The 43417-nt window shown below is 70.5% G+C and carries 40 protein-coding genes (1 of these 40 running past the window's edge); 29 read left to right on the top strand and 11 right to left on the bottom strand.

Translation table 11 applies throughout. The annotated features are described in order from the left end of the window. The first annotated feature begins 249 nt into the window (after positions 1-249). Together Ari01nite_RS08365 and Ari01nite_RS08360 are read left to right on the top strand one after the other, a co-directional pair. Entirely contained in the window at positions 250-1044 is a 795-nt protein-coding gene (locus Ari01nite_RS08365; RefSeq protein ID WP_203780532.1) for a Tat pathway signal sequence domain protein, read from the top strand. 95 nt (positions 1045-1139) lie between these two features. After that, positions 1140-2321, top strand: a complete 1182-nt coding sequence (locus Ari01nite_RS08360) for a PP2C family protein-serine/threonine phosphatase (protein ID WP_203780531.1) — start codon at positions 1140-1142, stop codon at positions 2319-2321. Between the two features lie 45 nt (positions 2322-2366). On the opposite strand, the gene Ari01nite_RS08355 is transcribed toward Ari01nite_RS08360, so the two are convergent. Continuing rightward, the gene (locus Ari01nite_RS08355; RefSeq protein WP_203780530.1) at positions 2367-4379 is read right to left on the bottom strand and encodes a prolyl oligopeptidase family serine peptidase; all 2013 of its coding nucleotides are present in this window, start codon (positions 4377-4379) and stop codon (positions 2367-2369) included. A 67-nt stretch (positions 4380-4446) separates the two neighbouring features. On the opposite strand from Ari01nite_RS08355, the gene Ari01nite_RS08350 reads away from it, so the two are divergent. Together Ari01nite_RS08350 and Ari01nite_RS08345 are read left to right on the top strand one after the other, a co-directional pair. Then, entirely contained in the window at positions 4447-4641 is a 195-nt protein-coding gene (locus Ari01nite_RS08350; protein WP_239162575.1) for a helix-turn-helix transcriptional regulator, read from the top strand. 29 nt (positions 4642-4670) lie between these two features. Further along, positions 4671-5237, top strand: a complete 567-nt coding sequence (locus Ari01nite_RS08345) for a hypothetical protein (protein ID WP_203780528.1) — start codon at positions 4671-4673, stop codon at positions 5235-5237. A 17-nt stretch (positions 5238-5254) separates the two neighbouring features. On the opposite strand, the gene Ari01nite_RS08340 is transcribed toward Ari01nite_RS08345, so the two are convergent. Then, complete coding sequence (locus Ari01nite_RS08340) at positions 5255-5890, bottom strand: dihydrofolate reductase family protein (protein WP_203780527.1); 636 nt, start codon at positions 5888-5890, stop codon at positions 5255-5257. A 118-nt stretch (positions 5891-6008) separates the two neighbouring features. Here Ari01nite_RS08340 and Ari01nite_RS08335 point away from each other — a divergent pair, with 118 nt between their 5' ends. Both Ari01nite_RS08335 and Ari01nite_RS08330 read left to right on the top strand, forming a co-directional pair. Next, positions 6009-6710, top strand: a complete 702-nt coding sequence (locus Ari01nite_RS08335; protein ID WP_239162574.1) for a TetR/AcrR family transcriptional regulator — start codon at positions 6009-6011, stop codon at positions 6708-6710. 49 nt (positions 6711-6759) lie between these two features. Then, on the top strand, positions 6760-7377 hold the full coding sequence (locus Ari01nite_RS08330; RefSeq protein ID WP_239162573.1) for a TOPRIM nucleotidyl transferase/hydrolase domain-containing protein: 618 nt from the start codon (positions 6760-6762) through the stop codon (positions 7375-7377). On the opposite strand, the gene Ari01nite_RS08325 is transcribed toward Ari01nite_RS08330, so the two are convergent. Then, positions 7347-8000 carry a biliverdin-producing heme oxygenase gene (locus Ari01nite_RS08325; protein WP_203780525.1) on the bottom strand — a complete coding sequence of 218 codons (654 nt, stop codon included), beginning with the start codon at positions 7998-8000 and terminating at the stop codon, positions 7347-7349. The two genes, Ari01nite_RS08330 and Ari01nite_RS08325, sit on opposite strands and share 31 nt — an antisense overlap. Positions 8001-8357: 357 nt before the next feature. Here Ari01nite_RS08325 and Ari01nite_RS08320 point away from each other — a divergent pair, with 357 nt between their 5' ends. Both Ari01nite_RS08320 and Ari01nite_RS08315 read left to right on the top strand, forming a co-directional pair. Beyond that, on the top strand, positions 8358-9029 hold the full coding sequence (locus Ari01nite_RS08320) for a DivIVA domain-containing protein (RefSeq protein ID WP_203780524.1): 672 nt from the start codon (positions 8358-8360) through the stop codon (positions 9027-9029). A gap of 19 nt (positions 9030-9048) precedes the next feature. Further along, the gene (locus Ari01nite_RS08315; RefSeq protein ID WP_203780523.1) at positions 9049-9588 is read left to right on the top strand and encodes a nucleoside phosphorylase-I family protein; all 540 of its coding nucleotides are present in this window, start codon (positions 9049-9051) and stop codon (positions 9586-9588) included. A gap of 16 nt (positions 9589-9604) precedes the next feature. On the opposite strand, the gene Ari01nite_RS08310 is transcribed toward Ari01nite_RS08315, so the two are convergent. Continuing rightward, the gene (locus tag Ari01nite_RS08310) at positions 9605-10099 is read right to left on the bottom strand and encodes a DinB family protein (RefSeq protein WP_203780522.1); all 495 of its coding nucleotides are present in this window, start codon (positions 10097-10099) and stop codon (positions 9605-9607) included. 53 nt (positions 10100-10152) lie between these two features. Then, positions 10153-10368 (bottom strand): CDGSH iron-sulfur domain-containing protein, encoded by a 216-nt coding sequence (locus Ari01nite_RS08305; RefSeq protein WP_203780521.1) that lies wholly within the window; start codon positions 10366-10368, stop codon positions 10153-10155. A gap of 74 nt (positions 10369-10442) precedes the next feature. On the opposite strand from Ari01nite_RS08305, the gene Ari01nite_RS08300 reads away from it, so the two are divergent. The 12 genes from Ari01nite_RS08300 (at position 10443) to Ari01nite_RS08245 (ending at position 24311) form a co-directional block, all read left to right on the top strand. Further along, positions 10443-11408, top strand: coding sequence for an iron-containing redox enzyme family protein (locus Ari01nite_RS08300; RefSeq protein ID WP_203780520.1), 966 nt, complete (start codon positions 10443-10445; stop codon positions 11406-11408). Between the two features lie 35 nt (positions 11409-11443). Continuing rightward, positions 11444-13702 (top strand): catalase, encoded by a 2259-nt coding sequence (locus Ari01nite_RS08295; protein WP_203780519.1) that lies wholly within the window; start codon positions 11444-11446, stop codon positions 13700-13702. After that, positions 13699-14685, top strand: coding sequence for a methyltransferase (locus Ari01nite_RS08290; protein WP_203780518.1), 987 nt, complete (start codon positions 13699-13701; stop codon positions 14683-14685). Before Ari01nite_RS08295 ends, Ari01nite_RS08290 begins: the two co-directional genes overlap by 4 nt. After that, on the top strand, positions 14682-15779 hold the full coding sequence (locus Ari01nite_RS08285; RefSeq protein WP_203780517.1) for a carboxylate-amine ligase: 1098 nt from the start codon (positions 14682-14684) through the stop codon (positions 15777-15779). Before Ari01nite_RS08290 ends, Ari01nite_RS08285 begins: the two co-directional genes overlap by 4 nt. Before the next feature lie 75 nt (positions 15780-15854). Continuing rightward, positions 15855-17114: a cytochrome P450 gene (locus Ari01nite_RS08280; RefSeq protein ID WP_239162572.1), complete on the top strand. Its 1260-nt coding sequence runs from the start codon at positions 15855-15857 to the stop codon at positions 17112-17114. Beyond that, positions 17111-18037 carry a PDR/VanB family oxidoreductase gene (locus tag Ari01nite_RS08275; RefSeq protein ID WP_203780516.1) on the top strand — a complete coding sequence of 309 codons (927 nt, stop codon included), beginning with the start codon at positions 17111-17113 and terminating at the stop codon, positions 18035-18037. Before Ari01nite_RS08280 ends, Ari01nite_RS08275 begins: the two co-directional genes overlap by 4 nt. After that, the gene (locus Ari01nite_RS08270; RefSeq protein ID WP_203780515.1) at positions 18034-18822 is read left to right on the top strand and encodes an acetoacetate decarboxylase family protein; all 789 of its coding nucleotides are present in this window, start codon (positions 18034-18036) and stop codon (positions 18820-18822) included. The genes Ari01nite_RS08275 and Ari01nite_RS08270 overlap by 4 nt, the downstream gene beginning before the upstream one ends. Positions 18823-18886: 64 nt before the next feature. Further along, positions 18887-20341, top strand: coding sequence for an aldehyde dehydrogenase (locus Ari01nite_RS08265; protein WP_203780514.1), 1455 nt, complete (start codon positions 18887-18889; stop codon positions 20339-20341). Beyond that, complete coding sequence (locus tag Ari01nite_RS08260) at positions 20341-21273, top strand: DODA-type extradiol aromatic ring-opening family dioxygenase (RefSeq protein WP_203780513.1); 933 nt, start codon at positions 20341-20343, stop codon at positions 21271-21273. The genes Ari01nite_RS08265 and Ari01nite_RS08260 overlap by 1 nt, the downstream gene beginning before the upstream one ends. Beyond that, positions 21270-22115 carry a fumarylacetoacetate hydrolase family protein gene (locus Ari01nite_RS08255; RefSeq protein WP_203780512.1) on the top strand — a complete coding sequence of 282 codons (846 nt, stop codon included), beginning with the start codon at positions 21270-21272 and terminating at the stop codon, positions 22113-22115. The genes Ari01nite_RS08260 and Ari01nite_RS08255 overlap by 4 nt, the downstream gene beginning before the upstream one ends. Next, positions 22112-23587, top strand: coding sequence for an aldehyde dehydrogenase family protein (locus Ari01nite_RS08250; RefSeq protein WP_275410832.1), 1476 nt, complete (start codon positions 22112-22114; stop codon positions 23585-23587). The genes Ari01nite_RS08255 and Ari01nite_RS08250 overlap by 4 nt, the downstream gene beginning before the upstream one ends. Next, positions 23580-24311 (top strand): gamma-glutamyl-gamma-aminobutyrate hydrolase family protein, encoded by a 732-nt coding sequence (locus Ari01nite_RS08245; RefSeq protein WP_203780510.1) that lies wholly within the window; start codon positions 23580-23582, stop codon positions 24309-24311. Before Ari01nite_RS08250 ends, Ari01nite_RS08245 begins: the two co-directional genes overlap by 8 nt. On the opposite strand, the gene Ari01nite_RS08240 is transcribed toward Ari01nite_RS08245, so the two are convergent. Continuing rightward, positions 24280-24786 carry a MarR family winged helix-turn-helix transcriptional regulator gene (locus tag Ari01nite_RS08240; RefSeq protein WP_203780509.1) on the bottom strand — a complete coding sequence of 169 codons (507 nt, stop codon included), beginning with the start codon at positions 24784-24786 and terminating at the stop codon, positions 24280-24282. The genes Ari01nite_RS08245 and Ari01nite_RS08240 overlap by 32 nt on opposite strands. A 93-nt stretch (positions 24787-24879) precedes the next feature. On the opposite strand from Ari01nite_RS08240, the gene Ari01nite_RS08235 reads away from it, so the two are divergent. Genes Ari01nite_RS08235 through Ari01nite_RS51365 form a run of 3 tightly spaced genes read left to right on the top strand, consistent with a single transcriptional unit; the run spans position 24880 to position 27491 of the window. Further along, on the top strand, positions 24880-26232 hold the full coding sequence (locus Ari01nite_RS08235; RefSeq protein WP_203780508.1) for a glutamine synthetase family protein: 1353 nt from the start codon (positions 24880-24882) through the stop codon (positions 26230-26232). A 16-nt stretch (positions 26233-26248) separates the two neighbouring features. Continuing rightward, a complete protein-coding gene (locus tag Ari01nite_RS08230; RefSeq protein ID WP_203780507.1) occupies positions 26249-27010 on the top strand; it encodes a type 1 glutamine amidotransferase in 762 nt (253 codons plus the stop codon). Positions 27011-27026: 16 nt separating this feature from the next. Continuing rightward, complete coding sequence (locus tag Ari01nite_RS51365; protein WP_203780506.1) at positions 27027-27491, top strand: ATP-binding protein; 465 nt, start codon at positions 27027-27029, stop codon at positions 27489-27491. Between the two features lie 28 nt (positions 27492-27519). Here Ari01nite_RS51365 and Ari01nite_RS08220 read toward each other — a convergent pair whose 3' ends face one another. Next, a complete protein-coding gene (locus Ari01nite_RS08220; protein ID WP_203780505.1) occupies positions 27520-28899 on the bottom strand; it encodes an NAD-dependent succinate-semialdehyde dehydrogenase in 1380 nt (459 codons plus the stop codon). A 76-nt stretch (positions 28900-28975) separates the two neighbouring features. Between Ari01nite_RS08220 and Ari01nite_RS08215 the strand changes: the two genes are divergently transcribed. Continuing rightward, complete coding sequence (locus Ari01nite_RS08215; RefSeq protein ID WP_203780504.1) at positions 28976-29839, top strand: LysR family transcriptional regulator; 864 nt, start codon at positions 28976-28978, stop codon at positions 29837-29839. Positions 29840-29963: 124 nt separating this feature from the next. After that, entirely contained in the window at positions 29964-30329 is a 366-nt protein-coding gene (locus tag Ari01nite_RS08210) for a hypothetical protein (protein ID WP_203780503.1), read from the top strand. A 120-nt stretch (positions 30330-30449) separates the two neighbouring features. Here Ari01nite_RS08210 and Ari01nite_RS08205 read toward each other — a convergent pair whose 3' ends face one another. Then, on the bottom strand, positions 30450-31895 hold the full coding sequence (locus Ari01nite_RS08205; RefSeq protein WP_239162571.1) for a glycoside hydrolase family 6 protein: 1446 nt from the start codon (positions 31893-31895) through the stop codon (positions 30450-30452). 131 nt (positions 31896-32026) lie between these two features. On the opposite strand from Ari01nite_RS08205, the gene Ari01nite_RS08200 reads away from it, so the two are divergent. Continuing rightward, positions 32027-33019, top strand: coding sequence for a DNA topoisomerase IB (locus tag Ari01nite_RS08200; RefSeq protein ID WP_203780502.1), 993 nt, complete (start codon positions 32027-32029; stop codon positions 33017-33019). Positions 33020-33043: 24 nt separating this feature from the next. On the opposite strand, the gene Ari01nite_RS08195 is transcribed toward Ari01nite_RS08200, so the two are convergent. Then, on the bottom strand, positions 33044-34240 hold the full coding sequence (locus Ari01nite_RS08195; protein WP_239162570.1) for a hypothetical protein: 1197 nt from the start codon (positions 34238-34240) through the stop codon (positions 33044-33046). Positions 34241-34261: 21 nt separating this feature from the next. Continuing rightward, positions 34262-36316 carry a cellulase family glycosylhydrolase gene (locus Ari01nite_RS08190; protein WP_438872153.1) on the bottom strand — a complete coding sequence of 685 codons (2055 nt, stop codon included), beginning with the start codon at positions 36314-36316 and terminating at the stop codon, positions 34262-34264. A 492-nt stretch (positions 36317-36808) separates the two neighbouring features. Between Ari01nite_RS08190 and Ari01nite_RS08185 the strand changes: the two genes are divergently transcribed. Then, complete coding sequence (locus Ari01nite_RS08185) at positions 36809-37648, top strand: NAD-dependent epimerase/dehydratase family protein (RefSeq protein ID WP_203780500.1); 840 nt, start codon at positions 36809-36811, stop codon at positions 37646-37648. Positions 37649-37671: 23 nt separating this feature from the next. Here the strand turns inward: Ari01nite_RS08185 and Ari01nite_RS08180 are convergent, their stop codons facing one another. Beyond that, positions 37672-39024, bottom strand: coding sequence for a beta-xylosidase (locus Ari01nite_RS08180; protein WP_203780499.1), 1353 nt, complete (start codon positions 39022-39024; stop codon positions 37672-37674). Between the two features lie 946 nt (positions 39025-39970). Here Ari01nite_RS08180 and Ari01nite_RS08175 point away from each other — a divergent pair. Together Ari01nite_RS08175 and Ari01nite_RS08170 are read left to right on the top strand one after the other, a co-directional pair. Further along, complete coding sequence (locus Ari01nite_RS08175) at positions 39971-41368, top strand: sigma-70 family RNA polymerase sigma factor (protein ID WP_203780498.1); 1398 nt, start codon at positions 39971-39973, stop codon at positions 41366-41368. A 172-nt stretch (positions 41369-41540) separates the two neighbouring features. Beyond that, positions 41541-43417: the 5' portion of an endo-1,4-beta-xylanase gene (locus tag Ari01nite_RS08170; protein ID WP_203780497.1), read on the top strand. The gene runs 121 nt beyond the window's last position; only the first 1877 of its 1998 coding nucleotides appear in the window; it begins with the start codon at positions 41541-41543; the stop codon falls past the right edge of the window.

The raw sequence follows: 43417 nt of genomic DNA, 5'->3' as shown, positions 1-43417 counted from the left end.
GCCCCGCCGCCGACGTGGCAGGTCGGCGGCGCGGGTCGATTCGGCCGGGCAAATGCGGCGTTTCGCATTGACGTTCTTAACAGTCTTGACGGCGCTCACTTCACCACATATAAATCGGTTAGTTACTGGCCAGTATCAAATGTTTCCCCTCTTCAAGCCCGTGCACTCATTGTTTTTGGATGTCAAATTCAAATTCCGCCCACCTCGTTGTAGGTCGTCGACAAATTGCGACCAGAAAGAGGAACAGCAATGCGTAAATACCGTTACCTGGCTACCGTGGCGGGCGGCGCGCTCTGCGCGACCCTGCTGGCGTCCGCAGCGTTTGCCGACAGCGATGCGGTGCTCACCGTTGGCGGCCCGGACGGGCCGAACGCCGCGGTCGGCGACACCGTGACCGCCTCGCTGGCCAGTGGCACCACCGCCACCTTCTATTCGACGGCCACCGGCACCAGCGGTGTGAACTGCACGTCCTCAAGTTTCTCGTCGACCGTGACGGCCAACCCACCGGCGCCCGGCGTGGCCGGCCAGACGATCGACGCGCAGACCTTCGCCGGTTGCTCCAGCAACGTGCTCGGCACCACCGGGGTGCGCGGCGTGACGCTGAATAACCTCGGTTACCAGGCCACCGTGGACGGCGCCACCGGTGCCGTGACGGTCGCGCCCGGCAGCGCGGGTCCGATTCAGGCCACCGTGGTGATCAGCACGATCCTCGGCTCGATCACCTGCGTCTACCAGCCGGTGGCCGGCTCGCTCACCGGCACGGCGGACAACGCGACCAACTCGATCAGCTTCGTCAACCAGCAGTTCAACAAGATCACCGGGTCGGCGCTGTGCCTGTCGACCGCGTACTGGACCGCCACGTACGCGCCGGTCACCGACACCACGCAGGGCGGCGCCATCCATGTGAACGCCACCGCCCCGGAGCCGGAGCCGACCGAAACCGTCACCCCCGACCCGGAGCCCACCGCGACCGTCACCCCCGACCCGGAGCCCACCGCGACCGTCACGCCGGAACCCGAGCCCACCGAGACGCCGACCGCCTGACCTCCCCCGACGGGCGCCCCTCGGTCGTCGGAAGAGACCGAGGGTGTCCGGGGCGATGCTGCGTGATCGCCCGGCAGGTTGCAAGATGGGTCCCGATGCTCGCGCCGATGGAGGCCGTACGCCGGCTGATGGACCTGAGGCACCGGGGCCGGGCCGAGGACCTGCCCATGGTGCTGGCGGCGGCCGCGCCGTTGCTGGACGCGGACGCCGCTACCGTGCTGCTCGTCGACTACGGCCAGCTCACCCTGCACCCGCTGCGCGGCAGCACCCTGGACACCGCGACCGCGCTGGCCGTCGAGGACACGCTCGCCGGCCGCGCGTTCACCACCGCGCAGCAGCAGTGGCAGGATGCCGGCTCCGGCGCCGGCGGCGTGCTGTGGCTGCCGCTGCTGCACGGCGCCGAGCGGCTCGGCGTCCTGGAGTTCCGGCTGCCGGCCTATCCCCCGGACGCCGACCGGCACGACCTCGAGGTGATCGCCGCCCTGGTGGCCGAGTTGATCGCGAGCCGCCGCTTCTACGGCGACGCGGTCGAGCACACCCGGCGCCGGCTGCCCATGCAACTGGCCGCCGAGATCATCTGGAACCAGCTGCCGCCGCTCACCTTCGCGGTCGACGGCACCATGGTCACGGCCGTCCTCGAGCCCTGCTACGACGTCGGCGGCGACGCCTTCGACTACGCCTCGAACGGCGACATCCTGCACGTCGCGCTGTTCGACACGGTCGGACACGGCATCAGCGCGAGCGCAATCACCACGCTGACGCTGAACACGTACCGCAATGCCCGTAGGTCTGGCCTCTCGCTGCTCGACACGTCCCGCTCGATCGACAAGTGGATCCGCGCCCAGTACCCGAACGCCTTCGTCACCGCGCTGCTGGCCGAACTGGAGATGTCGACCGGCGTCTACCGGCGGATCAGCGCCGGCCATCCCCCGGAGCTGGTGATCCGGGGCTCCGGGACGCTGCCGTCGCTACCCACCCCGAACGCGCTGCCGCTGGGCCTCGGCAACATGCTCCGCCGGCCGCCGCACGTCATCGAGCACCAGATGGAACCCGGCGACGTCATGGTCCTCTACACCGACGGCATCACCGAGGCCCGGGACGCGACCGGCGCCCAGTTCGGCGCCGACCGGCTCGGCCAGTTCGTGGTGGACGCGCTGAGCCACGGCACCCCGGCCCCCGAGATGATGCGCCGCCTGATCCACACCATCGTCTCGTACGAGAACGGCGAGCTCCGCGACGACGCCACCGCGGCCATGCTCCAGTGGCGCCGCCACTGACCTCGGCCACTGACCTCAACCACTGGCGGCTCAACCGCTGGCCGCTCAGCCGAGCCGGCGCCAGAGGAACTCCAGGGTCAGCGCCCAGCGGGTGGCGGCCTGTTCGTTGTCCGCGGCCGCGCCGTGCCCACCCTCCACGTTCTCGTAGTAGGCGGCCTCGTAACCGTGCCGGCGGAGCAGGGCCATCATCTTGCGGGCGTGCCCGGGATGGACCCGGTCGTCGCGGGTCGAGGTGATGAACAGGACCGGCGGATACGGTTGCCCGGGGGTCACTACGTGGTAGGGCGAGAATTCGCGCAGGAACGCCCAGTCGGCCGCGTCGTCGGGGTCGCCGTACTCGGCGATCCAGGACCGGCCGGCCAGCAGTTTCGTGTAGCGGCGCAGGTCGAGCAGGGGCACCGCGGCGACGACCGCCCCGAACAGTTCCGGGTACCGGGTCAGCATGACGCCCATCAGCAGGCCGCCGTTGCTGCCGCCGGTGATGCCCAGCCGGTCCGGCGTCGTGATGCCGCGGGCCACCAGGTCGGTGGCGACCGCCGCGAAGTCCTCGTACGCCCGGACCCGGTTCTCCCGTTGCGCGGCCCGGTGCCAGGCCGGGCCGTACTCGCCGCCGCCGCGGATGTTCGCGACCGCGTAGGTGCCGCCGCGGGCCAGCCAGCCGCGCCCGATGACGCCGCTGTAGCTGGGGGTCAGCGAAACCTCGAAGCCGCCGTACCCGGTCAGGAGCGTGGGCCCGGCGTCGTCCCCGCCGACCACGAAGTACGGAATGCGGGTGCCGTCGGCGGAGACCGCGAAGTACTGGCGCACCTCCATGCCGTCCGCGTCGAAGAAGGCCGGCTCCCGCTTCAGGACCGCGACGTCGCCGCCGACCGTGCCGAGGCCGAGCGTGGACGGCTGCAGGAAGCCGGCCGAGGAGATCAGGTACGCGTCGCTGGTGTCCGGCTCGGTGTCGACGATCCACGGCCGGCCGAACGTCGTGGCGCCGGGCACCGGCTGCCGGGCCCAGTCCCCGGCGCCCGGGGTGAGGATTTCGACCCGGGTCCGGACGTCGGTCATGGTGACCATCAGCAGGTGGTTGCGGGTCCACGCCCACGAGCTGAGCGAGGTGCGCTCGGCCGGCCGGAAGAGGACGGCGAGGTCGCGTACGCCCGAAAGGAATTGCCCGAAATCGACCGCAAGCAACGCACCCGCCGGATGGGTCACCTCGCCGGTGGTCCACTCCGACCGCAGGCGGATCAGCAGCCAGTCCCGGTGCGCGTTGAAGTCGGCGTCGTCCGGAATCGCGATCCGGACCAGGTCGGTGCCGCGGCGCAGGTAGTGCTCGGCACGGAAGAAGTCGACAAAGCGGCTGACGAACGCACGCTCGTAGCCCGGGGTCGGATCGTGGGTGACGCTGACCGCGACATCGTCGGGCTGTCCCTCATAGACCGGTTCCGCCTCGGACAGCGTAGTGCCGCGCCGCCACCGCTTGACGATCCTCGGGTAACCCGAGGACGTCATCGAGCCCGGCCCGAAGTCGGTCGCGACGTAGATGTGGCCGGCGTCGATCCAGCTGACCTCGGTTTTGGCCTCGGGCAGCCGGAACCCGTCCGTGACGAACTGCCGGCCGGGCAGGTCGAACTCGCGGACCACGACGGCGTCGGCGCCACCGCGGGAGAGACTGATCAAGCAGCGGTCGTAGCCGGGCCGGAGCACCTTGACGCCGCTCCAGGTCCAGTTCTCGCCCTCGGCCGCGTTCAGCGCGTCGATGTCGAGCAGGACCTCCCAGCTCGGCCGGTCCTGGCGGTACTGCTCCGGCGTGGTCCGCCGCCACAGCCCGCGCGGGTGCTCGGCGTCGGTCCAGAAGTCGTAGTAGTAGCCGTCGCCGCGCCACCCCGGATAGGGGATGCGGTCCTTGTTGTCGAGCACCTCCCGGATCGCGTCCCGGGTCTGCGCGAAGCCGTCGTCGGCAAACCCGGCGAGCGTCTCGGCGCTGCGATCGGCGACCCACCGCACGACGTCGGGAGAATCAAGATCTTCAAGCCAGAGGTACGAGTCGTCGGCGTCCTGATCCAGCACAGGCCCGACAATCGCACCGATGCGCCACTCCGTGCAAGGTCGTAGTCATATGACTATAGTCGTACGTATGGAGCAAGAGCTGCGCCTGATCGGCGCGCACGAGATTCGCGGCCTGCTCGGCGTCAGCCGGCAACGGGCCTACCAGCTGGCCAGCCGGCCCGACTTTCCCAAACCGATTGCCGAGCTGGCGCAGGGCAAGATCTGGGACATGGCCGACGTCGAGGACTGGATCACCACCCACCGCACCCGAAGTGCCCGCTGACCTGCCGTTTCCTTGCGACACTGGGCATCATGGCCATCAGCTGGCGTTTCGATGGCGATGACCGCCTGTGCGGCGTCGGCGGGCACTGGACCGAGTTCGCGCTCGCCAACAACGGCGGCGCCTGCGTGCCGCCGCCGATCGGGGACGGTCTGGCCGATTTCGTCAGCGGTGCCGACCTGTGCGTGGTGTGGCGCGCGATCTTCCGGCTGAGCCGCGGCCGGGGCGAGCGACCGCTGGTCCTGGGCTACCGGTGCGACGCGCCGGCCGAGCGCCGCCTCATGAAGGCAACGGTCACCAGCACGGCGCACGGCGGCATCGAGATCGTCAGCGCCGCCGAGCGCAGTCAGGCCCGTACCCCATTGCCTCTCCTCGACCCGGACGCCGGTGACCGCGGCAGCGAGATGCTCCGCATGTGCGGCTGGTGCGCCCGCGTCCAGGTCGGCGACTGGGTCGACATCGAGGAGGGTTGCCGGCGCCTGGGCCTGCTCGAACGCGGCCGCACCCCGCTGCCGGCGATCACCCACGGCGTGTGCGGCGACTGCCTGGATTCCCTGACCCGCGACCTGGACGTCGATCGGCGTCACCTCACCCGCTAGCGCCCACCCGCTGGATATCACGCACCGGCCGACCGGGTGAAGGTCAGGTGGGTCACGCCGCTGGGCGACGAGGTGGTTTCGACCCGGTAGTCCCTCTCCAAACCCTCCAAACCATCCCAGAGCCGTACGCCGCGGCCCAGCAGGATCGGCACCACCGAGACGTGCATGTGGTCGACCAGTCCGGCCGCCAGGAAGTCGCGGATCATGCTTGGCCCGCCACCCAGGCGCACGTCCAGGCCGCCGGCGGCGTCGCGGGCGATCTTCGCAGCCTCGGCCGGCTCGGCGTTCAGGAAGTGGTACGTGGTGCCGCCCTCCATCTCGATGGACGGGCGCGGGTGGTGGGTGAGGACGAAGACCGGCGTGTGGAACGGCGGGTTGGGACCCCAGGCACCCTTCCAGTCCGGGTCGTCGTGCCAGCCGGGGTGGCCGAACTTGCCGGCACCCATGATCTCGGCGCCGACCCCGGCGTCGAACTGGCGCAGGAACAGATCGTCGACGCCGCCGCTGCCGCCGGCCTCCCAGTACCGGGTCGCGAACATCCATTCGTGCAGCCGGTCCCCGGCGTGGCCGAAGTGCAGGTCCTTGGTCTGCCCCGCGCCGGTGCCGAAGCCGTCGAGCGAGATCGAGAAGTTCTGAACGCGGATGAGTGACATGGCCGGAGCCCCTTCTGTGTCTAGCGGACACTGTGTCCCTCGGATACTGTGTCCCGCAGTAACAGTTGTCAAGGTTGCCGAGGATTTCATGCCGACACCGACGAATGAGCGTTCACGGATGCTCGAACTGCTGTGGGGCCTGCGGGCCGCGCCCACCCGCGGCCCGAAAGCAACGCTGAACGTCGACAAGATCGCGGCCGCCGCCCTCGCGATCGCCGACGCCGACGGCATCGAGGCGGTGTCCATGCAGCGGGTCGCCGAGGCGCTGGACTTCACCAAGATGTCCCTGTACCGCCACGTCTCGGCGAAGTCGGACCTGATCGCGCTGATGATCGAATTGGCCGTCGAGGAACCACCCGACCTGCGCCAGGTGCGCGGCGGCTGGCGGCCACGGCTGGAGCGCTGGGCCCACCTGCTCTCGGCCACCTGGGAGACCCACCCGTGGCTGCCCGGCGTCACCACCGGCGACCGGGTGATGGGCCCGCGCGAGGTGGGCTGGGTCGAGGCGGCGATCGCCGCCCTGGCCGAGACGCCGCTGCCGGTGGCCGAGCGGATGGACGTGGTCACCGTGATCAGCGGACACCTGCGCAACACTCACGGCCCCGACGTCGCCGGCACCCAGCCGTGGCACGACTCCACCCACGACGAGCTGCTGCGGGCCTACCGGGAACGCTTCCCGGCCCTGGAGGCACTGGACACCCGCCCGGTCCGCCGGCCACGCCAGACCCGCGAGTTCGGCCTGCGCTGCATCCTGGACGGCGTCGCCCGCACCATCGAGACCGCCCGGCCAAATTACGGTGAATCTGTTCGAGCGCCGTGAATCGGCTTAATCGCTTGTGGTGCAGTTGCGCGTCGCTGAGGATTTCGGGATGGCGGGTGGGAACGCGGCCTCGATGCGGGCGACCGCCGACGCCCTCGCGCAGGTCGGCGCCGCCTCGGCCGTGGTGCTCGTCGAGGGGATCAGTGACCGGATCGCGCTGGAGACGGCCGCGGCCCGTCATGGGCGGGATCTCGCGGCGGAGCGGGTGGTCGTCGTGCCGATCGGTGGGGCGCACGCGATCGGGCGGTTCCTCGCCATGGTGGGCGCCGAGGTTCGGCTGTCCGGGATGTGCGACCTGCGCGAAGAGGAGATCTTCCGGCGTGAGCTCGCCAGGGCCGGGGTCGGTGCGGCCCGCGACCGCGCGGAGATGGCGGCGCTCGGGTTCTTCGTGTGCGTCGGCGACCTGGAGGAGGAGCTGATCCGGGCGGTGGGGCCGGCGCGGATCGAGGCGCTCTTCGAGGCCCAGGGCGACCAGCGGCCGTGGCGGTCGTTCCGGAAGCAGGTGGCCTGGCGCGGGCGCGACCTCGACGCGCAGATGTACCGGTTCATCCGGAGCAGTTCGAGCCGCAACCTTCGCTACGTACGGCTGCTCGTGGAGGCCGCCGACCCCCTGCCGCGACCGCTCGACGGGCTGCTTCAGGCAGCCGGCGCGAAATCGTCGGGATAGGCCGCACCCAGTTCCTGGAACACCGCGGCGTTCAGGCGGAACGCCAGCTGGGCCTCGGCGACCAGCACTGCGAGATCCTCCTCGGACAGCGGCAGCGCGGTGAGACGCTCGCGATAGGTCATCTTGTACGCCTTCGGGTCGGCGATCCGGTCGAACTCGTAGAAGTTCACGCCGTCACGGCCCAGCCGGTACGTCTCGGCCACCGACCGTCCCACCAGCAGGCCGCCGCTGAGATCGCCCAGGTAGCGGACATAGTGGTGGGCGATGAAGTGGGCCGGCGAGGTGTGGCAGTGCTCGCGCAGGCGGCGGGCGTACCGCAGGGTCGCACCGAGCGGCTGCACCGACCGTTGCCAGTCGGGTCCGCACAGGTGGGACAGGTCGTCCTCGAGGGCCGGCACCCGGGTCAGCGCTGGGTCGGCGAACGGGCCGGCCACCGGGTCGGTACGCATGTGCTCGGCGGCCGACTCCAGCTCGCGGTAGATCACCAGGTACTGCGCGGTGAGCGCGGCGAAGCCGTCCGGCGGCACGCTGCCGGCGAGCAGGCGGGCGATGAAGCTCCGGGTCTCTGCCTCGCGGTGCTCGACCATGGTGGCGCGACGCAGACGGGCGGCGAACGTCGTCATGGGGCTACCTCTCCCTTTCGGGCACGGTATCGGAACGGCCTTACCAGGCGGAAGGCGAGATAGATCACGAAGAGGGCCGGGCGCGCCTGTTTTGCCGCTGGACGAAGCGGTCTTGGCCGCCGCACGGGGATTGGCTGGTCAGCGTCCCTGCGCGGCCCGATGCGGACGGTGCCGGTCCGCTCGCTGGGGGTACCCTACGGCGCGCGGGCGGGCTGGCCCGGGCCGGCCCGGTTAAGCTGCTGACCGACCAGGTGACGGCCCACCCGCGCCGTGGGTGATCACGCCCACGGCGGCGACGCAGCCCGGTTGCGTAGGATGTCGGGCCGCACGCCCCAACGACCGGAACCAGGGAGCACGATGCCGCTCACTCCAGCAGACATCCACAACGTGGCTTTCAAGAAGCCGCCGATCGGCAAGCGTGGATACGACGAGGAGGAGGTCGACGCGTTCCTCGACGAGGTCGAGCAGGAACTGATCCGCCTCCTCGAGGAAAACGGCGCCCTGCGCGACCAGGCCCAGCGCGGCGGCGGCGCCGGACCCGCCTCCACCATGGTCCTCAACAACGAGTTCGCCGACCTCACCGCGCAGCTCGAACGGTTGCAGGAGGCCCGCGCCCGGGCCGAACAGAACGCCCGCAGCATGCAGGCCGAGCTGGAACGCGCCCGCCGGTCCGCGCCGCCGGCCGGCCCGCCGCCCGGCACCGGTGACAACACCCGGGTCCTGATGATGGCCCAGCGCACCGCCGACGACCACATGCGCGATGCCCAGCTCGAGTCCGACCAGCTGCTGACCAGCGCCCGCACCAAGGCCGAGCAGATCACCGGCGAGGCCCAGCTGAACGCCGGCACGATTGAGTCGGACGCCCGCCGCCAGCACGCTGAGGCGCTCAACAGCATCGGCGCCAAGCGGGCCGCCCTGCTCGAGGAGATCGACCGGCTCGGCCAGCTCGCCCAGGGCTACCACTCGGCCCTTAACAGCCACGTCACCCAGCAGTTGCAGGAACTGAACAGCGCCCCCGAGGCCCCCTGAGCCGAAAGTCGAGGTGCGGGTGTCACGTCGTCTCGCCGCCCTGGTCAGCGCCGGAGGCCTGCTCGCGCTCGGCGGGTGTTCGCCCGAGCCCAATCCGTTCCTCGCGGTCGTCCTGGTGGACGACCGGCCCACGCTCGTGGTCGCCAACTGCGCCCTCAACCGGGTGGAGTCCGTGACGCTGTGGGAGATCGACCGGGACGCTTCGCCGGCGCCGGCCACCGAGCCGGGCCCGCCGCCGTACCCGGACTGGCGCGTCTGGGCGCCGGTCCCGCCGGCCTCCCGGGGCGCGCTCCCGGCGTCCCTTCCGGACGCACCGGCCCGCCTCGAACTGCTCGGCCCGCCGCCGCCCGGATGGCAGGCCGGGGCGGACAACTCACTGCGCGAGTTCCGCGAGGACCGCGAGTACCACGTCTTCGCCTCGAGCCGCACCGCGGCGGTGGACTTCACGCTGGCCCGGTTGCGCCAGCTGAAGGCCGGTGAGGTGCTGTCCGCGGTGAACTACGACGAGCGCGTCGAGTCCGAGGAGGATTTCCAGAAGCGGGCCGGCAAGTTCTGCTGACCGTCCCGTCCGGACCTCAGCGGCCGGTGGTGCCGTCGATCTGCTCGCGCAGGATGTCGGCGTGGCCGGCGTGGCGGGCGGTCTCGGTGGTCATGTGGGCGAGGACCCAGCGGACCGACAGCCAGCGGCCGTCGACCGGGCGCAGCACCTTGGTGTCGGGGCTGCCCGCCTCGCGGATCATCCGGTCGCTCTCGTGGATGGCCGTCCGGTAGTCGTCGAGGACCGCGGCGGCGGGGCGGTCCGGTGGGACGTCCATCCCGAAGTCCCACGAGTCGGCGGCCTCGATGCCGGCCACGTGGAAGCCGAACCAGTACCGCTCCCCCACGGTCAGATGCTGCACCAGACCGAGCAAGGTGGTGCCGGTGCCCACCAGCGCCCGGCGGATTTGCTCGTCGTCGAGGCCCTCGGTCTTCCGCAGCACGGCTTCCCGCGCGAACGTGAGGAAGGCCAGCGCGGTGTCCAACTCGCCGTCGTCGTTGCGCGGCACCGGCCGGCGTTGCGTTTCAGCCACATCCGGACTCTACGTGGACAGTCCCCAGTGGGGATATCGCCCCGGGGCCCGCCTTAGCGCGGGTCGGGTGTGTCGCGGCCGGTGCCGGCCCGGAAGCCGGCCGCCTTGTGGGTGCCGTCGCAGAACGGTTTGATGGCGGATTTGCCGCACCGGCACAGCGCGATCGTGGGCCGGCCCGGTTCGATGACGTCGCCGTCCGGGGTGCGCAGGACGAAGTCGCCCCGCACGATCAACGGGCCGTCCTCGTACGGGGTGATGATCGCCGACATGATCACGGAATGCCCGCTGCCGCCGGCTCGAAACCAGCCGTTTAGCAGGGCTTCGGCGGGGCATCCGGCGGCACATGAAAATGCCAGTGGCTCGGGGAACCGCCTCGTCCGCGGTGATCGACACGCTGTCCGGGTCCGGTACGGCGCTCCCGTCGGAACCGGTACCGGACGACGACGAGGATCTGCATCTCGCGCTCTTCGTCTGCTACGAACTCGCCTACCGCGGATGGGACGGCGTCGCCGACGAGTGGGAGTGGGATCCAGACCTGATCCGCTTCCGCGGTGCGCTGGAACGGCGGTTCGAGTCCGCGCTGCACGACCTGGCCGGGCCGCCGGAACCGGTGGACCCCGGCGCGGTGGCGGACGGCCTGGCCGCCGTGGTGGCCGCCGACGACGGCCCGTCGCTGTCCGGGTATCTGCGCGGGCGGGCCACCTACGAACAGTTCCGGGAGTTCGTCACCCACCGCTCCGTCTATCACCTGCGCGAGGCCGACCCGCACACCTGGGCCATCCCGCGGCTCTCCGGGCGGCCCAAGGCGGCGCTCATCGAGATCCAGGCCGACGAGTACGGCAACGGCCGGACGCCCCGCATGCACCAGGAACTGTTCAAGCAGACCATGCGCTGGTTCGAGCTGGACCTCACCTACGGCGCGAACGTCGCGATGGTGGGTGGCCCTACTCTGGCGATTAACAACCTTATGTCGCTTTTCGGTTTGCATCGCCGCCGCCGGGGAATGCTGCTCGGGCACCTGGCGGCGTACGAGATGACCTCGTCGCTGCCGAACCGCGCGTATGCCGCCGGGCTCCGCCGGCTGGGTGGCGACAGCGCAGCGACCGCGTTTTACGACGAGCACGTGGAGGCGGACGCGGTGCACGAGCAGATCGCCGCGCACGACATGTGCGGCTCGTTCGCCGCGGCCGAACCGGAACTGGCCGGCGACGTGCTGTTCGGTGCCCGCTGCGCGCTCGCGCTCGACACGATCTGGGCCGGCACCCTGCTGGCCGCCTGGGAAGAGGGCCGGTCCGCCCTTCGCGGCTGACCCTGCTCACCTGCAGAAACGAAGGAGTGCACCAGATGGAATCCCGCAAGCCCACGGAAGTGATCAAGGATGTCGTGGAGACGGCCGCCAGCAAGGTGACCGATGCCCTGACGCCCAAGGTCCCGGGCGCGCCGGGCAGCGGCACACCGACGGTCGAGGAACCGACCGCGCCCCGGGATCCGCTGCCTCCCAAGAGCGAGCAGGGCACCCCGGACACCCGGCTGCCGACCGGCTCGGAGACCGGTGCGCCGCCGACCGCGAACGCCCAGCAGGGCGCGTACCTCACCACCTCGCAGGGCGCCCGGCTGCGCGACACCGACCACTCGCTGAAGGCCGGTCCGCGCGGCCCGGTGCTGATGCAGGACCACCACTTCCGCGAGAAGATCATGCACTTCGACCACGAGCGGATCCCGGAGCGGGTGGTACACGCGCGCGGTGCCGGGGCGCACGGGATGTTCACCGCGTACGGCACCGCCGAGGCGGTCACCCGGGCCGGTTTTCTCAAGAAGGGCAAGGAAACCCCGGTCTTCGTACGCTTTTCGACCGTGCTGGGCTCGCGCGGCTCGGCCGACACGGTCCGTGACACCCGCGGCTTCGCCACCAAGTTCTACACCGACGAGGGCACGTTCGACCTGGTCGGCAACAACATGCCGGTGTTCTTCATCCAGGACGCCATCAAGTTCCCGGACATCATCCACGCCGCCAAGTGGCACCCGGACCGGGAGATCCCGCAGGCGCAGAGCGCGCACGACACGTTCTGGGACTTCGTGTCGCTGCACACCGAGGCGCAGCACCACGCCATCTGGAACATGTCCGACCGGGGCATCCCGCGCTCGTACCGGCACATGGAAGGTTTCGGCGTCCACACGTTCCGGCTGGTCAACAACGCGGGCGAGACCGTGCTGGTCAAGTTCCACTGGAAGCCGAAGCTGGGCGTGCACTCACTGACCTGGGAGGAAGCGCAGATCACCAACGGCGTGGACCCGGACTTCCACCGGCGGGACCTGTACGACGCGATCGAGGCCGGCGCCTTCCCGGAGTGGGAACTGGGTCTGCAGATCTTCCCCGACACGCCCGACGAGACGTTCGCCGGCATCGACCTGCTCGATCCCACCAAGATCGTGCCGGAGGAACTGGCGCCGGTGCAGCCGGTCGGGCGGCTGGTGCTCAACCGCACGCCCACCAACTTCTTCGCGGAGAGCGAGCAGGTCGCGTTCCACCTCGGCAACCTGCCGCCGGGCATCGACGTCACCAACGACCCGCTGCTGCAGGGCCGCCTGTTCTCCTACCTCGACACCCAGCTCACCCGGCTGGCCGGGCCGAACTTCTCGCAGATCCCGATCAACCGGCCGCACGCGCCGGTCAACGACATGCTGCGCGACGGCTTCCACCAGCACGCCGTGCACGGCGGGGTGGCGCCGTACCGGCCGAACTCGCTGGACGGCGGCAACCCGTTCACGGCCGGCGACGCCGAGAACGCGTTCCTCGACGTGCCGGTCGTGGTCGCCGAGGCACCCAAGATCCGGGAGAACCCGGTGTCGTTCGACGACCACTTCAGCCAGACCCGGCTGTTCTGGCTGAGCATGTCGCCGGTCGAGCAGGAGCACATCATCCGCGCCTACACGTTCGAGCTGGGCAAGTGCTACGAGCAGGCGATCAAGGAACGTCAGCTGCAGTGCCTCGCCAACATCGACCCGGTGCTGTGCGCGCAGGTCGCGACCGGACTCGGCCTGCCGGCACCGGAACCCACCCGGCCGCTGGCCGACGTGGCGCCCAGCCCGGCGCTGTCCCAGGTCGGCCAGGAGTGGCCGGCGGACGGCCGGATCGTCGGGATCGTGGTCGGCGAGGACGGCCTGGACGACGTGCGCAGCGTCCGCACCGCAATCTTCGGCGCCGGGATGGTGCCGCTGCTCATCGCACCGCACGGCGGCATGGTCGGCGACCTGCCGGTGCAGCGTACGTTCGCCACCGCGCGCTCGGTCGAGTTCGACGCGCTGCTACTGGCCACCGCGCCGCCGCCGGCCCCGGACGCGCTGCCGGCCCGGGACGACAAGGCCGGCGCGCCCGGCCCGGCCGCCCTGGACCCGCGGGTGACGCTGCTGATCGACGAGTGCTGGCGGCACGCCAAGGCGATCGGCGCGTGGGGCACCGGAACGGCCGCGCTGGCGAGCACCGGCGTGGCCGGCACGCCCGGCGTGGTGTCCGCCGACTCCGGCACCGCGGCACTCACCGAGGTGCAGCAGTTGATGGCCACCCACCGGGTGTGGCAGCGCTTCCCCACCGCGGCCGCATGACGGCCACCGTTGCCGAGTCGGCCCGGGCCCAGGCCCGGGCCCAGGCCCGGGCCCGGGCCGACGAGGCCCTCGTCGTCCTCGGCCGGTACCTCCGGGAGACCGGCTACCGGTTCACCACGGTCACGCCGGCCACCCACGCCCGGGTCAACGCGCGGCCGGCGAACCGCTGGGCCCGCGACCTGCGGGACGTGCTGGGCTGGAGCCGGCCGTTCCGGACCGGCACGCTGCCGGAGCGGGTGGTCGACCTGCTGGCGGCGGCCGGCGCGCTGGAGCCGGACGGGGACGCGTGGCGCAGCACCGTCCGGTTCTCCTCGTACGACGACGAGTTGTTCGTGCACTCTGCCTTCCCGACCGCGGACACCGAGGCGGTGTTCTTCGGGCCGGACACCTACCGGATGGCGGACGCCGCGGTCGCGCACCTCGCCGAGCGGGCCGATCCGGTGCACCGCGCCGCGGACGTCGGCTGCGGCACCGGCGCGGGAGCGATCGCGCTGGCCAAGCGCCTGCCCGAGGCGGAGGTCTTCGCCACCGACATCAACGGCACCGCACTGCGTCTCGCCCGGATCAACGCCGCGCTGGCCGGAACCGCCCGGGTGCACCCGTGCCGCAGCAACCTGCTGGACGCCGTGCCGGGTCCGCTCGACCTGATCATCTCCAACCCGCCGTTCATGGTGGATCCGGCCGGGCGGGCCTACCGCGACGGCGGCGGCCCGGACGGCCACGACCTGTCGCTGGCGGTGCTCGGCACGGCGGCCGAGCGGCTGGCACCGGGCGGCTCGCTGGTGCTGTTCAGCGGAACCGGCATCGTGGACGGCGGCGACCCGCTGCGGGCCGCCGCCGAGCGCCGGCTGGCCGGCACCGGCCTGACCTGGAGCTACCGCGAGGCCGACCCGGACGTGTACGGCGAGGAGCTGGACACCGGCGCCTACCCGCACGCCGAGCGCATCGCGGTCGTGGTGCTGACCGCCACCCGGCCGCGGTGACCGGCGGTACGCCGACCGTCGGGGTCGAGGAGGAGTTCCTGCTGCTCGATCCCGCCACCGGCGAGAACGCCCCGGTCGCCGACCGGGTCTATCCGGCGCTGCCGGACGAGCTGCGCGGGCGGAGCCGGGTCGAGTTCCGGCCGAGCATGGTCGAGATGGTGACCGGCGTCTGCACCGGCCTCGACGAGGTGCGGCGGCAACTGCGCGAGCAGCGGGCGGGGGCCGCCGCGGCGGCGAAGGGCGCCGGTGCCCGGCTGGTGGCGGTGGGAGCCACACCGGTGGCCGAGCCGTACCGCACCCCGCCCGGCAACCCGCGGTTCGCGGCGATCACCCGGCACTACGGGCCGATCGCCCGCGACCCGTCGGTGTGCGGCTGTCACGTGCACGTCGGCGTGCCGGACCGGGAGACCGCCGTGCAGGTGTGCAACCACCTGCGCGGATGGCTGCCGGTCGTGCAGGCGATGATGGCCAACTCGCCGCTGCACGAGGGCGCGGACACCGGCTTCGCCAGCTGGCGGTCGGCCCAGCTGGAACGCTGGCCGTGCGTCGGTCCGTGGCCCCGGTCGGCGTCGGCGGCCGACTACGACCGGACGGTCGCCGCGATGGTGGCGTCCGGCGCACTGCTCGACGACAGCATGGCGCTCTGGTACGTGAAGCCGTCCGCCGCCTATCCGACCGTCGAGGTGCGCATCGGCGACGTATGCCCGGCCGCGGACGACGCCGTGCTGGTCGCCGGCCTGGTGCGGGCGCTGGTCGGTACCGCCCGCGCGGACATCGCGGCCGGCCGCCGCGCCCCGGTGGTGCCGGACGAGCTGCTGCGGGCCGCGCACTGGAACGCGGCCCGAACCGGGCTGGACGGCACCCTGCTCGACCCGTCCGGCCGGCGGTCCCGGCCGGCCTGGGAGGTAGTCGACCTCCTGGTGGCGAGGGCCGGTCCGGCGCTGCGCCGGCACGGGGACGCCGAGATCGTCGCCGACGGGCTGGACCGGATCCGGCGGGAGGGCACCGGCGCGGCCCGGCAACGGCGGGTGCTCGCGGAGACGGGTGCCGTGGCCGCCGTCCTCGAGCACCTCGCCGAGCTGACCGCCGCCTGACCGGGACAGACCTTGCAACCGGAGCAGGTCAGCTCGTATCGTTTGGGTCCGAACGACCTCTCCCCGGGAGCCGCGATGCAGACCCCGATGCCGCTCGACGCTGTCGACCTGGCCGACTACGACCGCTTCCAGAGCAACCTCGCCTGGGGCCAGTTCGACACCCTGCGCCGCGAGGACCCGGTGCACTGGAACCCGGAGACCGCACCCAACCGGGGCTTCTGGTCGGTCACCCGGTACCACGACATCTGGCAGGTCGACCGGGACACGGCGTCGTTCACCTCGGAGCGGTTCGTCAACCTCGAGGAGGTCGACGACGACCTGATGGACATCCGGCGGTCGATGCTGGAGACCGACGGCCGCCGGCACCTGGCCCTGCGCCAGCTCATCGCCCGCGAGCTCAGCCCGCGCAACCTGATGAAGAACTACGAGGGCTTCCTGCGCGAGCTCACCCGCAGGACGGTCGACGAGGCCCTCGCGGACGACGAGTTCGACTTCGTCCGGCGGATCAGCGCCGACTTCCCGATCCAGGTGCTGGCCCGGTTGCTGGACGTGCCGCGCGAGGACACCGGCCAGCTGATCGCCTGGGGCAACGAGATGGTCGGCAACACCGACCCGGACTACACGCAACACCAGTTCGACTCGCCGGAGAGCGAGAAGTACAAGCACCTGCCGTTCCGCTCGCCCACCACGCAGGACGTCTTCGACTACGGCCGGGCGCTGCGGGACAGCCGCCGGGGTGGCGACGGCACCGACCTGGTGAGCCAGCTGGCCAACAAGATGCCCAGCGACGGCGTGCCGCTCAGCGACCGCGACTTCGACAACTACTTCCTGCTGCTGGTGATCGCCGGCAACGAGACCACCCGGCACGCCATCAGCAACTCGATGCTCGGCCTCATCCAGCAGCCCGGTCAGCTGCGGCTGCTGCAGGAGAACCCGGCGCTGATCGCCACCGGCCTGGAGGAACTGCTGCGCTGGGCGTCGCCGGTCTACCACTTCCGGCGGACCGCGACCCGGGACGTCGAGCTGGGCGGCAAGACGATCCGGGAGGGCGACAAGGTCGTCATGTGGTTCGCCTCGGGCAACCGCGACGAGGAGGTCTTCCCCGACCCGTACCGGATCGACGTGACCCGGCCGAACGTCGACCACCTGACCTTCGGCAAGGGCAGCCCGCACCTGTGCATGGGCAACAGCCTGGCCCGGATGGAGGTGCGGCTGATGTTCGAGGAGCTGCTGCCCCGGCTGCGCGACATCGAGCTGACCGGCGAGGTGACCCGGGTCCGGTCCAACTTCGTGAACGGGATCAAGAAGTTCCCGGTCCGGGTGCGGACCCGATGACCACTCTCGACCTGGTGGTGCGCTCCGCCGAGCGGGTGGCCGAGGGCGTGGTGGCGCTGACCCTGAGCCGGCCGGACGGGGCCGACCTGCCGGAGTGGACCGCGGGCGCGCACATCGACCTGGTGCTCGACGACGACCTGGTCCGGCAGTACTCCCTGTGCGGTCGCCAGGACGAGCCGGCTTCGTGGCGGGTCGCGGTGCTGGAGGCGCCGGACAGCCGGGGCGGCTCGAAGCGGGTGCACCAGCTGCGGGCCGGTCACACCGTGCGGGCCCGCGGGCCGCGCAACCACTTCCCGGTGGTGCCCGCGACGCGCTACCTGTTCCTCGGCGGCGGCATCGGGATCACGCCGCTGCTCGCGATGATCCGCGAGGTGGCCGGGACCGAGTGGGAGCTGTACTACGGGGGCCGGCAGCGGGAGTCGATGGCGTTCGTCGCCGAGCTGGCGGGTTACGGCGAGCGCGTGCACGTCGTGCCGGAGGACGAGAACGGCCTGCTCGACCTCGGGACGATCCTGGGCACGCCGCAGCCCGGCACCCTGGTCTATGCCTGCGGGCCCGAGCCGATGCTGCGCGCGGTCGAGGAGAAATGCGCCGCGTGGCCGCCGGGGAGTCTGCACCTGGAGCGCTTCTCGGCGGCTCCCTCCTCAGAAGATGGACATTCCTTCGAAATCGTCCTCGAAGAGTCCGGGCAGACGCTGGTGGTGCCGCCCGGCAAATCCATTTTTGAGACCGTACGCGCGGCCGGCGTGAGCGTGCTCGGGTCGTGTCTCGAGGGCATCTGCGGCACGTGCGAGACCGAGGTGCTGGACGGCGAGATCGACCACCGGGACTCGGTGCTGGACGGGGACGAGAGGGCGGCCGGCGAAGTGATGATGATCTGCGTGTCCCGGTGTGCGGGCAAGCGGCTGAGGCTGGCGCTGTGAAGGGATTCTTCTACCCCCGCACGGCCACCGGCGAGGCGTCGCTGATCCCGTCGCCGCCCTGGTACTACTCGGGCGATCTGCTGACCGTGGAATACCGGACCGATCCGGCCCGGGTGGCCGATCTGCTGCCCGCGCCGCTGTCGCTCGCGCCCGACGACCCCGGCGCGGTGGCGCTGATCTGGGCCGACTGGCAGTCCTGCTCGTCCGGCCGGGAGGAACTGCTCGACCCGGTGCGGTCGCAGTACAAGGAGGCGTTCGTGGTGGTGCGCTGCGCGTACCGGGGCGAGGTGTTCTCCCGGTGCGTCTACATCTGGGTCGACAAGGACTTCGCCGTGGCGCGCGGCATCCACCAGGGCTATCCCAAGAAGCTCGGGTCGATGTGGCAGACCCGCCCGCACCCGTTCGGGCAGGCCGCGCCGCAGATCGGGCCGGGCGGGACGTTCGGCGCCACGCTCGCGGCCGGCGACCGGCGGCTGGCCGAGGCGGTGCTGACCCTGCGCGAGCCGTGCGACGGCAACGGCTTCGTGAACGCCCACCCGATGGCCCACCACCGGGTGCTGCCGGGTATCGGGCGGGGCGCGCCGGACGCGTTCGCCGAGCTGATCTCGTCGGGCGCGGCCGGGTTCGAGGGCGGGCCGGCCTGGCGCGGCGACGCCGACCTGCGGCTGCACGAGTCGCCGACCGAGGAACTGGCCCGGCTCACCGTGGACGAGGTGATCGGCGGCTACTACCGGCAGGTCGGCGTGGTCTGGAACGGCGGTTCGACATTGGAGCGGTTGGCATGAGCGACTGCACCGGACCGGGCGAAGCAGGCGTAGGGCCAGGAGGGCATGCGAAAGGCGGCACAGCATGAGCGCCATCGAGGTCGACGGGGTCGAGGTCGACACCCGGCACTGGATCGGCGGCCGGCGGGTGGCCTCGGCGGCCACGTTCACCGACGTCTCCCCCATCGACGAGGCGGTGCTCGGCGAGATCGCCGCGGGCGGTGCCGGCGAGGTGGACGCCGCGGTGGGCGCGGCCCGGCAGGCGTTCCCGGACTGGGCCGCACTGCCGGCGCCCGAGCGGTCCGCGGTGCTGCGCCGGGTGGCCGACGGCATCGACGCGCGACGCGAGGACCTGGCCCGGGTGGAGACCCGGGACAACGGGTCGCTGCTGCGGTCGCACCGGCGCGGGGTGATGCCCCGGGTGGCGATGAACTTCCGGTACTTCGCCGACCACGCCGAGAAGCTGAGCCGGGACGCGCCGGAGATCCGCGGGCACCGGCAGCGCGTCACGTACGACCCCGCCGGGGTGACCGCGGTGATCACCCCGTGGAACGCGCCGCTCATGCTGGCCACCTGGCGGATCGGGCCGGCTCTCGCGGCCGGCAACACCGTGGTGCTCAAGCCGCCGGAGTGGGCACCGCTGACCGCGTCGCTGCTGGCCGACATCGCGCACCACGCGGGGCTGCCGGCCGGGGTGTTCAACGTGGTGCAGGGCACCGGTGCGGCGGCCGGGGCGCCGCTGAGCGCGCATCCGGGCATCTCCCGGCTGTCGTTCACCGGCTCGGTGCCGACCGCGGGACTGGTGGCGGCCGCCGCAGCGCCGAACATCGTGCCGCTGTCGTTCGAGCTCGGCGGGAAGTCGCCGCTGCTGGTCTTCGAGGACTGCGACCTGGAACTGGCGGTGAGTCTCGCGGTCGAGCAGTTCGACAACGCGGGGCAGGTCTGCCTCGGGGCGTTCCGGATGATCGTGCAGGAGGGCATCGCGGACGAGTTCCTGCGGCGGGTGGTGGAACGGGCGCGGACGCTGGTGCAGGGCGATCCGCGCGACCCCGACACGGACGTGAGTGCGTTGGTCAGCCGGCAGCACTTCGACCGGGTGTGCGGGTTTGTCGAGCGTTCCGGCCTTTCGCCGGTGCTTGGCGGAGGCCCGAATCCCGGTTTGGGGGGTTTGTACTTCGCGCCGACGATCTTCGTCGATCCCGCACCCGGCAGCGAGATCCTCACCGAGGAGGTCTTCGGGCCGGTGTTGACCATGCAGACCTTCACGACCGAGGCCGAGGGCGTGCGGATGGCCAATGACACCCGGTTCGGGCTGGCCGCCACGCTGGTCACCGGCGACCCGGAGTGCGCCGAGCGGGTCAGCCGGCGGCTCAACGCGGGCACCGTGTGGGTCAACTGCTTCTTCGTACGGGATCTGGGTGCGCCGTTCGGTGGCAACGGCCGCAGCGGCATCGGCCGTGAGGGCGGCGACTGGTCCTTCGACTTCTACTGCGACGTCAAGAACACCGTGTTCAGCCCCGCGGGCTGGAAGGAGGCCTGATGGGCGAGGTTGCCGGGGCCGGGCTGATCGCCCACGTGCCCACCATCGTGCTGCCGGAGGAAACCCGCCGGGAGCTGAACCACGGCACGGACAGCACGCTGGTGTCCGGGCTGCACCAACTGCGCAAGGAGGTCTTCGACGTCGTCGACTACGACACCGTGGTGGTGCTCGACTCGCACTGGGCCACCACGGTCGAGTTCGTGGTGACCGCACAGGAGCGCCGGGCCGGCCTGTTCACCTCGGAGGAACTCCCGCGCGGGATGAGCCGGCGGCCGTACGACTTCGCGGGCGACCCGGAACTGGCCCACCTGATCGCCTCGAAGGCCGCCGGGCACGGCACCTGGATCACCGCGATCGAGGACGACCACCTGCCGATCTTCTACGCCACCACGAACGTGTGGGAGTTCCTCGGGCAGGGCCTGCCGGACAAGCGCTGGATCAGCATCGGCGTCTGCCAGACCGCGGACACCGAGGACAACCTGCGGCTGGGCCGGGCGCTCGGGGACGCGATCGCCGAGTCGGACCGGAAGGTGCTGCTGATCGCGTCCGGGGCCATGTCGCACACGTTCTGGTCGCTGCGGCAACTGCGCGACCACGAGGCGGCCGGGGTGGAGCACATCTTCACGCCGGAGGCCGCGGCGGCCGATGCGGAACGGCTGGAGTGGTTCGCGGCCGGCGACCACGCGCGGGTGGTGGCGACCATGCCGGAGTTCTACAAATACAAGCCGGAGGCCCGGTTCGGGCACTACCTCATGATGATCGGGGCGCTCGGGGAGGGCGACTGCCGGGCTCCCGGGCGCCGGTACGGGGAGTACGAGAACTCGGTCGGCACCGGGCAGGTGCACGTGTGGTTCGACCGGCCGCCGGGCGGTTTCCCGAGACCCCGCCGAACCCGGGTCGACGCCGACTACCTGCGCCAGGTCCAGTCATGATCGAAACCCGCCGGATCCTGCTCGACGGCAACGTCGTCGACGTCGTGCGCCGTGGTGACGTGCTGGTCGCGTACGACGGACGGGAAGTTGAAGTTGATCTTGCGACCCACCTCAGCCCGGTCGTGCCCTCGAAGATCGTCTGCGTGCACCTGAACTACGCGTCCCGGGTCGCCGAACTGATGACCCGGCTGCCCGCCGCACCCACGTATTTCCACAAGCCGGTGTCCGCACTGAACGCGCACGACGGCGCGGTGGTGCGGCCGGAGGGCTGCAAATGGCTCAACTACGAGGGCGAGATCGCCATCGTGATCGGGCGCACCTGCCGCAACATCTCCCCGGCCGAGGCGGGCGACTACATCCGCGGCTACACGATCGGCAACGACTTCGGCCTGCACGACTTCCGGGACACCGACGCGGGCTCGATGCTGAGGGTGAAGGGAGCGGACACGCTGTGCCCGCTGGGTCCCGGCGTGGTGGAGGGCTGGGACTTCCGCGGCAAGGGCATCCGCACGCTGGTCAACGGGTCGGTGCGGCAGGACGGCAACACCGGCGAGATGAACTGGGACATGCACTACCTGGTGGCCGACATCGCCCGCACCATCACGCTGCAGCCCGGTGACGTGCTGATGTCGGGGACGCCGGCGATCTCCCGGACGGTATACCCGGGGGACGTGGTCGAGGTGGAGGTGGAGGGGCTGGGAACCCTGCGCAACCACATCGTCGCGGGGCCGGCGCCGATCCGGACGGATGTGGGGGCGCAGCCGAGCGAGAGCGAGGAGGTGCTGTCGACCGCGCAGGGCGGCGACTGGGAATTCCGCGGCATCCGGAAGCCAATCTCATGATCGACTGGATTGCTCGTGCGGAGAGCCTTCGGATTCCTGAGGGCCTGTTTGTGGACGGCGCCGCCAGGTCCACCCCTGGGGCATTTCGGACAATTTTCTCCCCGCGTGACGCCTCCGTGCTCGGCGAGATCGCCTGGGCCGGTGTGGCGGACGCGGACGCCGCGGTGGCGGCAGCCCGCCGGGCGTTCGACTCCGGCCCGTGGCCGCGAACGCCCGCCCGGGAGCGTGGCGAGGTGCTACTCCGCCTCGCCGACCTGGTCGAGCGGGACCGGGACGAGCTCGCGCTGCTGGTCTCGCTGGAGATGGGCAAACCGATCACGCACGCCCGGGAGATCGAACTCCGGGCGCTGATCCGGTGCCTGCGGTTCTACGGCGGGCTCGCGGACAAGACCGTTGGCGAGATCCCGCCGGCCACCGAGAGTGAGCTGGCGCTGGTCACCCGCGAGCCGGCCGGCGTGGTGGCCGCGGTGGTGCCGTGGAACTTCCCGCTCACCATCGGCGGCTGGAAGTTCGCGCCGGCACTCGCGGCGGGCTGCACCGTGGTGGTGAAGACCGCGGAGCAGTCGCCGCTGTCCATGCAGCGGGTGGCGGAGCTGGCGAGGGAGGCCGGCCTGCCACCGGGCGCGCTCAACGTGATCAACGGCGACGGCGCGGTGGTCGGCCGCCGCCTCGGCGAGCGCCCGGACGTGGACGTGCTGACCTTCACCGGCTCGACGGCGGTCGGGCGGCACTTCCTGCGGTATGCGGCCGACAGCAACGTCAAGCGGGTCCACCTGGAACTGGGCGGCAAGTCGCCGAACATCATCTTCCCGGACGCGCCCGACCTGGACGCGGCGGCGGACACGGCGGCGTGGGCGGCGTTCTTCAACGCCGGCGAGATGTGCACGGCGGGCTCGCGGCTGGTGGTGCACCGGGACGTGGCCGACCGGGTCGTCGGCCGGATCGTGGCGGCGGCCGCGTCGTGGCGCCCGGACGATCCGCTGCTGCCCGGCACCACGATGGGCCCGCTGGTGGACGAACGAAGCCTCCGCAGGATCCTGGAGCGACTCGGCGAAGGCGTGCGGCAGGGCGCGGAACTGCGCCTCGGCGGCCATCGGGCGGCCACGTCACCCGGCCCCTATCTCGAGCCGACCGTAGTGGTCGGCGCCGGCCCGGGCAACGTGCTGATCCGCGAGGAACTGTTCGGCCCGGTGCTGGCCGTGCAGATTTTCGGCGACGAGGAATCCGCCCTGGCGATCGCCAACGACACCGCGTACGGGCTCGCGGCCGCCGTCTGGACCGCCGACCTGAGCCGCGCCCACCGGATGGCTCGCCGGCTGCGGGCCGGGACAGTCTGGGTGAACTGCTACGAGGAGGGCGACATGACGGTCCCGTTCGGCGGGGTGAAGCTGTCCGGGGCCGGCCGGGACAAGTCGCGGCACGCTCTCGACGAGTACACCGACCTCAAGACCACCTGGATCAACCTTGGCTGACCGGCGCCCGCTGATCGCGATCCCGGCCCGCTTCTCGCAGTCCGCGTCGGCGCTGCGCTTCGGGGCCGAGGTGGCCGCCCGCAAACTGGTCGAGGCCGTGTTCGACGCGGGCGGCGAGCCGCTGGTCGTCCATCCCGGGCCACTTGCCGACGGCCGGCTGTGGTTCGCCGACGGCCTGCTGCTGCCCGGCGGCGGCGACCTGTCCGCACACTGGGCGGGCCAGGACCGGCACCACGCCGATTACGACGTCGACGTGCCGCAGGACGAGTTCGACCTGGCGGTGGCCCGGCTGGCACTCGACGACCGGATCCCGCTGCTGGCGATCTGCCGCGGCGCCCAGGTGGTCAACGTGGCCCGCGGCGGCAACCTGTTCCAGGACCTGCCCGGCCACCGCCACGTGGTGCACACCGTGACGTTCGAGCTGCCCGATACCGCCCGGCACACCTCCCCCGCCGGCGCCCAGCCGCCCGCTTATACCGAACTCGCCGTCTCCTGCTACCACCATCAGGGCATCGGACGGCTCGGCACCGGGCTGCGCGCCGTGGCTTTCGCGGCGGACGGCACGATCGAGGCGGTCATCCTGGACGACCACGACGGCTGGTTCCTCGGCGTGCAGTGGCACCCCGAGGACACCGCCGCCACCGACCCGCACCAGGCGGCGATCTTCGAGCAGCTGGTCGAGGCCGCCCGGCTCAGCCGAGACCGGTCTCCTCGATGGTCGTGACGATCTGCCGCAGGCTCTGCGTCATCTCCCGGGTCCGCCCGGCGGACAGCTGCCCCACCACCTTGGTCTCGATGGCGTTGAACTTGGGGTAGATCTCCTCCATCAGCCGCTTGCCCTCGGGCGTCAGGTGCAGTTCGACGAGCCGCCGGTCGTCGGTGCGCCCGACCCGCTCGATCCAGCCCCGCGACTCCAACGTCTTGGCGACCCCGGTCAGCGTCGCCTTGGAGATCGCGGCCGCCTCCGCCGCGTGCCGGGTCTCCATCCCGTCAAAGATCCAGACAACCCACAAAACCACAAAACCAGTCCAAGTGATGTCGTACGGACGCAGCAGTTCATTCCAGGCATACGACCGCACCGCATTGGCCGCGCGGTAGATGCTGGACACGGCGAGGCCCGCCTCGAAGTCCAGGCCGAGCGACTCCACGTGGGCGCGCATGGCCCGCTCGGTCTCGAGGAGGGAGGGGTGGTCGGTCATGGCGACGATGTTACGTTCCGTTGCCCCGGACCAGCTATTGACACGGTCGTTCGGGTCCGTACGATCTGGCTTACCCCTCTTCTAGGAGCCGCCATGCTCGCAGTGGATGCGACCGCCATGGAAGCCGCCCAGGCCAAACTGGCCCAGCAGGAGATCGACGTCGTACGACTCGGGTACAGCGACCTCATCGGCGCCGAGCGCGGCCGGGACATCCTGGTACGCAGGTTCGCCCGAACGGTAGGCAGCGGGGTGGCCTTCTGCCGCTCGGTGTTCGGCACCTCGCCGATGGGCGACGTGGTCGACATCGAGGGCGGGCTGTCCGACGGCCTGCCCGACATGCTGGCCCTGCCCGACCTGGCAACGCTGCACGCCGTGCCGTGGGAGCCCGGCGTCGCACACGCCATCGCCGACGTCTACAACCCCGACGGCACCCCCGCCGAGGAAAGCCCCCGCAACGTCCTGCGCCGCGTGATCGACCGCTTCGCCGCACTGGACCTGCGCCCCATGGTCGGCCCCGAACTGGAGTTCTACGTCCTGGACCCGGCCCCCGAGGCACCCCAGGGCTGGAGGCGCTACGGCGAGGGCACCGGCAACGTCTACACGGCCGGCCTCAAGGGCGACCCGGAGAACACCCTGCTGGCCGCCCTGCGCAGACTCGACGCGTACGGCCTCGACGTGGTCGCCGCCAACCACGAGTTCGCCTCCGGCCAGTTCGAGATCAACCTCTGGCACTCGGACGCCCTGAACGCCGCCGACCGCGCCTTCCGCTTCAAGACCGCCGTCCAGGAACTCACCCGGATGCAGGGCAAGCTCGCCACGTTCATGGCCAAGCCGTTCAACGACGAGGGCGGTTCCGGCTTCCACCTGCACCTGTCCGCGTGGTCCCCCGACGGTTCAGCGGCCTTCGACGACCCGGACGCCCCCGACGGCCTGTCCGAGACCGCCCGCTCCGCGATAGCCGGCGTCCTGGCCCACGCTCCCGCCCTGGCCGCATTGCTGAACCCGACCATCAACAGCTACAAGCGCTTCGGTCCCGACACGCTGGCCCCGTGGCTGATCGACTGGGGCTTGGACAACCGCAGCGCGATGGTCCGAATCCCGCCCGAGCGCGGCGGCTCAACCCGCATGGAGCTGCGCCTGGGCGACGCGTCCGCCAACCCGTACCTGGGCATCGGTGCCGTCCTGGCCGCCGCCTACCTGGGCATCCGCGACAAGCTCGACCCGCCCGCCAAGCTGGAAGGCTACGGCTACGACGTGTCCAAGGCCGACCGCCTCCCCGGGGACCTGACCACGGCCCTGGCGGCCCTGGAGGCCGACACCGACCTGGCCGAGATCCTGGGTCCAAGGTTCGTAACCACCTTCCTCGCCTACAAGCGCAACGAGCTGGAACGTTTCTCCCAGTGGGTGACCGACTGGGAATTCCGCGAGTACAGCTACCACCTGTGATGCCGAGCCTCCGGTAATGCCGAGCCTCCTGGTAGTCCAGCACGACCACGTGTCCCCCTTGGGCCCCGTCGCCGAGCGCTTCACCGAGCACGGCTACGACATCGCCTACCACCCGGTGGTCGCCGAAGAACACTTCCACGCCCCCACCGTCACCACCTCCTTCCCCGACTTCACCCACTTCGACGCCGTGCTGCTGATGGGCGCCCCCTGGTCCACCTACGACCACACCCTGATCGGAAGCTGGGTACTCCCCGAGATGCACCAGCTACGCCAGGCCGACAGCGCCGGCGTCCCGGTCTTCGGAATCTGCTTCGGCGGCCAACTCCTGGCCGCAGTCCACGGCGGCCGCGTAACCCCCGCCCCCACTCCCGAAATCGGCTGGACCGCGGTAACCACCGACGACGAGTCGCTGGTCCCGTCAGGCCCATGGTTCGAATGGCACTACGACCGCTGGCACCTCCCACCCACCGCGGTAGAACTGGCCCGCTCCCCCGCCGCGTCCCAGGCCTTCGTCCTCCGCCGCAACCTGGCCGTGCAGTTCCACCCCGAGCTGACCCCCGCGATGCTGACCGGCTGGCTGAACCACGGCGGCGCCGCCAAAGCCACCGAACAAGGCAGAGACCCAGCCTCCCTACTCATCGAAACCAACCGCCAGGCCGCCGCAGCCGCCCAGCGATCCCGGGCCCTGGTCGACGGCTTCATCAAGCTCACCTCCTCCCGACAGGAGCCCGAGCCAGCCCCTCGGCGCCGGTGGCCGGACCGGCGACCTCAGTCATGAAGCCGCGCTGCGCGGCGTGCGTTACCCACAGCACGTCGAGGCGACCGCCTGGTATGTGCTGTCCGAGGCACTCACCAACGTGGTCAAGCACGCTCAGGCCAACGAGGTTCAGGTCCTGCTGGGGCGGCCGGACGGGCAGTTGACCGTCGAGGTCCGGGACGACGGCACCGGCTTCGACCCGGGTGCGGCGGGCGGTCTCGGGCTGGCCGGGCTGGCCGACCGGATGTCCATCGTCCGCGGCACGTTGCGGCGGCGAGGTCGCTGTCGAGACGGCAGTGGGTTCGGCCGACCAACTGGTCAAGACCGGGTGGGCGACGTGCAACATCTGCTGGCCGGGCCACGGCAATGCCCGCATCGGTCGGTCCCTGGCGCTGTCCGAGTCTTCGGTGGAGAAATACGTGAACGCCATCTTCGCCAAGCTCGGCCTGGCCGAACAGGAGGTGAACCGCCGTGTGGCCGCCGTACTCACCTACCTTCGTGACGGTGCCTGCGCCCACCCGAGTGAGCGGTCAGCTCCAGTCGACCGCCAGGTACTGGGTCTCCTGGAATTCCCGCAGGCCGTCCCGGGCACCCTCGCGGCCCAGGCCCGACTGTTTGACGCCGCCGAACGGCGCCGACGGGTCGGACACCAGGCCACGGTTGATGCCGACCATGCCGGCGTCGAGGGCCTCCCCGAGCCGGATCGCTCGCTGCAGGTCGCCGGCGAAGACGTACCCGGCCAGGCCGTACTCGGTGTCGTTGGCGGCGGCCAGCAGGTCGGCCTCGGTCGACCAGGTCAGCACCGAGGCCACCGGACCGAAGATCTCCTCGCGGACCAGGTCGGCGCCGGGCGGGACGTCGGTGAGCACGGTCGGCGGATAGAAATGGCCGGGCAGATCCGGGAGCGCCGCTCGGTGGGTGATCCGGGCGCCCGCCGCTACGGCGGCGTCGACCTTGGTGCGCACCCGCGACACCGCAGCCGCCGAGATCAGCGGGCCGATCTGGCAGCCGTCCGCGGCGGCTCCGACGCTCAGCTTCTCGACCTCGGCGCCCAGCCTGACCACGAAGTCGCCGGCGACGTCGCGGTGCACGAGGAAGCGGTTGGCGGCGGTGCAGGCCTGGCCGCCGTTGCGGAACTTCGCGACCATCGCGCCGGCCACCGCCGCGGGCAGGTCGGCGTCTTCGGTCACCACGAAGGGGGCGTTGCCGCCGAGCTCCATCGACGTGTTGAGGACGCGGTCGGCAGCCTGGTGCAGCAGCACCTTCCCCACCCCGGTCGAGCCGGTGAACGACACCTTGCGCACGCGCGGGTCGGCGAGCCACGCGCCGACCACGGTGGCCGGGTCGGTGGTGGTCACGACGTTGACCACGCCGCCGGGCACGCCGGCCTCGCGCACCAGGTCGGCGATCGCCAGAGCGGTCAACGGGGTCTCGGCGGCCGGCTTCAGCACCACGGTGCAGCCGGCGGCCAGCGCGGGCGCCAGCTTCCGGGTGGCCATCGCGGCCGGGAAGTTCCACGGCGTGACCAGCGCGGCTATGCCCACCGGGCGAGCCGTCACCACCGACCGGACACCCCCGGCCGGCGCCGTGCCGTAGGAGCCGTCGGTGCGCACCGCCTCCTCGGCGAACCAGCGGAAGAACTCGGCCGCGTAACCGACCTCGGCCAGCGCGTCCGCGGTGGCCTTGCCGTTCTCGGCCGTGATCAGCCGGACCAGGTCGTCGCGCGACAGCATCAGGTTCTCGTAGACGCGGCGCAGCATCTCGGCCCGCTCGCGTGGCGCGACATCCCGCCAGCCGCCAGCCGCGGCCGCTGCCCGGTCGACGGCCTTGCGCGCCTCGGCCTCGCCCTGGTCGGGGACGTGGCCGACGATCTCCAGGGTGGCCGGGTTGGTGACCGCGAGCAATGTCATGCGTCCAGTCTTGGAAGCGCCGGTCATGCCGTCCAATACTTGTTCGGCAGGCTGACCATGCCTCACAGTAATAGAGGTGGAGCTGCGTCATGTTCGCTACTTCGTGACCACCTGCGACGCCGGGACGGTGAGCGCCGCGGCGGCCCGCCTCCACGTCACCCAGCCGGGGCTGTCCCGCCAGCTGCGGCACCTGGAGGACGAGCTGGGCGTCGCACTGTTCGACCGGGCCGGGGGCCGCCTCGCACCGTCCCGGATCGGCCTCGCCCTGCTGCCGGCCGCGCGCGATCTGCTGGCCAAGGTCGCCGAGTTCCGTACGGCGGCCGGCTATCACGCGCAGGGCCGGCTTGGCCGGCTGACCATCGGCGCGCCGACCGTGACGCTGACCGACGTGGTGGCGCCTTTCATCGCGACGCTGGCGCCGGACGACCCGGTCGCCGACGTTCTCAACGCCGACCGGCTCAGCGCAGTCGAGACCCTCGCGCTCGGCGCCGACCTGGCGATCGGCACCGCGCGACCGCCTGAACCGTTCCGGTCGCTGCCGTTGGCCGCGCTGCCGGTTTGGGCATACGTGCCGGCCGCGCACCCATGGTCGGCGCGTGGCGAGGTGGCGCTGGAGGACCTGCTGGGTGAGCCGCTGATCGTGTTGCCGGCCTCGTTCACGGCCCGGGAGGCGCTGGACGCCGCACTGCTCGAACTGGGCGCCACGCCGGCCCGGACCATCGAGGCCGCGAACGGCACGGTGGCCCAGGCGCTTGCCGCGGCCGGCCGGGGCGTGGCCGTGGTGTCCGACGATCCGCGGTTCGGGCTGGTGCCGCTGCGGGTGCGGCGGCTCGCGGTCCGGCTGAGCGCCGCCTGGGACGGTCGGCACGCGGCCGCCACCACGCTGGAGGGTTTCGCCCAGCGGCTGGCCACCTTCGTGGCCGAGCGCTACCCGGCTTGAGCGCGACGAAGAGACCGTCCGGCCGGTCGGTCCGGGGAAGGCGCCGACGCGAGGAGGTGGCATTTCCGACATCACGGCGTGAGTGAGTACAACCTGACCCGCGAAGCCGCGTTAGCCTGCGGGGGTGAAGCTGAAGTTCAAGCCGAACCGCAAGCAGCTCATTGTGGTGGGCATCGTGGCGCTGGTGGCTCTCGGGCTGATGGCCAACCGGCCCGAGTCAGACGGCGGCGCCGCGTCGGGCGGGCTGGACGATGCCGGGCGGCAGGCGTGCAACGACTTCGCGGACGGCTACGCCGATGCGGAGAACAAGCCGCAACGGCTGGCCCTCGCGGACAAGGTGATGACCTCCAGCCGCCGCACCGACAACGACGCGATCGCGGACGCCGCCATGGAACTGGGCACCAAGGCCAGCACCGGCGGCTCGGCGTGGCGGTCCAGCGCCGACGCCTTCACGACCGCCTGCCGCGACGCCGACTGGGTGGCCCCATAGTCTGGGTGGCCCCATAGTCTGGGTGGCCCCATAGTCTGGGTGGCCCCATAGTCCGGAGGGCGGGCCCCGGAACAAAAACCGGGCCCGGCCAAACGGCCGGACCCGGTCCTATCGGTTACTTCAGGAGCCGAAACAGAGCAAAGCCGGCGCAGTGCTGGCGTTGCCGTTCGCCAGGAAGCCGAACTGGGCCGACGCCCGCGCCGCCAGCGAACCGTTCCAGGCCACGTTGCGGACCGTCGCGGCGGTGCTGGTGGTGGTCAGCGCGCCGTTCCAGACCTGGCTGATCGTCTGGCCGCTGCCCAGCGTCCACGTTACCGTCCAGCCGTTGATGGCCGCGTCGGCCGCGGTCACCGTGACCTGGCCCTGGAACCCGCCGTTCCACGAACCCGTGGTCTGGTAGGTCGCGGTGCAGCCGTAGCTGCCCAGCGTCGGCGGGTCCGTCGGCGGCCGCTGAGTCGGCGTCGTCGTCGGGGCCGTGGTGGGCGGCGTGGTCGGAGCCGTGGTGGGCACGGTCGTCGGCATCGTGGTCGGCGCGGTGGTCGCCGGCGGGTTCGGGGCCGACTGGGCCAGGCTGGCCGCCAGGGACGGCTGGAACGAGCCGGCCTGGAACGCGCAACCATCCGCCTCGCCCGGCGGCTTGATCCACAGGTAGGCGTCGATGTTGGCGTCGTTGGTCGCCGTGGTCGGGTACTGGCCGATGCGGCGGTCGGTGTTGTCGTCGCCGCACCAGTCGCCGGCGGCGCCGCCGTTGCGGCTGGTGTCGATCACCTGGGTCTTGCCGCTCACGCCGCGGCCCTGGAGGGCCGAGATGATGGAGCGGCCGTACGCGGCCTCGCGGTCCGTGGACTGGAAGTTCGACGCGTTCGTGTAGAACCCGTCGGCCACCGCGATGCCCGAGTTCACCAGGCGGCCGGCCTGGTCGGCAGCGCTGTTCCAGGCCGAGTGGCCGGCGTCCATGTAGACCTTGGCGTTCGGGTTGCCGGCCTTCAGCGTCGTCGTCGCCTGCCGCAGCGCCGCGTCCCGGGCCGCGATCTCGGCCGCGCTCAGACAGGTCTGCAGCGCGATCGAGTCCGGCTCCAGCACGATCAGCACCGTGCGGTTGCCCAGCCCGGCCGCGATGTTGGAAACCCAGGTCTGGTACGTCGGCAGGTCCGGCGCGCCGCCGGCACTGGCACCGCCACAGTCGCGGTTGGGGATGCCGTACAGGGTCAGCGCGGGGATCTGGCCGACCGCGTTCGCGGCGGAGACGTACCCGGACACCTCAGCCTGCACCGTGCTGAGGTTGAAGTTGGACAGCCAGCGCGAAGCCGGCTGGCTGGCGATCTTGTCCCGGATGACCTGCGCCCGGGAGTCGTTGGGGTTGGCCGCCAGCCAGCGGGCGACCGCCGTGCCGGAGGGTTCCCGGTAGAGGGTGCCGCTGATCGTGCCGGCCGAGGCGGAACCGGCGGCGAGCCAGACACCGGTCGCCGCCGTGACACAGGCGGCCGTGGTGGATGCCGCTGCGATGATCCAGCGTCGCCGGGAACGGGAACGGGAACGGGGATGGGGACGGGGAGAGGGGGACACGGACTTTCCTTCCGAAAAAGAGAGATCCGTCAATGGGAGCGCTCCCACAATAACAGCAGGGGGTCGTGTTTTGACCTCATCGATGCGGGGCACTCGCCGGTCCCCTGGGTTCGGCAGAGCGGAACAAAACGATGCGGTTGCGGCGAAGCAGATTGGATCGGCCGGGGTACGGGCGGCGGCGGGCCGGCAGCGGCTTCAGCTACCTCGACCCGGACGGCAAGCGGGTCACCGACCAGGAGACGGTGCAGCGGATCAAGGACCTGGTGATCCCGCCCGCCTGGCAGGAGGTGTGGATCTCGCCGGACCCGCGCGGCCACATCCAGGCCACCGGCGTCGACGCGGCCGGGCGCAAGCAGTACCTGTACCACCCGGACTGGCGCACAGCCCGCGACCAGGAGAAGTTCGACCGGGTGCTGGAGGTGGCGGCCCGGCTGCCGGAGATCCGGGAACGCCTCTGCGAGGACCTCACCACCGGCCGCGGGCTGACCCGGGAACGCGTGCTGGCGGCCATCGTCCGGCTGCTCGACCTCGGCATGTTCCGGGTCGGCAACGACCAGTACGCGGCCCGCGAGGAGGACCCGTCGTTCGGCCTCTCCACGCTCTCGCCCGACCACGTCCGCACCAGCGGCGCCTGCATGATGCTCAATTTCCCCGGCAAGTCCGGCGTCGAGCACTCCGGCACGATCGGCGACGGCGAGGTGTGCACGGTGCTGCGCGACCTGAAGCGACGCCGCCGCAAGGAGACTCGACTGTTCGCGTACTGGGACAAGAAAGCACGTCGGTGGCAGGAGGTGCACGCCGACGAGATCAACGACTACCTGCGCGAGATCAGCGGCGAATCGATGACCGCCAAGGACTTCCGCACCTGGCACGGCACCGTCAAGGCGGCCGCCGAGCTGGCCGAGGCCGGTCCGCAGCCGACGAAGACCAAGCGCAAGCGCGCCGTCTCGGACGCCATGAAGGAGGTGGCCGGCCTGCTGGGCAACACGCCCGCGGTGGCCCGCGCCTCCTATGTCGACCCGCGCGTGATCGAGCACTACGAGAACGGCACGGTCGTCAAGAACGGCGACGAGAAAGAGGTACGGCAGCTGCTGCAAAAGGGCTCCGGGCCCTCCGACGGGTAGTCGGAAGGCCCGGAGATCAGAAGATCAGCACCAGGTCAGCGTGGAGTTGTTCCGCGTGACGTTGGTGACGGTGTTGTTCGATCCGGTGCACGGGCTCCACCGGATGTTGGTGTTCGAGACCGTCAGGTTCTGGAACCTGATCCCCGTCGAGGCGGGGAACTCGGTGCGGTTCGCGATACGGACCTCACCGCCGCCGCTGATCGTGCCGGACGCGCCGGCGATCACGACGTTGTAGCAGTTCTCGACGAGCACCGAGTTGTTGCCGGTGTTGGCGATGTCGACGCGGTCGATGGTCGCGCCGCCGCTCTCCGAGACACAGAAGATGCCCCGGCCGCCGCCGCGCGCCTTCACGGTGCCGACCCGGATGTTGTTCGGGTACGAGCTGCCGACCCGGCCGTTGCGGTTGGCCATCCGGAACGCCGCGTAACCGGTGCCGGAGCCCGCGTTGTCCGCGTCGACGGTGCCGACCGTGGCGTTGATCGTCTGGTTCAGCAGCAGGCCGGACTCGCCGACGTTGCGCGCCGTCACGGTGCCGATGTTGATGCCGTCGACGCCGTACGTCTCGACCGCGTGCGAGCTGGCGCCGGAGACCGTCACCGTGCCGATGCGGACGTTACGGGTCCACTGCGAAGTGTCACCGCGGTTGTCGATGCGGACACCGAGACCGCTGGACAGATTCATGGTGATCGTCCCCAGCACGACGTTGGTGACGTTCCGCATGAAGATGCCGTACAGCGGCGAGCCGGTGACGGTGAGGTTGGCGACCTCCACCTCGGTGGTGCCGCGCGAGTAGATCGGGGCCTGGTCACCCGAGCCCGATCCGCTCACGTTGATGGTGCCGCACACGTCGATCAGCGTGTAGCTGGGCAGCGAGATGCGCGAGTTCGCGCTGATCGTGCCCGAGCCGCGGACCACGACGTTCTGCTTCGAGGTCCGGGCCGGCAGGCTGCTGATCGCGGCCTGCACCGCGGCACGCATGTCGGTGCCGGTGTACACCTGGGTGCTGCCCCGCCGGGCGACCCAGTTGCTTCCGCTCTGAACCGCCTCGGCCTGGTACGACAGCGAGCCGCAGGCGGCCGCCGTCGCTGGGGTGGACATCGTGGCTACCGCGACACCGCCGGCGGCCGCCAGGGTGGCGACAGCCAGGATGCCGGCGCGGACGCCACGCTTCCGCTTGATGCTGGGGATTGCGGGAGTTGCGGGGGATGCGGGGGGTTGCATGTGACTCCCTTTCGCTCTCGGTCAGCTGATGGAACCGGTCACGTTGCTCCCCGACTTCGTGACGTAGTACGTCAGCTTGGCGCCGCTCCAGAAGTGCAGAGTCAGCGTCACCTTGGCGCTGTCGTTGACGTCCGCGAAGAACTCGGGCGTCAGCTTGACCGTGCCGGCGGTGTAGTCGGGCAGGAACGTGTAGGCGAACTCCTTGAACGAGGTCCAGTTCTGCGGGCCCGCGTTGGTGCCGTCGGCGTACTTGGCCTCCATCGTGGCCACGCGGTCGCCGTTGAACGCGGTCGGAATCGCAAACGCGGCGGTCGTGCCGGTCGCCGCGCTCACCACCGGGGAGTCGTAGGTGATGATGTTGATCCGCCACGGGACGCCGGCCGAGAACACGAGCTGGAGCTGTGCGTTCGTGCCGTACGTCCGGTCGCCGACCAGCGTGGTCACCGCGTCCGCGGTGAGCGTGAGCTGGTCGCCGGACACCGTGTAGTCGGTGCCCTGGACGAGGTCGGTCCCGTTGTGCCGGACCGCGGTCAGGGAGGTGCCGTTGAGGTTGAGCGTGACGGTCTTCGCCGCGATCGCGGCGGACTTCGCGACGAACACCTGGTCGGTGGACGCGGTGCCGGAGCGGACCGTCCAGCTCGACTTGATCTGGTTGTACAGTTCCACGTCGCGCCAGGTCAGCGCGGTGCGGTCAAGGTGCTGGCCGTTGTCCCAGAGCATCGTGGTGATGCCCTTGAGACGGGTGTAGTAGCCGTAGTACTCGAAGAACTTCAGCTTCTCACCCTGTTCGACCGCGTCCAGCGAACGGTCGAAGCCGAGCAGGCCGTACTCGCCGACGATCACCGGGATGCCCTTCGACACGAACGTGTTCACGTTGCGGTCGACGACGTCGGTGAGGTCCTTCTGCGTGGTGGCGTCGAAGGTGGTGGTGCCGGCGATGTTCACGCTGAACGGCCAGTAGCCGTAGAAGTGCGTGGTGACGGCCAGGTTGTTGTCGTTCAGCGCCGCCACCGTGGTGGCCAGGTTGTCGAGGTGCACCTGGTCGGACGAGGTGTGCAGGGTCGGCAGCACGATCAGGCGGGTGGCGTTGGTGCCGCCCGAGTCACGGACGATGGAGCGGAACGACGTGTTCAGCTCGTTGAGCAGGCTGGCGTTCTGCGCGTCACCGGAGCTGCCGGTGAACTGCGGCTCGTTGACGCTCTCGAAGATCAGCTTGTCCGACGTCGTCCGGAAGGTGCTCGCGATCTGCTCCCAGGTCGCGTTGTACCGGGCCAGCACGTTGTCGTGGTCGGTCGGCATCGTGTTGATCCACTGCCACGAGTCGTGATGGATGTTGATCATCACGTACAAGCCGTCCTCGAGGGCCCAGTCGACAACCTCTTTGACCCGATTCAGGTACGCCGCGTTGATCGTGTACGACGGGGCGCCACCCTGCTGTGCGCTCCAGGTCACCGGGATGCGGATGCTCTTGAAGCCCTGCGCCTTGACGCCCTCGAGCAGCTCCTCGGTGATCCGCGGGTTGCCCCATGCGGTCTCGTCCGCGCCGACCGCGTCCAGCGTGTTGCCGAGGTTCCAGCCGGGCTGCATGGCGGCGACCGTGGCGGCCGCGTTCTGCGGTTCGCCGGTCGGCGGCGTGCTGGGCTCGGTCGTCGGCGGCGTGCTCGGCGGCGTGCTGGGCTCGGTGGTCGGCGGCGTCGTCGGGTCCACGCTGCCGGTGCAGGTCGCGCCGTTCAGGGTGAACGAGGCCGGCGACGGGTTGCTGCCGGTCCAGCTGCCGTTGAAGCCGAACGACGCGGTCCCGTTGGTCGGCAGCGAGCCGTTCCAGCTGGCGTTGGACGCGGTCACGGCGTCGCCGGACGACGTGATTGAAGCGTTCCAACCCTGCGTTACACGCTGTCCCGCAGGGAACGTCCACCCCAGTTGCCAGCTGCTGACCGGGTCGCCGAGGTTTTTGACCGCGACGTTGGCGGTGAACCCGCTCGGCCACTGGCTGCCGACCGTGTAGGTCACCTGGCAGCCGGTGGTGGCGGCCCCGGCGCCGGTGGCTGCCGCGGTGGCCAGCCCGGCGGCGGCCACGACGGTAACGGCGCCGGCAAGCCAAGCTTGCCGGCGCCTGGAGCGGAATCCGGGTATGGAGGAAGCCATTGCGATCCGATCACAGAGGTGGCGCAGCGCCCAGCACGGTGCGAAACCGCGACGAAACGTACGCGAAACGGGGATCGCAGGCTAATGCCGATTTGCCAGAGACGTCAATCGATGCGCCCGCATGCTGGGAGCGCTCCCAGCGGGTTTTGGGATCAATCCTGCCGGTCGAGGAAGTCCAGAGTAACCGTGGCGAAGAGCGGCGACACGAACATGCTGTAGTGCGTCACCCCAGGTAGCAACGCCAACGCGTGCCCGCCCTCGGGCCGGCCCTCCCCCGCCCCGCCGCCGTCCCGCAGCCCGCCGTCCAGCAGATCTCGACGAAGTGGCTCGCGGCCAGCGTGGCCAGGCAGCCGTGCAGCCCGGGCGGCTGCCGGGAACTCATCGCCCCCGGCAGAACACTTTCAGATCTGGCAGGCTGGCGGCATGCGGATCGCGGTCACCGGCGGCACCGGCAAACTAGGCCGGGCGGTCGTCGCCGAACTCAGGGACGCCGGCGACGAGGTAGTGAACATCGACGCGGCGGCGCAGCGCCCCGACCTGCGCATCGACCTGACCGACTACGGCCAGACGATCGAGGCGCTGACCGCGATCGACGACCGCTACGACCGGATCGACGCGGTGGTGCACCTGGCCGCCATCCCGGCGCCCGGCATCACCGGCAACGCGGCAACGTTCCAGAACAACATCATCGCGACCTACAACGTGTTCGCCGCGGCCCGCGCGGCCGGCATCACGAACGTGGTCTGGGCGTCCAGCGAGACCCTGCTGGGCATCCCGTTCGACACCCCGCCGCCGTACCTCCCGCTCGACGAGGACTACCCGGCCCGCCCCGAGTCCCGGTACGCCCTCGCGAAGCACCTCGAGGAGACCATGGCGGCCCAGTTCTGCCGGTGGAATCCCGCCCTCAAGATGATCGGCCTGCGCTTCTCGAACGTGATGGACCCCGCCGACTACGCCGAGTTCCCGTCCTTCGACGCCGACCCGGCCCGGCGCAAGTGGAACCTGTGGGGCTACATCGACGCCCGCGACGGCGCCCAGGCGGTGCGCCGGGCCCTGGCGTACGAGGTCCCCGGGGTGGAGATCTTCATCATCGCCAATGCGGACACCGTGATGAGCAGGTCATCAGCCAGCCTGGCCGCGGCCGTCTGGCCCGACGTCGAGGTCCGGCGCGACCTGGGCGAACACGAAACCCTGCTGTCGATCGACAAGGCGCGGCGCCTGCTCGGCTACGAACCCCGCCACACCTGGCGGAACCACATCTGAGCGAGGCCGCCGCGCCACGTCGATCACGGCGTCAAAGTGACCGCGTACGCGTCCTTCAAATTGGTCCAGTTGATCGGCACCGTGATCGCTCCCCCGCTGACCGTCAACCGGCTGTTGGAGACGACCGTCGGGGCACTCACATAAGCGTTGGTCGAGGGCATCCGCTCGACCAGGACGTTCACCGAGCCGTTGCCGACCAGCCAGGACGGGATGCCGGTGTAGCGAAGGTCGACCGCGCCCTGCGACGCACCCACCCGCGCGCCCAGCACCGCGATCGACCGGCGCGCGGACGAGTCCTGGAAGACGGTGCCGTCATGGCTGGAGCCGGCCGTGATCTTGGTGCGCTGGCCGGACTGGTCGGCGTAGCGCTTGTAGACCCACCACTGGCCCATCGGCTGGTTGGCGTTCGCGGTGACCAGCCAGCCGAACGTGTCGTACAGCGACGGGGTCTGGCCGACCATGCCCCAGTTGGCCCGGGCGCCGTCGCAGTTACAGCGTTCGAGCCGGGCGATGTACCAGGCGGACGGGCCCGGCTGCTGCTCGTCGCCGAACGCGCCGTACTCGTTCACCGACGTCCCGGAGATGCTGATCCCGCGAGACGACAGCATGCCGCTCAGGGCCGCCGCGTCGGCGGCCGGGTCGCCGGGCAGATCGTGCCAGCTGATGATGTTGGGCACCACGTTGTTGGCCCGGACATAGTCCAGGTACGTGTTCCACCACGAGTTCGACGGCGACGGCACACCCGCGTAGCTGGGCCCCTCGATCACCGCGCCCGGGATGGCCGCCCGCACCAGTTGGGTGCCGCGCCGGATCATCTCGAGGTACTGGCTCTGGGTGCGCCCCCAGAAGAAGATGTTCGGCTCGTTCCACAGGTCCCAGCGCACGTCCGACCCGGTCATCCCGGCGGCCCGGGCGTCGGCGATGATCCGGTTGACGAACGTCGTGTACTCCGTCCAGTTCCCGCCGTCACCGGGCCAGCGCGGCACGTTGCACACCCCGTCGGCACCCCAGACGCCCGAAAAGAGCAGGCTGAACGCGGCGCCGGTGGACCGGGCCCGGGCGTAGTAGGCCTTCAGGAAGTTCCACCTGGCCGTGTACCCGCCGTTGACGTAGCCACCGTTCGGGCACCCGATCTGCGACCCGCCGGCCCGCATGACCTTCACCTTGATCTGGCTCTGCAACGACTGCGACGGCGAGGCCCCGTTGGTCGAGGTGCCATAGATGAACCCGGACGCCCGATAGGTAGGCGTCCCCCCATACGCCGTCATGTCAACGGTCATCGTGTCCACCGCCGCAAGCGCCGGCGAGGCCGGAACAACAACCACAACCATCAGCAGTACGGGCACAGCAAGCAGCCGGCCCACCCGTCTCCACATACCAACTCCTCCGGGGGACAGCACGCAGAATCAGCGCGCGAAGGAAAACTGTTTCCCGAAGTTACGAGCCGCTATTAACACATGTCAATGACTTATGAACGCCTCCCCTAGGAAACATCAGGAAACATATTTCCGATCCAGGAAACACAGTGGACCGCCCGGAGCCGCCCGCAGTATGGCACTCGCCATGCCTTTTGCCGCAAACGTCCCCCGCTGGCCTCGTCCGCGACGCGATGTTGTCGATCTGCTGTTCGACGATGACCGGGATCCGCTGGCCGCATCGTGGGCCTGTCCTGGCTGCAGAATTCGGACGATCATTCCACCCGCCGGAACACCCTCCGGAGCAAAAGCCGCGTAATACCTTATAAAGCCGCTCCACCGATAGATCGTGGCGAGTTCCGGTTCGACCGGAGTTCGACCGGAACAACCAATTCTTCAAGATCGCGACCCGGGCCACCACCACCAGACGGCGGCGGGTGTCGGCTCGCTGTGGCACTTCACCGGCCGCGCATCAACCGAATGGCGAAACTCTAGGTGACCGTAAATCGCCAAGATCTAGCCCAGGCAGCCATCGGCGAACTCTTAAGGCATCGGATATGCGCCCAGCGGCGGGCTGCCGCAAAGCGGGATGGCTGGGGCTGGGTTGGAGGTCCGCCATCGGCCGCCCCGAACGGCAACCGCGCCGCGTGCAACTTTGTTCGGGCGGACGGGTCAAGGTCTCCACGCGCCGGAAGCCGGATGGGGCCGCGCCGCCGGGCAGGGTGACGGCCGAGCGGGTGCAGGCGCGCGAAACGCGCGCTATGGCCCGTCGGGGCAGGTGGTCGCGGTGTGAGGCAGGGCTGCCGCGGGGGGTGGGTGACGGTGCCGTCGCGTACCTCTGCATGTTCTTGAATGTTCTGGGCGGGTCTCGTAGCATGCCGGTCACACTTCGTGAGCGGACAGACCGATGGCTGTGGGTACGTGGGCGCCGGCGGCACCTGGGGGCGATGCTGCGCTGGTCGTGGCGGCTCGGGGTGGGGATCGGGCGGCGTTGGAGGCGTTGGTCCGGGGGCATCTGCCGCTTGTCTACAACCTGGTCAGGCAGGCACTCGGGGCTCGGTCTGAAGTGGACGACGTGGTGCAGGAGGTGCTGCTCCGGGCCGTTCGGGAGCTTCCCAAGCTGCGGGCCCCGGAGAGTTTCCGGGCCTGGCTCGCCGCGATCACGGTGCGGCAGGTCGGCACCTACGCGGCCAAGGCTGACCGGGCGGCGGAGCGGATTGCGCCGCTGGAGGATGCGGCCTGGAAGCCGGGGGCGGACGCCGAGGAACCGGCGCTGCTCCGGCTCGAGATGGCGCAGCAGCGGCGCCAGGTCAAGCACGCCGGACGGTGGTTGTCGGCGGATGAGCGCGCCGTTCTGTCGCTCTGGTGGCTGGAGACCGCGGGGGAACTGACGCGGGCCGAGCTGGCCGCGGCGCTGCGGGTGCGGGTGGGGCATGCGGGGGTACGCGTCCGGCGCATGCGGGAGCAGCTGGAGCTGAGCCGGAGCATCGTGGCGGCGCTCGAAGCCGTGCCGGGCTGCGATCGGCTCAGTGCGACCATCGCGGACTGGAACGGGGTTCCCGGGCCGTTCTGGCGGAAGCGGATCGCGCGGCACGTCCGGTCCTGTGCGGTGTGCGGGCCGGCCGGGGAGCGGATGATTCCGGCGGAGCGGCTGCTGGCGGGGCTGGTCGCGGTGCCGGCGGCGGTGGACAAGGCGGTCGTTGAGGCAATCGGCGGGGCGGTGACCGCGACGGCATCCGGTATCGGCCTCAAAACCGCGCTGGCCGGCGCCGTCACGGTGGGAGCGCTCACGGTCGGACTGGCCGTCGCCGCGGACGAAAAAGAGAACCCGGACCAGAAAGAGCAACAGCCCACGGTGACGCAAAGTCAACCGCCGCCGTTGTCAACCGGCAAAGTATCGCTCGAATCGGCCAACCAGAGCGGGCGTTACGTGGCCATTCTCGGCGACGCGGGCGTATTGACCGACGTCAGCAACGACACCGATCGGAAATGGGCGACGTTCGAGGTTGTGCCGGGCTTGGCGGATCGGCAATGCTATTCGCTGCTCGCCGCGGACGGCCGGCACCTGCGGCACCTCAACTGGCGCCTGCGGGCCAGCGACGAGCAAAATACGGTGCTGTCCCGGCGGGATGCGACGTTCTGCGCCCGGGCCGGCTGGTCTGCCGGAACCGTGGCGCTGGAGTCGTACAACTACCGGGGCTGGTTCCTGCGGCACACCGGCGGCGAGATGTGGGTCGATCAGTTCGACGGCAGCGCGGAATTCGGCGCCGACGGGTCGTTTCTGACCCGCCCGCCACTGGACTGAGGGCGGTCGCCACTGGACTGAGGGCGGTCGCCACTGGACTGAGGGCGGTCGCCACTGGGCTGAGGGGCGGTCGCCGCAACATCGTGGACACACCATTGTCATGGGAGCGCTCCCATGCAACGATGGCTGTCTCTATCTGACGGCGTACCGTTTCCCCCTAAGGAACACCGAGATGCGCGCACTTGCGCGGCTCGCCGTGGCCACAGTCCTGGTCGCGGCGCCCGTAGCCGCCGTAACAATCACGAACATCGCGAGCGCTGCCGACGATCCGGCCGCGGTCACCGTGCTGACCGACACGTTCGAGGACGGCACCTCCGACGGCTGGGCGGGTCGCTCGGCCGAGGTGCTGGCCACGAGCACCACGGTCGCCCACGGCGGCAGCCGGAGCCTGCAGGTCACCGGGCGGACCGCAGCCTGGCAGGGCCCATCGCTCGATGTTCTGGACCTCTTCGAGAAGGGCACCGCGTACACCATCTCGGTCTGGGTGCGCATGGCTGAGGGGTCGGACAACGCCCGGCTCAGCGTCGAACGGCGCACCGGTGGCACCGCCTCCTACGACCAGGTGGTCGGCAACACCGCGGTGAACAACGGCAACTGGGTCAACCTGGTCGGCCGGTACACGCTCGCTTCCGACGTCGAGTTCCTGCGGGTGTACGTGGAGACCTCGTCCAGCACCGGTTCGCTCTACATCGACGATGTCGCGATCAGCTACGTGCCGTCGCTGCCGATCCAGACGGACATCCCGTCGATCAAGGACGTGATCACCGAGTTCCCGGTGGGCGCCTCGATCACCGGCGCGGAGATCGTCACCGAGCACGGCCAGCTGCTGAACAAGCACTTCGACCTGGTCACGCCGGGCAACGCGCTCAAGTGGGACGCCACCGAGCCCACCGAGAACACCTTCACCTACACCCAGGCCGACCCGCTGGTCGCGTGGGCCAAGGCGAACGGCAAGGCCGTCCGCGGGCACACCTTCGTCTGGCACAACCAGACCCCGGCCTGGGTCTTCGTGGGCGCCGACGGCCAGCCGATGACCGCCACCGCCGAGGACAAGGCGCTGCTGCTGTCCCGGCTGGAAAATCACATCCGCAACGTGGGCGCCAAGTACGGCACGACCATCCCGGTGTGGGATGTGGTCAACGAGGTCATCGACGAGAACCAGTCGGACGGCCTGCGCCGCAGCAACTGGTTCAACATCGCCGGCCTCGACTACATCCGGACCGCGTTCCGGGTGGCGCGTGAGGTGCTGCCGACCGCCAAGCTCTACATCAACGACTACAACACCAACGTGCCGGCCAAGCGCGACAAGCTCTTCAACCTGGTCACCCAGCTGAAGGCCGAGGGTGTGCCGATCGACGGTGTGGGCCACCAGGTGCACATCAACGTGAGCTGGCCGACGCTGTCCGAGAGCAAGGCGATGATCGACAAGTTCGTCCCGCTCGGCATCGACCAGCAGGTCACCGAGATGGACGTCAGCATCTACACCAACAGCGGCGAGAACTTCCCGACGCCGCCGGCCGACCGGCTGCGCCAGCAGGCGTTCATGTACCGCGACATGTTCGCGCTGTTCCGCCAGTACCCGGGCGAGATCACCGCGGTGATCGTGTGGGGCCTCGCGGACGACAACACCTGGCTGGACACCTTCCCGGTGACCCGCAAGGACGCGCCGTTGCTGTTCGACACCCGGCTGCAGGCCAAGGACGCCTACTGGGGCGTGGTGGACCCGTCCAAGATCGGAACGACCACCACGGCACCGACGGTCGTCCCGACCACGTCATCGCCGACGCCTACTCCCACGGTCTCTTCCTCCGGGCCGCCCACCGACCCGCCCAGCCCCACTCCGTCCAACATCGGGTCGTGCTCGATCAGCTACCGGGTCACCGGCAGCTGGCAGGGTGGATTCCAGGGCGAGGTCAAGATCACCAATACCGGTACGGCGATCAGCGGCTGGCGGGCCGGCTGGACCTTCACGGCCGGCCAGACCGTCGCCCAGCTGTGGAACGGCTCGGTCAGCCAGAGCGGCTCCACGGTCACGGTGACCAACGCCGC

Origin of the sequence: Paractinoplanes rishiriensis, assembly GCF_016862375.1 — a bacterium.
In the GTDB taxonomy this organism is placed as follows: Bacteria; Actinomycetota; Actinomycetes; order Mycobacteriales; family Micromonosporaceae; genus Actinoplanes; species Actinoplanes rishiriensis.
This window is presented reverse-complemented; position numbering and strand designations above follow the sequence as displayed.

Bases quoted from the DNA above. Each gene is read 5' to 3' on its own strand.
- Ari01nite_RS08280 (WP_239162572.1), top strand. From the start codon at position 15,855: ATGCAGACCCCGATGCCGCTCGACGCTGTCGACCTGGCCGACTACGAC.
- Ari01nite_RS08195 (WP_239162570.1), bottom strand. From the start codon at position 34,240: ATGCAACCCCCCGCATCCCCCGCAACTCCCGCAATCCCCAGCATCAAG.
- Ari01nite_RS08200 (WP_203780502.1), top strand. From the start codon at position 32,027: ATGCGGTTGCGGCGAAGCAGATTGGATCGGCCGGGGTACGGGCGGCGG.
- Ari01nite_RS08360 (WP_203780531.1), top strand. From the start codon at position 1,140: ATGCTCGCGCCGATGGAGGCCGTACGCCGGCTGATGGACCTGAGGCAC.
- Ari01nite_RS08300 (WP_203780520.1), top strand. From the start codon at position 10,443: ATGAAAATGCCAGTGGCTCGGGGAACCGCCTCGTCCGCGGTGATCGAC.
- Ari01nite_RS08275 (WP_203780516.1), top strand. From the start codon at position 17,111: ATGACCACTCTCGACCTGGTGGTGCGCTCCGCCGAGCGGGTGGCCGAG.
- Ari01nite_RS08335 (WP_239162574.1), top strand. From the start codon at position 6,009: ATGCTCGAACTGCTGTGGGGCCTGCGGGCCGCGCCCACCCGCGGCCCG.
- Ari01nite_RS08340 (WP_203780527.1), bottom strand. From the start codon at position 5,890: ATGTCACTCATCCGCGTTCAGAACTTCTCGATCTCGCTCGACGGCTTC.
- Ari01nite_RS08265 (WP_203780514.1), top strand. From the start codon at position 18,887: ATGAGCGCCATCGAGGTCGACGGGGTCGAGGTCGACACCCGGCACTGG.
- Ari01nite_RS08295 (WP_203780519.1), top strand. From the start codon at position 11,444: ATGGAATCCCGCAAGCCCACGGAAGTGATCAAGGATGTCGTGGAGACG.
- Ari01nite_RS08290 (WP_203780518.1), top strand. From the start codon at position 13,699: ATGACGGCCACCGTTGCCGAGTCGGCCCGGGCCCAGGCCCGGGCCCAG.
- Ari01nite_RS08175 (WP_203780498.1), top strand. From the start codon at position 39,971: ATGGCTGTGGGTACGTGGGCGCCGGCGGCACCTGGGGGCGATGCTGCG.
- Ari01nite_RS08185 (WP_203780500.1), top strand. From the start codon at position 36,809: ATGCGGATCGCGGTCACCGGCGGCACCGGCAAACTAGGCCGGGCGGTC.
- Ari01nite_RS08345 (WP_203780528.1), top strand. From the start codon at position 4,671: ATGGCCATCAGCTGGCGTTTCGATGGCGATGACCGCCTGTGCGGCGTC.
- Ari01nite_RS08250 (WP_275410832.1), top strand. From the start codon at position 22,112: ATGATCGACTGGATTGCTCGTGCGGAGAGCCTTCGGATTCCTGAGGGC.
- Ari01nite_RS08350 (WP_239162575.1), top strand. From the start codon at position 4,447: ATGGAGCAAGAGCTGCGCCTGATCGGCGCGCACGAGATTCGCGGCCTG.
- Ari01nite_RS08305 (WP_203780521.1), bottom strand. From the start codon at position 10,368: ATGTCGGCGATCATCACCCCGTACGAGGACGGCCCGTTGATCGTGCGG.
- Ari01nite_RS08255 (WP_203780512.1), top strand. From the start codon at position 21,270: ATGATCGAAACCCGCCGGATCCTGCTCGACGGCAACGTCGTCGACGTC.
- Ari01nite_RS08330 (WP_239162573.1), top strand. From the start codon at position 6,760: ATGGCGGGTGGGAACGCGGCCTCGATGCGGGCGACCGCCGACGCCCTC.
- Ari01nite_RS08235 (WP_203780508.1), top strand. From the start codon at position 24,880: ATGCTCGCAGTGGATGCGACCGCCATGGAAGCCGCCCAGGCCAAACTG.
- Ari01nite_RS08230 (WP_203780507.1), top strand. From the start codon at position 26,249: ATGCCGAGCCTCCTGGTAGTCCAGCACGACCACGTGTCCCCCTTGGGC.
- Ari01nite_RS08220 (WP_203780505.1), bottom strand. From the start codon at position 28,899: ATGACATTGCTCGCGGTCACCAACCCGGCCACCCTGGAGATCGTCGGC.
- Ari01nite_RS08180 (WP_203780499.1), bottom strand. From the start codon at position 39,024: ATGTGGAGACGGGTGGGCCGGCTGCTTGCTGTGCCCGTACTGCTGATG.
- Ari01nite_RS08240 (WP_203780509.1), bottom strand. From the start codon at position 24,786: ATGACCGACCACCCCTCCCTCCTCGAGACCGAGCGGGCCATGCGCGCC.
- Ari01nite_RS08260 (WP_203780513.1), top strand. From the start codon at position 20,341: ATGGGCGAGGTTGCCGGGGCCGGGCTGATCGCCCACGTGCCCACCATC.
- Ari01nite_RS08325 (WP_203780525.1), bottom strand. From the start codon at position 8,000: ATGACGACGTTCGCCGCCCGTCTGCGTCGCGCCACCATGGTCGAGCAC.
- Ari01nite_RS08320 (WP_203780524.1), top strand. From the start codon at position 8,358: ATGCCGCTCACTCCAGCAGACATCCACAACGTGGCTTTCAAGAAGCCG.
- Ari01nite_RS08365 (WP_203780532.1), top strand. From the start codon at position 250: ATGCGTAAATACCGTTACCTGGCTACCGTGGCGGGCGGCGCGCTCTGC.